The 57,671-nt window shown below is 45.7% G+C and carries 46 protein-coding genes, 2 tRNA genes and 3 pseudogenes (1 of these 51 running past the window's edge); 41 read left to right on the top strand and 10 right to left on the bottom strand.

What is annotated here, in order from left to right; all coding sequences use genetic code 11:
- From AC6RGY_RS14160 to AC6RGY_RS14135, 6 genes are all read left to right on the top strand, one after another.
- Positions 1-209: the 3' portion of an EthD family reductase gene (locus tag AC6RGY_RS14160; RefSeq protein ID WP_499864002.1), read on the top strand. 112 nt of this gene lie to the left of the window's left edge; only the last 209 of its 321 coding nucleotides appear in the window; its start codon lies off the left edge, out of view; the stop codon is at positions 207-209.
- Complete coding sequence (locus AC6RGY_RS14155; RefSeq protein WP_499864001.1) at positions 206-1,063, top strand: 3-hydroxyacyl-CoA dehydrogenase family protein; 858 nt, start codon at positions 206-208, stop codon at positions 1,061-1,063. The genes AC6RGY_RS14160 and AC6RGY_RS14155 overlap by 4 nt, the downstream gene beginning before the upstream one ends.
- On the top strand, positions 1,053-1,799 hold the full coding sequence (locus AC6RGY_RS14150) for a 3-hydroxyacyl-CoA dehydrogenase family protein (RefSeq protein ID WP_499864000.1): 747 nt from the start codon (positions 1,053-1,055) through the stop codon (positions 1,797-1,799). Before AC6RGY_RS14155 ends, AC6RGY_RS14150 begins: the two co-directional genes overlap by 11 nt.
- Positions 1,792-2,997 (top strand): thiolase family protein, encoded by a 1,206-nt coding sequence (locus tag AC6RGY_RS14145; protein WP_499863998.1) that lies wholly within the window; start codon positions 1,792-1,794, stop codon positions 2,995-2,997. Before AC6RGY_RS14150 ends, AC6RGY_RS14145 begins: the two co-directional genes overlap by 8 nt.
- Positions 2,998-3,067: 70 nt before the next feature.
- A complete protein-coding gene (locus AC6RGY_RS14140; protein WP_499863996.1) occupies positions 3,068-4,561 on the top strand; it encodes an aldehyde dehydrogenase family protein in 1,494 nt (497 codons plus the stop codon).
- 52 nt (positions 4,562-4,613) lie between these two features.
- A complete protein-coding gene (locus AC6RGY_RS14135; protein WP_499863994.1) occupies positions 4,614-5,009 on the top strand; it encodes a thioesterase family protein in 396 nt (131 codons plus the stop codon).
- A gap of 116 nt (positions 5,010-5,125) precedes the next feature.
- On the opposite strand, the gene AC6RGY_RS14130 is transcribed toward AC6RGY_RS14135, so the two are convergent.
- Positions 5,126-5,458 carry a hypothetical protein gene (locus AC6RGY_RS14130; RefSeq protein WP_499863992.1) on the bottom strand — a complete coding sequence of 111 codons (333 nt, stop codon included), beginning with the start codon at positions 5,456-5,458 and terminating at the stop codon, positions 5,126-5,128.
- Between the two features lie 285 nt (positions 5,459-5,743).
- Here AC6RGY_RS14130 and AC6RGY_RS14125 point away from each other — a divergent pair, with 285 nt between their 5' ends.
- Entirely contained in the window at positions 5,744-6,724 is a 981-nt protein-coding gene (locus AC6RGY_RS14125) for a LacI family DNA-binding transcriptional regulator (RefSeq protein WP_499863990.1), read from the top strand.
- A gap of 312 nt (positions 6,725-7,036) precedes the next feature.
- Positions 7,037-7,121: transfer RNA gene (locus AC6RGY_RS14120), tRNA-Leu, on the top strand.
- 197 nt (positions 7,122-7,318) lie between these two features.
- Here the strand turns inward: AC6RGY_RS14120 and AC6RGY_RS14115 are convergent.
- Positions 7,319-7,639, bottom strand: coding sequence for a hypothetical protein (locus tag AC6RGY_RS14115; RefSeq protein WP_499863988.1), 321 nt, complete (start codon positions 7,637-7,639; stop codon positions 7,319-7,321).
- Positions 7,640-7,802: 163 nt separating this feature from the next.
- Positions 7,803-8,177 (bottom strand): DUF3888 domain-containing protein, encoded by a 375-nt coding sequence (locus AC6RGY_RS14110; protein WP_499863986.1) that lies wholly within the window; start codon positions 8,175-8,177, stop codon positions 7,803-7,805.
- Positions 8,178-8,614: 437 nt separating this feature from the next.
- Here AC6RGY_RS14110 and AC6RGY_RS14105 point away from each other — a divergent pair.
- From AC6RGY_RS14105 to AC6RGY_RS14095, 3 genes are all read left to right on the top strand, one after another.
- Positions 8,615-8,691 (top strand) — tRNA-Pro (locus AC6RGY_RS14105).
- 301 nt (positions 8,692-8,992) lie between these two features.
- Complete coding sequence (locus AC6RGY_RS14100; protein WP_499863983.1) at positions 8,993-11,047, top strand: SBBP repeat-containing protein; 2,055 nt, start codon at positions 8,993-8,995, stop codon at positions 11,045-11,047.
- A gap of 315 nt (positions 11,048-11,362) precedes the next feature.
- Positions 11,363-13,450 carry an SBBP repeat-containing protein gene (locus tag AC6RGY_RS14095; RefSeq protein WP_499863980.1) on the top strand — a complete coding sequence of 696 codons (2,088 nt, stop codon included), beginning with the start codon at positions 11,363-11,365 and terminating at the stop codon, positions 13,448-13,450.
- 53 nt (positions 13,451-13,503) lie between these two features.
- Here AC6RGY_RS14095 and AC6RGY_RS14090 read toward each other — a convergent pair whose 3' ends face one another.
- On the bottom strand, positions 13,504-14,340 hold the full coding sequence (locus tag AC6RGY_RS14090; protein ID WP_499863978.1) for a Cof-type HAD-IIB family hydrolase: 837 nt from the start codon (positions 14,338-14,340) through the stop codon (positions 13,504-13,506).
- A 170-nt stretch (positions 14,341-14,510) separates the two neighbouring features.
- Between AC6RGY_RS14090 and AC6RGY_RS14085 the strand changes: the two genes are divergently transcribed.
- A complete protein-coding gene (locus AC6RGY_RS14085) occupies positions 14,511-15,089 on the top strand; it encodes a uracil-DNA glycosylase (RefSeq protein WP_499863976.1) in 579 nt (192 codons plus the stop codon).
- Between the two features lie 82 nt (positions 15,090-15,171).
- Here the strand turns inward: AC6RGY_RS14085 and AC6RGY_RS14080 are convergent, their stop codons facing one another.
- A complete protein-coding gene (locus tag AC6RGY_RS14080) occupies positions 15,172-15,837 on the bottom strand; it encodes a B3/B4 domain-containing protein (RefSeq protein ID WP_499863974.1) in 666 nt (221 codons plus the stop codon).
- A gap of 120 nt (positions 15,838-15,957) precedes the next feature.
- On the opposite strand from AC6RGY_RS14080, the gene AC6RGY_RS14075 reads away from it, so the two are divergent.
- From AC6RGY_RS14075 to AC6RGY_RS13985, 19 genes are all read left to right on the top strand, one after another.
- Positions 15,958-17,655 carry an ABC-ATPase domain-containing protein gene (locus AC6RGY_RS14075; RefSeq protein WP_499863973.1) on the top strand — a complete coding sequence of 566 codons (1,698 nt, stop codon included), beginning with the start codon at positions 15,958-15,960 and terminating at the stop codon, positions 17,653-17,655.
- Positions 17,656-17,674: 19 nt separating this feature from the next.
- Positions 17,675-18,109 (top strand): ribonuclease HI, encoded by a 435-nt coding sequence (gene rnhA / locus AC6RGY_RS14070; protein ID WP_499863971.1) that lies wholly within the window; start codon positions 17,675-17,677, stop codon positions 18,107-18,109.
- 169 nt (positions 18,110-18,278) lie between these two features.
- The gene (gene queG / locus AC6RGY_RS14065) at positions 18,279-19,445 is read left to right on the top strand and encodes a tRNA epoxyqueuosine(34) reductase QueG (protein WP_499863969.1); all 1,167 of its coding nucleotides are present in this window, start codon (positions 18,279-18,281) and stop codon (positions 19,443-19,445) included.
- 187 nt (positions 19,446-19,632) lie between these two features.
- Positions 19,633-20,178, top strand: a complete 546-nt coding sequence (locus AC6RGY_RS14060) for a methylated-DNA--[protein]-cysteine S-methyltransferase (protein ID WP_499863968.1) — start codon at positions 19,633-19,635, stop codon at positions 20,176-20,178.
- Positions 20,179-20,332: 154 nt separating this feature from the next.
- Entirely contained in the window at positions 20,333-20,851 is a 519-nt protein-coding gene (locus tag AC6RGY_RS14055) for an amidase domain-containing protein (RefSeq protein WP_499863966.1), read from the top strand.
- Positions 20,852-20,924: 73 nt separating this feature from the next.
- Positions 20,925-21,389, top strand: coding sequence for a tRNA (cytidine(34)-2'-O)-methyltransferase (locus tag AC6RGY_RS14050; protein ID WP_499863964.1), 465 nt, complete (start codon positions 20,925-20,927; stop codon positions 21,387-21,389).
- Between the two features lie 28 nt (positions 21,390-21,417).
- Positions 21,418-22,140, top strand: coding sequence for an HAD family hydrolase (locus tag AC6RGY_RS14045; protein ID WP_499863962.1), 723 nt, complete (start codon positions 21,418-21,420; stop codon positions 22,138-22,140).
- Positions 22,141-22,288: 148 nt separating this feature from the next.
- A complete protein-coding gene (locus AC6RGY_RS14040) occupies positions 22,289-24,355 on the top strand; it encodes an SBBP repeat-containing protein (protein ID WP_499863961.1) in 2,067 nt (688 codons plus the stop codon).
- A gap of 413 nt (positions 24,356-24,768) precedes the next feature.
- Positions 24,769-26,865 carry an SBBP repeat-containing protein gene (locus AC6RGY_RS14035; RefSeq protein WP_499863959.1) on the top strand — a complete coding sequence of 699 codons (2,097 nt, stop codon included), beginning with the start codon at positions 24,769-24,771 and terminating at the stop codon, positions 26,863-26,865.
- A 575-nt stretch (positions 26,866-27,440) separates the two neighbouring features.
- Entirely contained in the window at positions 27,441-27,821 is a 381-nt protein-coding gene (locus AC6RGY_RS14030) for a hypothetical protein (protein ID WP_499863957.1), read from the top strand.
- A gap of 854 nt (positions 27,822-28,675) precedes the next feature.
- Entirely contained in the window at positions 28,676-28,900 is a 225-nt protein-coding gene (locus tag AC6RGY_RS14025) for a hypothetical protein (protein WP_499863955.1), read from the top strand.
- Between the two features lie 465 nt (positions 28,901-29,365).
- The gene (locus AC6RGY_RS14020) at positions 29,366-31,447 is read left to right on the top strand and encodes an SBBP repeat-containing protein (RefSeq protein ID WP_499863953.1); all 2,082 of its coding nucleotides are present in this window, start codon (positions 29,366-29,368) and stop codon (positions 31,445-31,447) included.
- Positions 31,448-32,125: 678 nt separating this feature from the next.
- On the top strand, positions 32,126-34,201 hold the full coding sequence (locus AC6RGY_RS14015; protein WP_499863951.1) for an SBBP repeat-containing protein: 2,076 nt from the start codon (positions 32,126-32,128) through the stop codon (positions 34,199-34,201).
- Between the two features lie 402 nt (positions 34,202-34,603).
- A complete protein-coding gene (locus AC6RGY_RS14010; protein ID WP_499863949.1) occupies positions 34,604-36,673 on the top strand; it encodes an SBBP repeat-containing protein in 2,070 nt (689 codons plus the stop codon).
- A 99-nt stretch (positions 36,674-36,772) separates the two neighbouring features.
- Positions 36,773-38,800 (top strand): SBBP repeat-containing protein, encoded by a 2,028-nt coding sequence (locus tag AC6RGY_RS14005; RefSeq protein WP_499863948.1) that lies wholly within the window; start codon positions 36,773-36,775, stop codon positions 38,798-38,800.
- Positions 38,801-38,925: 125 nt separating this feature from the next.
- On the top strand, positions 38,926-39,054 hold the full coding sequence (locus AC6RGY_RS14000) for a hypothetical protein (protein WP_499863946.1): 129 nt from the start codon (positions 38,926-38,928) through the stop codon (positions 39,052-39,054).
- Positions 39,055-39,106: 52 nt separating this feature from the next.
- Positions 39,107-41,176: an SBBP repeat-containing protein gene (locus tag AC6RGY_RS13995; protein WP_499863944.1), complete on the top strand. Its 2,070-nt coding sequence runs from the start codon at positions 39,107-39,109 to the stop codon at positions 41,174-41,176.
- Between the two features lie 522 nt (positions 41,177-41,698).
- Positions 41,699-43,594 carry an SBBP repeat-containing protein gene (locus AC6RGY_RS13990; RefSeq protein ID WP_499863943.1) on the top strand — a complete coding sequence of 632 codons (1,896 nt, stop codon included), beginning with the start codon at positions 41,699-41,701 and terminating at the stop codon, positions 43,592-43,594.
- A 421-nt stretch (positions 43,595-44,015) separates the two neighbouring features.
- Complete coding sequence (locus AC6RGY_RS13985; protein WP_499863941.1) at positions 44,016-46,082, top strand: SBBP repeat-containing protein; 2,067 nt, start codon at positions 44,016-44,018, stop codon at positions 46,080-46,082.
- 259 nt (positions 46,083-46,341) lie between these two features.
- On the opposite strand, the gene AC6RGY_RS13980 is transcribed toward AC6RGY_RS13985, so the two are convergent.
- Positions 46,342-46,482 carry an LPXTG cell wall anchor domain-containing protein gene (locus tag AC6RGY_RS13980; protein ID WP_499864313.1) on the bottom strand — a complete coding sequence of 47 codons (141 nt, stop codon included), beginning with the start codon at positions 46,480-46,482 and terminating at the stop codon, positions 46,342-46,344.
- Positions 46,483-46,491: 9 nt separating this feature from the next.
- Positions 46,492-47,388, bottom strand: coding sequence for a thermonuclease family protein (locus AC6RGY_RS13975; protein WP_499863940.1), 897 nt, complete (start codon positions 47,386-47,388; stop codon positions 46,492-46,494).
- A 454-nt stretch (positions 47,389-47,842) separates the two neighbouring features.
- Here AC6RGY_RS13975 and AC6RGY_RS13970 point away from each other — a divergent pair.
- From AC6RGY_RS13970 to AC6RGY_RS13960, 3 genes and pseudogenes are all read left to right on the top strand, one after another.
- Positions 47,843-48,261 (top strand): annotated as a pseudogene (locus AC6RGY_RS13970) (DUF7948 domain-containing protein); the annotation flags it as partial.
- A 9-nt stretch (positions 48,262-48,270) separates the two neighbouring features.
- On the top strand, positions 48,271-48,837 hold the full coding sequence (locus tag AC6RGY_RS13965; RefSeq protein ID WP_499864311.1) for an SBBP repeat-containing protein: 567 nt from the start codon (positions 48,271-48,273) through the stop codon (positions 48,835-48,837).
- Between the two features lie 41 nt (positions 48,838-48,878).
- Positions 48,879-49,319: a phBC6A51 family helix-turn-helix protein gene (locus AC6RGY_RS13960; RefSeq protein ID WP_499863938.1), complete on the top strand. Its 441-nt coding sequence runs from the start codon at positions 48,879-48,881 to the stop codon at positions 49,317-49,319.
- Positions 49,320-49,801: 482 nt separating this feature from the next.
- Here AC6RGY_RS13960 and AC6RGY_RS13955 read toward each other — a convergent pair whose 3' ends face one another.
- Positions 49,802-49,930, bottom strand: coding sequence for a hypothetical protein (locus AC6RGY_RS13955; RefSeq protein WP_499863936.1), 129 nt, complete (start codon positions 49,928-49,930; stop codon positions 49,802-49,804).
- Between the two features lie 677 nt (positions 49,931-50,607).
- Here AC6RGY_RS13955 and AC6RGY_RS13950 point away from each other — a divergent pair.
- Positions 50,608-52,683, top strand: coding sequence for an SBBP repeat-containing protein (locus AC6RGY_RS13950; protein ID WP_499863934.1), 2,076 nt, complete (start codon positions 50,608-50,610; stop codon positions 52,681-52,683).
- Between the two features lie 250 nt (positions 52,684-52,933).
- Here AC6RGY_RS13950 and AC6RGY_RS13945 read toward each other — a convergent pair.
- Positions 52,934-53,443, bottom strand: a pseudogene (locus AC6RGY_RS13945) (DUF444 family protein); the annotation flags it as partial.
- A 164-nt stretch (positions 53,444-53,607) separates the two neighbouring features.
- Here AC6RGY_RS13945 and AC6RGY_RS13940 point away from each other — a divergent pair.
- On the top strand, positions 53,608-53,832 hold the full coding sequence (locus AC6RGY_RS13940; RefSeq protein WP_499863932.1) for a hypothetical protein: 225 nt from the start codon (positions 53,608-53,610) through the stop codon (positions 53,830-53,832).
- On the opposite strand, the gene AC6RGY_RS13935 is transcribed toward AC6RGY_RS13940, so the two are convergent.
- A complete protein-coding gene (locus AC6RGY_RS13935; RefSeq protein ID WP_499863930.1) occupies positions 53,812-55,158 on the bottom strand; it encodes a hypothetical protein in 1,347 nt (448 codons plus the stop codon). The genes AC6RGY_RS13940 and AC6RGY_RS13935 overlap by 21 nt on opposite strands.
- Before the next feature lie 117 nt (positions 55,159-55,275).
- Between AC6RGY_RS13935 and AC6RGY_RS13930 the strand changes: the two genes are divergently transcribed.
- From AC6RGY_RS13930 to AC6RGY_RS13910, 5 genes and pseudogenes are all read left to right on the top strand, one after another.
- Complete coding sequence (locus AC6RGY_RS13930; RefSeq protein WP_499863929.1) at positions 55,276-55,401, top strand: hypothetical protein; 126 nt, start codon at positions 55,276-55,278, stop codon at positions 55,399-55,401.
- A gap of 347 nt (positions 55,402-55,748) precedes the next feature.
- Positions 55,749-56,012: pseudogene (locus AC6RGY_RS13925) on the top strand (CPCC family cysteine-rich protein); the annotation flags it as partial.
- Positions 56,013-56,575: 563 nt separating this feature from the next.
- A complete protein-coding gene (locus AC6RGY_RS13920; RefSeq protein ID WP_499863927.1) occupies positions 56,576-56,869 on the top strand; it encodes a hypothetical protein in 294 nt (97 codons plus the stop codon).
- Positions 56,866-57,099 (top strand): hypothetical protein, encoded by a 234-nt coding sequence (locus tag AC6RGY_RS13915; RefSeq protein WP_499863925.1) that lies wholly within the window; start codon positions 56,866-56,868, stop codon positions 57,097-57,099. Before AC6RGY_RS13920 ends, AC6RGY_RS13915 begins: the two co-directional genes overlap by 4 nt.
- Positions 57,086-57,415, top strand: a complete 330-nt coding sequence (locus tag AC6RGY_RS13910; RefSeq protein WP_499863923.1) for a hypothetical protein — start codon at positions 57,086-57,088, stop codon at positions 57,413-57,415. The genes AC6RGY_RS13915 and AC6RGY_RS13910 overlap by 14 nt, the downstream gene beginning before the upstream one ends.
- Positions 57,416-57,671 lie beyond the last annotated feature (256 nt).

Below are 57,671 nucleotides of genomic sequence, written 5' to 3'. Positions count from 1 at the left end.
TTGAAGTAACACGCTTTACGGGTACCCCGATGGGAGAGGAAGCACCGTACTATTTACAAGCGGATATGTACTTTTCCGATCAAGGGAGCTTACAAGAGGCAATGAAGTCAGAGCAAGGGCGAGCAGCAGCCAAAGATGTGATGGGATTTGCCGGTCGATTGGTCACGATGATGGTAGGTGAAGTGGTGACGGATGAGGGTTCGGCGTGACGGGACCAGCCCAAATAGCAGTGATTGGGGCGGGAACGATGGGAAGCGGGATTGCGGAATGTTTTGCCCGTGCCGGTTGTTTCGTCCAACTTTATGATGTAAGCGAGGAGCAGAGACAGCAAGCACTCGCACGATTGGCAGATCGCCTGGAGAAAAGGGTGGAAAAAGGGCGGATCACTTCAGCTCAGAAAGAAGAATGGCTGGGCCGTATTCATCCTCTAGCAGCATTATCGCAACTGGGTCAAGTAGAGCTGGTCGTTGAAGCGGTTGTGGAGGACATCAAGGTCAAACAGCAGGTTTTTACACAGCTAGATGATATCGTGCCGGTAGAGGCCATTTTGGCGACCAATACGTCCTCCTTTTCTGTGACTGTGATTGCGGAGGGGACTCGTTTCCCCGAGAGAGTACTCGGTCTTCATTTCTTTAATCCGGCCCCTGTGATGCCCCTGGTGGAAGTGGTAAAAGGGATGAAGACAGGAGAAGCATCAGTAGAGCAAGCCATTCAATGGATGCGAGAGATAGGGAAAGAACCGGTCGAAGTGGATGATTCACCCGGTTTTCTGGTCAATCGGTTAGCCCGGTCCTTTCATACTGAAGCGTACCGCTTGGTAGGGGATTCGGTAGCAAGCAAGGAGCAGGTGGATGAACTGCTTCAAGCAGGGGGCTTTCCCATGGGGCCTTTTGTTTTACAAGACTTGATTGGTATCGATACCAATTATGCAGCATCACTCTCCATATTTGAACAGTTTTACTTTGATGCGCGTTACCGTCCCCATCCTTTACAACGCCTCCTAGTGGAAAGTGGACAACTGGGAAGGAAGAGCAAAAGGGGGCATTATCAGTATGAAAGATAGAGTGTGGCTGGTTGGTCAGGGTCCCCTCACAGAAGAACTGTATTCCTTTCTAAGGAGGCATGAATACCAGTTCGTGACGGAGGAGATAGGGAAAATACAAGATATTCAAGTTGCCGCGGTGATTGATGTGCGCAGCGGTACGGTGGAAGAGAAGAAAGCGGTACTGGCACAGATCGAACATTCTGTCTCTCCATCGGTGCCCATTTTCTCATCGGTCTTACATGTTTCTGCTACGCGGATCGCTTCTTGGATGAAGTATCCCGAACGGGTATATGGTTTTTCTCCTTTTTTGTTAAACGAGAAGCAGATGATGGAGGTTAGCCAACCGATGCAGGCAGGGGGTCAATGGGAGGAGGGTCTTTCTTTTTGGAAGGATCTTGGGATGGAAGTGGAGATTGTTGGCGATGAACCCGGATTGGTCTTTCCGCGTACCTTGGCGATGCTAGTTAATGAAGCAGCGATTGTTCTAAATGAAGGAATCTCAACCAGAGAAGATATCGATCGTGCGATGCGTCTGGGAATGAATTTGCCTTATGGTCCATTGGCATGGGCGGATCGGATCGGAGTGGATCAGGTGGTCTGGGTACTAACAGGGCTGATGGAAGAGTTGGGTGATGATCGCTACCGCCCATGCTCCTTACTAAAAAGAATGGTGTATGCGGGTCGAACGGGAGTAGAGGCTGGCCGAGGGTTTTATCCTTATAAAGATAAAAAAGAGGGGGAGCAACATGCGTGAAGCGGTGATTGTGGATGCTGTACGTACCCCCATTGGTCGGTATCGGGGCAACTTACGTTTGACTCGTTCCGATGATTTGGCCGCGCATGTCCTGCATGCCTTGATCAAGCGGAATCCTTCTCTTCCTCTTCATCAAGTGGAGGATGTGATTCTAGGATGTACCAACCAGGCAGGAGAAGACAATCGCAATGTGGCACGCATGGCGGCCCTGTTGGCTGGGTTTCCGAAGGAAGTGGCGGGGGTAACGGTCAATCGCTTGTGTGGCTCAGGATTGGAAGCGGTTCATCATGCCATGTCTTCTCTGGCGATGGGCTGTGGAGATATCTTTATCGCCGGTGGAACGGAGAGCATGACGCGTGCCCCGTGGGTCATGTTAAAACCAGAAGTGGCCCATCCCCGTGGAGAGCAGACCATGGTGGACACCACCTTGGGTTGGCGTTTTGTCAATCGAAAACTGGCGGCGATGTATCCCCCCTATTCGATGGGAGAGACTGCGGAGAAGGTAGCAGAAGCGTACGGAATCACTCGCTCGGATCAGGATGCTTTTGCACTACAAAGTCAGAAGCGAGCTGCGCGGGCATGGGAAGAGGGTCGATTTCAAGAAGAAGTCGTCCCATTGACTGTGCCCCAAGCGAAGAAGGAATGGATCGATTTTACGCAAGATGAACATATCCGCCCCTCCACTACGATAGAAGCCCTGGCGAAGCTAAAGCCTGCTTTCCGCGAAGGGGGAACAGTAACCGCTGGTAACTCTTCGGGTCTGAATGATGGGGCATCTGCTCTCCTTATCATGGATCGAACGGTGGCAGAAACACTTGGGTTCAAACCCATGGCACGTCTTGTGTCCTATGCGGTGGCAGGTACCGATCCAAGTTTGATGGGGACAGGACCCATCCATGCTACGCGTAAGCTAATGGAACGCACGGGCATAAAAAGTTCAGACCTCGATGTAATCGAATGCAACGAAGCTTTTGCAGCACAGACGTTGGCGGTGATGCGGGAGTTGGATTGGGATGAGGAGAAAGTAAATGTGAATGGGGGCGCCATTGCGCTCGGGCATCCGCTTGGTGCAAGTGGCGCGCGTATTTTAACCACGCTGGTGCATGAACTGAAGCGGAGGCAAGGACGTTTTGGCCTAGCGACAATGTGTATTGGTGTCGGACAAGGAATTGCGACATTAATTGAAAGAGTAGATTGAGATGAGGGATTTATGAGGCGATTCCTCGATAATCGAGCTATTCGATGATCTTGAAAAAGGAGAGATTGAAATGTTAAAAAGTTCCGTAGTGAAAGAAAAGTATGCGCTGTTTATTAATGGAGAGCAAGTGGAAGGTTCAACTGGAGAAACGTTCCTTACTTATAACCCGGCCACAGGAAAACCCCTTGCGGAGGTGGCGAAAGCCACACGAGAAGATGTGGATCAAGCGGTAAAATCGGCACGTGGTGCACTAGAGGCAGGAAAATGGGCGAAATGGCCTGCTTCGCGGCGTGGACAAATTCTTCATCGGATTGCAGCCATTATGCAGGAGCGGTTTTCAGAGTTATGTGAGTTGGAAGTGCTTAATAGCGGGAAGGCATTATCAGCGGCTCAAGGGCAAGTGAAGCAAGCCATTGATGACTTTGAGTTGTATGCAGGTGCCGTTCATACCATATCTGGTCAAACGAAGCCCGTTCCCAATGGATTTTTCCATTACTCGAAGAAAGAGCCTGTCGGTGTGTGCGCACAGATAATCCCTTGGAACTACCCTCTCATGATGGCAGCGTGGAAGGTGGCACCGGCGTTAGCGGCAGGCTGTACGATTGTGTTAAAGCCGGCCAGTCTGACCCCGCTTACGGCCTATATGTTAGCTGATATCTGTAAGGAAGCGGGTGTTCCCGATGGTGTTGTGAACGTTATAACCGGTAGTGGAGCGGATATAGGGGCCTACTTAACGGAGCATCCAGGGGTAGATAAAGTAGCGTTCACCGGCGAAACCAATACAGGAAAAAATATTATGAAAAATGCATCTGAATCGTTAAAGCGTGTCACACTGGAGCTGGGTGGGAAATCTCCCAATCTTGTATTTGCTGATGCGGACTTGGAAGCAGCTGTCGATGGTGCGCTCTTTGGTATTTTTTATAATACAGGTCAGTCGTGTGAAGCGCGCTCTCGTTTGTTTATACATGAGTCGATTTATGAGTCCTTTGTCGAGCGGTTTGTAGAGAAGACGAAGAAGCTTACCCTGGGCGATCCACTGGAAAAGACGACTCATGTAGGCGCGATTATCTCCGCTGCACAGTGCGATACGATCGATTCGTATGTTCAGTCAGCCAAAGAAGAGGGAGCGCGCATTTTGTGTGGGGGGAAACGACCGGAAGGAGAGGCCTTTGCAGAAGGGCATTGGTATGAGCCCACGGTGATCGTCGATGGACATAACCAGATGAAAGCGGCACAAGAAGAGATTTTCGGTCCTGTGGTGATGATCATGAAGTTTCGTGATGAGCAGGAAGCGATCCAATTGGCGAACGAAACAAAGTATGGCTTGGCAGCGGCTGTATGGACGCAAGATTTTGCCCGTGCTCATCGGGTCACTGAGCAATTAAAAGCGGGTGTTATCATGGTTAACACACCTTTCTCCGCGATGCCAGGATTGCCTTTTGGTGGCTACAAGCAATCCGGCTTTGGACGAGAATTGGCGATTGAGTCGCTGGACTTGTATAGTGAAACGAAGAGCGTTCTCTCCTATGTGGGACCCAAGCCAATCAACCCATTTGGAGTGTAAGTCAAGTTGTATCGCTATGACTTCTAGGACCATGAGCGAGGAGGAAGTCCGATTGAAACCAGGATTGGAACCAGGGATACGAAAACAAATGAGCATAATCGTAACAGAGGATATGGTGGCTTCCTTCGGTGGAAAGCAGGTTCATCCGGCCCTATCTACTGTTACCATGGTGTATTACATGGAGTGGGTGGGGCGCGAAGTGATTCTTCCTTATCTTGAAGATCATGAAGAAGGAATAGGTGCCAAGATTGATGTCGTGCATCATGCACCCGCTCCGGTGGGAAAGCGAGTCACTTTTGTAGCGGAAGCCATCGAGGTATCGCCTCGTCGTGTGGTATGTACGGTAGAGGCAAAGCACGATCGTGCATTGGTCGGGACTGCTCGTTTTACTCAGGGGATCTTACCTAAAACGGAGATCGAGGCAAAAATGAAAGAAATGGAGTCCTAAGCCATCAGTTTATTAATAAATAACCACCGAGGTGGATACATGGCATTGTCCTTACGCCATTATTCGCTTCGGTGGCTTTTTCGCTTGTTCGAAAACGACAGTGGATAAGAAATGCTTTATTGCTTGGGAAGTCTTATCTCATTCAGTTTTTCCTTTGTCGTAGGGGTTCCTAGCTCATATATTCTTTGATATAGCCCCTGTAATGCATAGTCGTAGTCCTCATCTTCTTTTGACGAGGGACCAGGGATGAGATAAGGAGCGTGGGATTTAATAAAGCCATCAAAATCTTCTTTGGCCGTTCGTTCAAATAAGGATTCCAAATCATTTAATTCATCCTGAGTGGCTTCGATTTCAAAATCATAAAATGCATCGTTGTTGTCTGGGTTCTCCCGAATCTCTACCGGAGCTTCCCCTGAATGAAAAGAGACATAATAGGTTTTTTTATCCATTATTTCATCTTCCACCTTTTATCTTCTTATTTGATCAATCTTTCTGCCCTTATTTACTCATGAAGATATCCCTTATTTCCTTCTAAAGGTAGTATCTAGAATCCTATAGAGAAGGATGCAATCCCCCGTTTAGCTTAGCCTAAACCGTTTTTTCCATACATTATGATCTTGACATCAACGCCTACGGGTAATAGGGTGGAGATAGCAAAAGAGGAGAGGGTAAGCGCGTTTTGTAAGTACTCTTCTCCGAAAATTAGCAAAGACTAATGGAAGAAGGGAAAAGACTTGACAGCGACCTTGTATGATGTCGCTGTGCGTGCCGGTGTTTCTGTCTCCATTGTTGCAAGGGTGATCTATCAGAGCAAAAACGTGGAATCAGACATTCAGCATCGAGTACAGCAAGCGATGGAAGAGTTGAAATTTAAGCCCGAGTTGTTTTATCAACGTAGACATAATCAGCAAGCTGTAACCTTAGCGCTTATTATCCCTGACCTTGAGAATCCTTTTTTTTCAAAATTAGCACGAGTGGTGGAAGAGGCAGCTCGCCAACGAGGATATACGGTTTTCATCTGCGTCTCCGATGACCGTGCTGATCGGGAAAAAATCTATATTGATACGTTGCAGAAAAATGTGATCGATGGAATCATTTTAGCTTCGAATACGTTGGGACCGGAAGATTTGTATGAGATGAAGTTGAATGATATTCCGCTGGTTATTCTGGATCGGAAGGATCACATTCGAGATCATGATATCTGCACGGTCCTATCCAATAATCGCAAGGGAGCAAAGAAGGCAGTCCAACACCTATTGGATATTGGAAGTCAAGCGATCGGTCATATAGCAGGACCCGAGACGATTCTCCCTGCAAAAGAGAGGCAACAGGCTTATTGTGAGATGATTTCTGATCACCGCATTGTAACGGGAGATCTCACACTAGCTGGAGGAATGAGAGCCGTACATACGATGTTAGAGAAATACCCTATGATTGATGGCTTGTTTGTCGCAAACGATTGGATGGCGATCGGTGTGCTGAAGATGTTGAAGAAGTTAGGAAAGCGAGTACCGGAAGATATAGCGGTTTGCGGGTTTGATGGAATAGACTTGGGGATTATGGTGGAACCTTCTCTAACAACCGTAGCACAACCTATTGAAGAAATGGGGCAAGTGGCGGTTACGATTTTGATCCAAAAGATTGAGGGGAGAGACTTTGCTTCCTCTTATACCTACGAATTGGAAGGGAACTTGGTTGTGCGCGAATCGACCTGATGTGGAAAGGATGGAGTAGAATCAGCAGCTTAAAATCCTACTAGGAAGTTTCATATGGGTATTGGGACTTCGGAGTGGCAGCGAAGGCAAGTGGGGTAGAGAGGATTCTACAAGTGGTTTATTCTCGTTCGATCTGGACTTGAGCCAGCTCGAACGTTTCAATTTGTAAAGATAAATTATTTCGTCTTTTATATTTAGCTTGACGAGAAGAGAGAGATCGTAGTATATTAGTAATTGTCAGCGCGAGAACAACACCATGCGCAGGTAGCACCGAGCTTAGGTTATAAGCTATCGACAAGCTGAATATAGCAAGCCGAAGTGGCGGAATTGGCAGACGCGCACGACTCAAAATCGTGTTCCCTCGGGAGTGTGGGTTCGAGTCCCACCTTCGGTACCATAGGATAAAGAGAGTGGAGTTCACATAGGTGAGCTTTGCTCTCTTTTTTTACTGTGGAATATGAATGTATAGAAAAACCGCACGGTTTGTGCCACACGCCCCCGGAAGTAAGCAGACCGCGTGGGAGTATAAAAAAAGAACCGAGACTCTCTATGAAAGTCTCGGTTCTTTCGTGAAAGGAATTTAGGGATAGATGTCTACCATAAAAAGAATAGAGGTGTGAGGGCGAGGATGGTGAAGAAAGGAACGAAGAATGCGGCGGCGAGCCACCAAACTTGTTGCGTTTGTGGTTGTTCTAAATCCGTGCTTGTACCGAGAGCGGTTTTCGCCTCTGTTTTGTAACTGGAGCGACTGGATGCCCATCCAGGACAGCCACATTGCACAGGGGTTACATGAATGCCACATTCGGTGACCTGATCAATGACTCCGTATACTTCCCGACCATCATTTAATTGTAAGCATACGGGCTTTCCAACGTACTGATTGCACATCCCGACAATTCCAGGCGAACAACTCATATGCTTTAAACCTCCCATAGTTGGAGATAACGATTGACTCTGTCTATCTTATGGATTTGGTGTATAGTTTGTTAGGGATAACCGTGTAAGGGTATGAAAATTCAACAATGGCGGAGGAAGGAGAGGATGAAAAGTGACTTGTCGAAGATGCAAATATCTATGATTAAAGCTTTGACTCCTCTTCGTGAGTGAAATGATCAACGGTGATGCCAGGGAATTTTACACGAAGGGTGACTGTTTCTTTGCCATAAGGGGGATTGTGTGGACCCATAAAAGTCGTTACTTGTACCTTTACAATATACACATTCTCAAACGTTTCATCGGATGCAATACTTACTACTTTTTCTGAATCAAATAGTCTTGATTCACCGTAATACCCAGCTATCGCATTATAGATAGCAGGACTTAAAGCTTCGATCAAAGCCCTTTCTTGTAAATCCTGTTGATATGTACGCGAATCGTGACTAGATTCAGCGAATCCAGAGGAAGGGGTTATCAACCAGAAAATTAGACTGAGCAATAGTACCGTTTTTTTCATAAAACCAGCCCTTTCTATAATTGGCTTCACTTCCATAATTTTTTACATATAAGCGGATGACCATTCTCAGATAGCATGTACCTTCAGAAAGCAAAATGGAGACGAAGAAAGTTGCCTCTCTTCGTCTGACTAAGCCCTGCCCTTGCTATTGTATATGCGGTTGGTGGTGAAGAGGATTGTACGAATGTCACGTAGGTGAAATGCCCGTGTCGGTTCGTGTAAGATGCAAGGTAGATGTGAAAGAGTGAATACGTCACTCCTAGCAATGAATCCAGTCGAAAGAATCTGCCTTGGGAAAGGCAACGAGCAAGTGGTAGAAAACTTTTTTCGTATAAAATAAAAAAAACCGTTGACTTTGTATAGCAGTCTGTCATATAATAAATCTTGTCGGCGAGAGAGACAAACACGAAACACCGACAGACACAAGCTTTTCATAACGGGACGTGGCTCAGCTTGGTAGAGCACCTGGTTTGGGACCAGGGGGTCGCAGGTTCGAATCCTGTCGTCCCGACCACACAGGACAAGCCTTTGAGGGCTTGTTTTTTTATTTTCCGTCAAAATTACAAACGAATTGCAAACATAAATGTATGGAGATGCTCTCACCTATCAATAAAAATGCAAAAAATCAGTTTTTATCTCTTTTACTTGGGGATTACAGAGACAAGTCTGCTAGTGTCATACGGATAGCAAGGTGACCTACCCTTCGTGAATCAGTCGGTAGCGAATGAAGAAATTTTGTAATTCTGCTTGCACTCCGGTTGGATGTTGCATCATAGGATACTACATCATCGTTCAATCCAATGGAGGGATATGGGATGAGGAGTGTACGGAAGGCGGGGTTGCAGTTCGAGGTGTGTGAAGGGTATGGAAGGGCAAGCGATGCTTTTGTTGCAGAAGGCCAAGGGATAGAGTATACGTTTCTGCCAGAGGGAGTACGGCTTACACTGAATGGATGGGATGAGTTGATCTTGCGCTTTGTGGATGCGTGTGAAGGATGTGTTCCTAAGGGGTTAGAACAAAACGGTCAAGGATATAAACGTGTCATCTACGAAGGTGTATGGCAGGGAATTGATGTGGTGTTTTTTGGCGAAGAAGAGCAATTGAAGTATGATGTGATGATTCAGCCTGGTGCGATGAACGAACGGATCAAACTCCATTATGAAGGAGCCAAGCACATTCGAATTGATGGGGGAGGAGATCTGCTCATCCAAACAGGGAAAGGGGTCTTGCGTGAGAAAAAACCGGTTAGCTATCAAGTGATTGATACAGAGGAAAAAACCATTCCGACCTCCTTTTACCTGTACCCAAATAAAAACATTGGCTTTCAATTAGAGGAAGAAGTAGATCCTACACTTCCTTTGCGAATTGATCCCGTGGTCTTTTATTCGACCTACCTAGGCGGCTCCGACTCAGATGAAGGAAGTTCCATTGCTGTGGATGTGAAGGGGAACGCATACGTTACAGGTATAGCGTTTTCAACGAACTTTCCAACAACCTCAGGCGCCTTTCAAACGACCTTTAGGAGCCTGGAGGAGGATGCATTTGTTACGAAGATCAATGATGATGGCAGCGCCTTGATCTATTCTTCCTATCTTGGAGGATTTGGGGATGATGAGGGGGAAGGAATTGCCGTAGACTCCATTGGTCATGCTTACGTCACTGGAGATACGGACTCTACTAACTTCCCGATAACATCAGGTGCTTTTCAAACGATCCAACGGGGTTCAAACAGTATTTTTGTGACGAAGTTTAGTCAGAATGGGAGCTCGCTCGTGTACTCGACTTATGTTGGCGGAAGTAGGATTCATACTGCTGGTGGGATTGCCTTAGATTTAGTTAATCATGCTTACATTACTGGGAGGACGACATCGACAAACTTTCCAGTAACTTCAGATGCCTTTCAGACAATGTCTGCAAGCATTAGCAATGGATTTGTAACAAAATTGAACGTATTGGGAACCGGGTTAGTATATTCTACCTTTTTAGGTGGGAGTGGCTCAGTAAATTCTGCTGTGGGTATTACTGTTGATAAACAAGGAAATGCGTATGTAACCGGAACTACAAATTCTACGGATTTCCCTGTTACTTCAGGTGCTTTCCAAACGACCTCAGCTGGCAATTCCAAGGGATTTTTGACGAAGTTTAATGCGTTCGGATCATCTCTTCTTTTTTCGAGCTATTTTGGAGGTGCTGTTGGGACAGCTGGGATTGATATTGCTATTGATGGTAAAAATCATGCCTACGTCACGGGGGTCACCTCTTCGACAAACTTTCCAGTAACCAATAATGCTTTTCAAACGGTTAACCCCGGAGGATCGAGTAGTGCATTTGTCACCAAGTTCAACAAGGGGGGGAATAAGTTAATCTATTCAACCTATCTTGGTGGAAGTAGGACAGACTTAGGGATAGGAATTGCCGTTGATGCGTTTGGCTTGGCTTGGGTGGCAGGGCTGACCAGTTCCAACGATTTTCCTGTTACTTCCGATGCGTTTCAAGATAGTGGTGCTGGTGCCTTTGTCGCACAGGTGAGTTTTTCCGGACAAGGGTTGCCCTTCTCTTCTTATTTGGGTGGAAGAACTTCCGAGAGTGTAGGTACGGTAGTAGTTGATGCTCTAGGAAGGGCTTATATTACAGGGGGCACTACCTCTACGGATTTTCCGACCACCTTTGCAGCATTTCAGTCACAAGGCGGAGGAGGTACGGATGCCTTTATCACGAAGGTAGGGCAACTATCCTCTGTTGGGGCAACGGGTCCGGCGGGCGCTACGGGTCCGGCTGGTGTCACAGGGCCTAGAGGCCCGAGAGGACGGCGTGGGCCTAGAGGACCGAGAGGATTGAGAGGAGCGAGTGGAGGCGAGTTTGGCGGGTAGAGCATGCATAGGAGGGAGAGAGGTGAGAAGCAGTTGAACCTTGAAGATACCAAGCGAATCCATATAGCGGGTTCTTGCATCTAAGGAAACAGGAGACACTCTCGAGTCGAGGGTGTTTTGTTTATGCATGGGGAGGAGGGAGATCTTATAGTCCCATTTGAAAAGAGGAGAAGTAGCAGGAGAGCAAGGCATATCAGCGAGGTGTTTCGATCGGTGGCAAGCAAGAAAGTGGTGTGAACCAGCTAGAGCCCATAACCAAGATAGACAGTAAGTCATAGGATAGAGCATCTGAGTCATCTTATGGAGGGATATGGAGTGAAGAAAGTGAAGGAAGTGAAAGAAGCTGGATCACATAGGTTAAGGTTTCGATTAAGGGAAGCTGGTGGAACGGAGAAGAAGGCTTGCGTCACAGAAGGTGAGGGAATCCAGTATACATTTTTGCCTAAGGGGATCCAGTTTACGCTCGATGGATCGACAGAGTTGTTCTTGCGGTTTGTCGATGCGTATGAGGGAGTATTACCTCAGAGAGTCGATTCGGAGAAAGACGGTGAACAGATTATCTACGCGGCAGTCTGGCAAGGAATCGATGTGCTCTTCTACGGACAGGGAAAACAGTTGAAATACGATGTCGTGGTTCATCCGGGGGCGAAGGTTGAGGATATCCGTTTGCGGTATGAAGGGGGAAGGGGTCTTTCAATTAATGAACGAGGCGACTTGTTTGTCTATACGACGTCAGGCGTTCTCTGCGAAAAAAAGCCTGTTAGCTATCAATGGACAAAGAAAGGGAAGAGAGTGGTTCCGACTCATTTTAAGAGAAACGAAGATGGCTCCATTGGGTTTACCATCGAGAATGAAAAGTACGATTCCTCTCACCCAGTAGTTATTGATCCGGTTGTACTCTATTCTACCTACCTCGGAGGGTCTCAACAAGAACAGGGGCGAGGCATTGCTGTTGATTCTGAGAGGAATGCCTATGTAACGGGACGGACGGGTTCGACTGATTTTCCCGTGACAACAGGAGCCTTCCAATCGGTGTTCACAGGTGCGAGTGATGTGTTTGTATCGAAGCTGAACGAAACCGGTCGATCGTTACTTTACTCTACCTTCATCGGAGGGGATGCTATTGATCAAGGAAACTCCATTGCTGTAGATGCTATAGGAAACGCTTATGTGACAGGTCAGACATTTTCTACGAATTATCCCACAACAGCAGGGTCTTTCCAACCCAGTTTGGGAGGAGGATCAGATGCATTCGTGACGAAGTTGGATACGACGGGTGGCTTGCTTTTGTATTCGACTTACTTGGGTGGGAATGCAACTGATGCTGGGAACAGTATCATGCTGGATGGAACGAACAATGCGTATGTGACAGGGAGGACACTTTCTACTAACTTTCCAACCACTCCAGGTGCCTTTCAGACGACATTGAGCGGGATAGTTAGTGCTTTTATAACAAAGGTGAATCCAGCAGGATTCTCCTTGGTTTACTCCACCTATTTAGGAGGGAGTAGTGCAGATGTAGGAAATGGAATTGTACTCAATGCAAGTAATCAAGCATTTGTGGTTGGTACTACCAGCTCAACCGATTTTCCTACGACGTCAAGTGCTTTCCAGACCCTTAATGAAGGAATTCAAGATGCATTCATCACAAGGCTGAATGCTGTAGGGTCCTCCCTAATCTACTCGACTTACTTGGGTGGAAATGATTCAGAATTTGGTAATTCCATTGATATAGATGGTGACAATTACGCCTATGTAACAGGAGCTACCTCTTCGACGAACTTCCCTATTACCAATAATGCCTTTCAAACCTTCTTAAATGTAGGCCAAGATGGATTTGTTACCAAGTTTAATCCGATGGGTAGCAATCTGGTGTACTCGACGTATTTGGGAGGAAGTTCTACTGAAGAAGCGAATGGAATTGCGGTTACTTCTTTCGGAGAGGCATGGGTAACGGGACTAACAACCTCTACTAACTTCCCTGTTACATCGGATGCGTTCCAAGACAGTTTTGCGGGTGTAAGAGATGTCTTTGTAACGCAGATAAGTTTTTCGGGTCAAGGAATCTCTTTTTCCTCCTATTTAGGAGGAACTCTTGCCGATACTGGATTGGGTACTGCGGTTGATAATCGAGGAAATGCCTACTTCATAGGGGCAACAGGATCGACGGATTTCCCTTTGACGTCTGGAGCCTTCCAAAGTCAATATGGTGGTGGAAATCTGGACGCTTTTGTGACAAAGATAGGAGAGCAGGTAGGTGTGACCGGCCCGACGGGTCCCACAGGGGCGACTGGTTCGGTCGGGGCTACAGGGTCACAAGGTTTACGAGGCCCAAGAGGACGGCGTGGGCCCAGAGGCCCGAGAGGTCCTCGAGGAACAAGTGGAGGCGAGTTTGGCGGGTAGAGCATGCATAGGAGGGAGAGAGGTGAGAGGCTGAAGGAGTGACCATGTCCAATTTATTTGGATAGGAGGTCGCTCTTTCTCATTTCTGTTGTTTGCAAAAGGTGCTCGCGTATAAACGTAGCGACTCCGTGATTGTCGTTGCTACAGACGATATGATCGGCGGATTGCTGTACCTCGGGGTGAGCGTTAGCGACCGCTGCGGATTTTCCGGCTTGCTCGATCATGGGTAGATCATTAAAGTGATCGCCGATGACCGCCGTCTGTTCTTGCTTGAGATGTAGTTGTTTTGCAATTATTTTAAGCCCTTCTCCTTTGGAGACACCAAGGGGGAGAATCTCAAAATAATGAGTAGACGACTGCACAAATTGTACAGGAAGCGATAGGGACAAAGACCAACGGTGAAGAAGTTGCATCTGTGTGGTATCCGCAATCACCACAATTTTAACCCAAGACAATTGGGGTAAGTGATCGAAAGAAGGGAGCATTTCCAAGAGGTAATCTTCTTTCTCCATTATCTTTTGCGTCAAGGTGCCAATGCGGGTCGCGTAAGCGGTATCGGTGGTGTAGACAAGGCAATCAATATCTGTAATTTGCTCCAATTCCTTCAGAGCCGATGTTACCGTCATATGAGAAAGGGTAGCGAGTGGCTCTAATTTTTGTGTAATGGGATCGTAGATGACGGCACCGTTACATAAGATAGATGGCAGATTTAAGGAAAGTTCTTCAATATAGCGCTTGGCTTCTGGAAAACTGCGTCCTGTAGCCAACGTGAAGTGGCCATTTGCTTGACGATAACGTTGAATTTCTTTTCTATTTTCAGCGGACACGTGCTTCTGACTGGAGAGTAACGTGCCATCGATATCGGAGATAAACAAGGAGTATGGTAACATAAGGGTTCATCCTTTCAGGTGGGTATCGATCCTTTCTAACGAAGAGAAGATAGGGAAGTTAAATGTTAACTAGAAATAATATCATAGTGTTAAGAAAGAGACAAAAGAAAGATATGGAGATAAGCACGCGAGTTTTGCTTAGAGGTAGAGAAAAATAGAGGTGAGAACGCATGGATTTGTCAGCGATAGAAGAGGCTTATCAGGGATGCAGGCGGTGTGGGCTTCATGAACAGCGGACCCAGATGGTGTGGGGTGAGGGGAACCCCCATTCACCGCTCCTATTTGTTGGAGAAGGGCCAGGTGAGAGGGAGGATCAATCGGGTCGCCCCTTTGTGGGACGGGCGGGACAGCTATTGGATAAAATGCTGCTAGCGGCCTCCATTCACCGCTCCGATATTTACATCACCAATATCGTGAAGTGCCGTCCTCCACAGAATCGAACACCAGAAACGACAGAGGTGGAGGCTTGTCTTCCCATCTTGCGGGCCCAATTTGTGGCTCTTCGCCCACGGATTATCGTCACATTAGGGTCGACGCCAACGCGTGCTTTAATCGACCCCAGTGCGCGCATCACACGTTTGCGCGGTCACTGGATCGAGCGGAAAGGAGTATGGTTTTTGCCAACCTACCATCCAGCTTACTTATTACGTAATCCGGAGCGAAAGCGAGATGCGTGGGAAGATCTACAAAAAATCCGTGATGCGTATCAGTCGTTGGTAGCGGGCTTGTCAAATCAGGAAGAAAGTTGATGCTACCTGATTCTCTAAATGAGCCGAGCATGGGTTTGAACGAGGTTGATTTTGGAAAGGTTGAATGGCTAGCTGCATATCGTCATGTAATCTGTTTCGTGGATACGACTTCCCCGCCATTTACTTGTATGAACAGAGAGGCTATTTCTTCTAAGGTCGTTGCAAGAGGGATAGAGGTACTTCCGTCACAATGAAAAAGGACCTGGAGGCAAGAGGTGGTCTCCTTGGTAACCTGACTTCCTTTGCCGTCGACATAAGGACTGCCAAATGGTTTTTGAGCATCCTTGAGGATGATCTTATCTTTAAGAGAAATCTCTCGACCGTTTAATCCTAGATAATGATCTTCTTCCGAGCCGATGGTGCAGGTGATGGGAGCTGTGAGGTGAGATAGATCGTAAATCCCAGAGGGCAACAGATAGCGAAGCGAGAAAAAATTATTGGCATCGACCGCGCTATTAATAAAAGAAAGAGAATCTCCTTTTAAAACCCGTCGCAATAATGCTTCTGCAGACGGTCGATAGCGAGAAGGTGAACTGCCTGCCTGTTTGAACGCGGAACGCATCTGTTGGATGGGAGGAACCTCCCCAAGGGTGCTTGTATCGTATTCCAAGCGCAGATGTTCCTCAAACAGATGCATGCGGTCCTGAAACATGTGGGAAGAGTCCGCTATCTTGCATCCTTGATAATGAATGAACCCCAGTTGGAAACGGGGTATTTGCTCTTTCAGTTTTGGATCAAGGGTGATCAATTTGCGACACACCTTTCATTCGAGCTAACATAAGAGAAGAATGAATGGTTTCTCTTTTACCGAAACCTTCCTTTAGTATAGCATGCTAAACCTTGGAATACATAGGAGGAGAAAAATCAGATGTTGGAACAAACCCTTATGCGCATTGATGGGAAAGGATACAAAGCTTATAAGGACATTCAAGGGAAATACTCTTTTCCATCCTATACGCTGTTTATTGATTATGTACAAGGTGATCCTTTCGCTGCTCCTTCCCGGATTCGGGTGCGTATGGCACAAGAGAAGGCGCAGTATGAACAGGATACCTTTTCTTCACCACACCGCCGTGTGGCTTTAGAGGATTTGATTTTGCGTCACTGTAGCAAGGTTGTTAAAAAATATGCCTTTCGTGCCCATGGAACGGGGAAAAGTGGCATGATTTCTGTGGATACTCCCGGTCAGGAAATGTTGCCACGTACTGCCGTCGTGGTAACGGATTCGTATGTGGAGCTAAGAATGACCATCGGTTTGCCGGCGCAAGGGCGGAAAGTGCTAGGGAAGAAAGCGCGACAGATGTTGTGTGAAGATCTGCCGCGCTTGGTAGAAGAGGCTCTGCCTGCGGCGCGTATCGGTGAGCGTGCACTGAAGGAGCGCATGCAGTTAGTGGATAACCAAGTGGCTGTACGCCGCTATGTAGCGGAACAGAATGGAGTGGCCTTCATTCAAGATGGCGCCATTCTACCACGGGCAAGCGGGATTAGCGATCGTCCACTAACCAACGGCGAAGTGATTCCCTTTGTCTCCCCTACTTCGATGCGGGTAAGTGTGGATGTGCCCCACGGCGCTCCTCTAACCGGAATGTTGATCCAGCGTGGAATTACCCTGATTGTAGGTGGAGGATACCATGGGAAGAGTACACTCTTACAAGCGTTAGAGAGGGGAGTGTATAATCATATTGAAGGCGATGGTCGCCAATATGTCATCACCGATGAACAGGCGCTCAAAGTACGAGCAGAAGACGGACGGCAAGTAGAAAAAGTGAACATCTCTCCGTTCATTAATAACCTTCCTCTCGGAAGAGAGACGAAGCGCTTTTCCTCAGAAGATGCGAGCGGTAGTACCTCGCAGGCAACCAATATAATAGAAGGGTTGGAAGTGGGAGCGACCACACTTTTAATCGATGAAGATACAAGTGCTACCAACTTTATGATTCGTGACGGGCGCATGCAGGAGCTGGTTGCGAAAGGGAAAGAGCCGATCACTCCCTTTATCGATAAGGTGCGTCAACTGTTTGATGAAAAAGGAGTTTCCAGCTTGTTGGTTCTGGGAGGTTCAGGGGACTACTTCGAAGTGGCAGATCGTATTATAATGATGGATGAATACCGTCCTCATGATGTGACGGAAAAAGCCAAAGCGATTGCCCAAACACACACCCATGACCGCAAGCGGGAAGGAGGAGACACTTTTGGTGAAGTGAGCGCGCGAGCAGCCTTACCGCAAAGCTTTGATGCGCAGCGAGGCAAGAAGGAAAAGGTGGATGCCAAAGGGGTTCACCACATCCTTTATGGAAGCTCCGACCTTGATTTATCTGCATTGGAGCAACTTGTAGATAGCAGTCAGACACGAGCGATCGCCGATGGCCTGCGATTAATCAAAAAATATGCAGATGGAAAGGCAACCCTAAACGACTTACTGGATCGGTTGTATCATGTGATTGAGGAACAGGGTTTGGATGCGATTTCGCCGTATAATGGCAAACACCCAGGAGATCTTGCGCTTCCACGCAAGCTAGAACTGGCGGGAGCAATTAATCGCTTGCGTTCGTTACAGGTACGTTAAAAGGAGGCGGCAGACCAACGTGAAAGAAGTTATTGTTTACACAGATGGAGCATGCTCAGGGAACCCCGGACCGGGAGGTTGGGCAGCTGTAATGCTCTATGAGGAGATGCGAAAAGAGATCTCAGGTGGAGAATATGAAACGACCAATAATCGGATGGAGCTGATGGCGGCGATTGAGGCACTTGCTTGTCTCAAGGTCCCTTGTAGTGTGCAGTTACATACCGATAGTGCTTATTTGGTGAATGCTTTTCAACAAAAATGGATTGAGAATTGGCAACGTAACGGTTGGGTGACGAAAGGGAAGAAAAAGCCAGTAGAGAATAAAGACTTATGGCAACACTTGCTTTCCTTGATGGAGACGCACCAGGTTGAATTTATTAAGGTGAAAGGGCATAGTGATAATGAATTAAACAACCGTTGTGATGAGTTGGCGCGGGCAGCGGTTCCTCGATAAGCAAAAAAAGATCGAGGAATATAAAGTGGAAAGAACTTTTTATTGGAAATGGAGAAGAAAAGGTTTACTCCAAGGAAAGCCATGTTATAATCAGAAGTTACAAGAAAGCATTTTGGTCACTTAGAAGAGTCGTTTAAGAAGAAATAGGAAAAAGAGAGGAGGGATAGACATGGATGCTTTCGCCCTAAAAACAGCCTTGCAAACCTACGCGAAAGAGATTGGAATCGACCAAATTGGGTTTGCTGCAGCCGATCCATTCGTTGAGTTAAGAGAACGCTTGGAACAGCATCGGGAACTTGGGTATGAGTCTGGTTTTGAAGAGCCGGACCTAGAGAAACGGACGGATCCGAGCAAAATTGTACCGGAAGCAAAGTCGATTGTGGCGATTGCTTTGGCCTATCCCTCCAAAATCCCCCATCCGCCTAAGTCGACACCAGAGTATTATCGCGGAATGTTTGCGCGGGCTTCCTGGGGAGTCGATTATCACCATGTCTTGCGCGACAAATTAGAAAGGCTGAAGAGCAAATTGCTGGAGTGGGTACCGACGGCGACAGTAGAAGTGATGGTGGATACGGGAGCGCTCTCCGATCGCGCTGTGGCAGAGCGAGCGGGTATCGGTTGGAGTGGAAAGAACACCTCTATTCTCTCTCCGGAATTGGGTTCATGGATCTATCTCGGCGAGATGGTGACCGATGTTTACGTGCCACCCGATCAACCGATCACGGAAAGCTGTGGCGATTGTACGGCTTGTATGGATGCTTGTCCGACGGGAGCACTGGTTCAGCCAGGGCAACTGAATGCACAAACCTGTATTGCCTTTTTGACGCAGACGAAAGGCTTTTTAGCAGAGGAATATCGAGACAAACTAGGCAACCGCTTGTATGGTTGTGATACCTGTCAGGTAGTTTGTCCCGTCAATCGAAAAGTGAATTTCACCCATCAAACAGACTTTAGACCGGAGCCTGAAGAGGTCAAACCTTTATTAAAGGGATTATTGAAAATGAGCAATCGGGAGTTTCGCGAACGCTTTGGTCCGATGGCGGGTTCCTGGCGTGGCAAAAAGCCGATTCAACGAAATGCGATTATTGCTTTGGCTCATTTTCGTGATGATTCTGCTGTGCCCTTGTTAGCGCAACTTTTACAAGAAGATCCTCGTCCAGTAATCCGGGGAACGAGTGCATGGGCTTTGGGTAAAATCGGGGGAGAAGAGGCGCGGCAAGCATTGCTTCAAGGAAAAGATGAGGAAACAGATGAAGAAGTACGTCGAGAGCTGGAGCAAGCGATTAACCGTTTGGCAGAAGGAGCGACAGGGAAGCGATCGCGAACCCTTTGCTGACGCCGGTTACTGTTTATTTATAAATGAATCTAAGCCCCACTACGATAAGTGGGCTTTGCCAATCAGGTGAGTGAAATCTCCATCGGATATCCCGAGGTTTCAGCATGAACGGAAGCGAGTTTCCTTTAGAGAATAGGAATTGGAATTTCTGTGTATCGAACGCTTTAGAAGAGTGAGGAGGGAGCGGATGAATCCGCAAGCACATATCTGGGTGTGGGAGCAGATAGAAAGCCCAGTCGGGGCTCTAACCATAGCACGAACCACACAGGGGATTTGTCGGATCGTGTTCGGTCGTGGTGAGCACGTCCGGTCAGGAATAGAAGTGTGGGCCAAACGTTGGTTTCGTAGCGTGACGATGGAGGAGAACGAACAGGAAATGAAGTTTATTACCGACCAATTGCATGAATATTTCGCTTGTTCAAGGCGAGAATTTGACTTGCCTCTCGATTTGTATGGCACGCCTTTTCAACAACGGGTGTGGAATGCTTTATCTCACATTCCTTATGGGGAGTTGCGATCGTATAAAGATGTTGCGCAAGCGATTGGTGCACCTAAGGCGGTGCGCGCAATTGGGAATGCCAACAATAAGAACCCTGTTCCGATTGTCATCCCGTGCCATCGTGTGATTGGTAGTAGTGGCTCTTTAGTCGGCTATGGTGGTGGGCTTGATAAGAAGAAGTTGTTATTGGAAATGGAAGGTTCTCTTCCTCTTGAATCCGTCTCTTCTTCGTGAGAAAGATAACTACGACAAACCAGAGAAGAGAGCAAGTGAAGCGGCGTTTATACGCCGTTTTTTGTTTTGTTCGCTTATCGTCGCACATCCTTTTTACTGGCTCATACGATAATGAAGAAATCCTAGAAACCAGAGTGTGGAGGAGGAAAAAGGTGTGCAAGGATGGACGAGTGCACGTTATAATCGTCAGGCAGCGGTTCAGTATGCAGAAACATGGTGGAATCAATATAACCCGCGCTTTCAGAAATTTGAGGTGGATTGTACCAACTATGTCTCGCAGTGTCTCTTTGCAGGGGGGATTCCTATGGCGGGATCTGCCAGTCGCAGTCGGGGATGGTGGTACCGTGGATCAGGGGCTCCTTCCGATAACTGGAGTTTTAGTTGGTCTGTGGCACATAGCCTACGGCTATATTTAAAAAGTGGAGGGATCATGAAAGCGGTTCAGGTGGAAGCACCGACGCAATTGCAACTGGGAGATGTGATCTGCTATGATTGGGACGGCGACGGAACGTGGAATCACAATACGATTGTGACAGCTTACGACAGACGAGGAATGCCTTTGGTTAATGCACATACGCTTAATAGCCAGCATCGCTACTGGGCCTACCGCGATTCTCATGCGTGGACACCCTCTACGAAGATTGAGTTTTTTCATATTGCAGGTCCTACTTAAGACCGAATCGGTCTGAATAAGAAGGCATTCCCATGGTATAATGAAGGGGATAAGAAGAGGGAGGAGAGGCAAGATGTCATTTCATATTGTACTGGTCGAACCAGAAATCCCACAAAATACGGGCAGTATTGCTCGTACCTGTGTCGTGACAGGAACCGTTCTTCACCTTGTCCATCCTCTGGGCTTTACGATTGAAGACAAGTATATTAAGCGAGCGGGGATGGATTATTGGCCCCAAGTGGATATTCGTCACTATGACTCTTTTAAGGAGCTAGAAGAGACGTATCCGGATGCGCGCTTCTTCTGTGCGACGACGAAAGCGGACAAGCCGTACACGTCTTTTTCCTACCAGGAAGGGGATTTTTTTGTATTCGGGAAGGAGTCTGCCGGATTGTCGCGTGAGATTTTGGATACACACCGGGAGCGACTGATTCGTGTCCCCATGAATCCAGATTTTCGTTCACTCAATTTGGCGACTTCGACGGGAATTGTTATCTATGAAGCGTTGCGCCAAGTTGATTTCCCTCATTTAACCTAGGTTTTTATAGAAGAAAGGAGCGAGTAAGATGGGGCGTGTCGTTTGTTTTGATCTTGATGGAACATTGTTACCGATGGATACCCATACGTTTGTGCAGGCTTATCTGAATTCCATTACTCCTCACCTCACCGAGATTGCGCTACCAGAGCAGTTGCAACGAAGCTTGATGGAAGCACTAATAAATATGGTGCGGAGTACAGATCCCACGCAGACCAATGAGGACGTATTTTGGGAACACTTTTTAGCCGGAATAGGAAAAGAGAGAGAGGAAATTGTGCCGATCTTCGTGGACTACTATGAAGAGCATTTTCCAAAGTTGATTGGTGATGTGAATCCATCGCCACTGTCTCGTGCCATCGTGGAAAAGGTGTTGGAGCACGGATACGAGGTCGTCGTGGCGACCAATCCAGTCTTTCCACGGCCCGCTATTGAGGAGAGGCTGCGCTGGGCAGGAGTGCATGACCTTCCGTTTAAGATGGTCACGTACAGTGAAGAGACCCATTTCTGCAAGCCGAATCCTCGTTACTATCAGGAAATTACTGAACGGATCGGAGTGGATCCGCAAGAGTGCATCATGATCGGGAACGATGTACAAGAAGACCTAGTGGCTAAAACCCTGGGAATGAAGACTTACCTGGTGACAGATCATCTCATTGATCGTGGATCTCCACAGTTCCAACCCGATCGTCAGGGAAGTCTGGAAGACTTGTGGCAAATGGTGCAGGCAGATAAAAATTGGTTTGCAGAATAAGTAGACTGACCAGTCGGGTCAAGTGAAAGGGAAGCACATGGGATATATTTCGATGTGCTTCTCTTTTTTTTGCCCACACCTCTATTTGGATGATGGAATATGGTGATCAGGTCCAATATCCATCGGAAATTTAAGGAGGAAGTGTGCAGTGAACAAAAATGTTTCCAGATCACTTGTGTTTGTATCCAGAGATGAATGGGACGGAGAATGTTGCTACTGTGCAGATGGAGAGAGATGTCGATTTTACTTTTTTCATGATCGCGTGAGTTTCCGATTTACAACGGGAGCAGGGGATGAGCATCTTGTTCTACGGTTTGTTGACGCTAATCCGGACGTGGATATTCGGTTGGAAGAAGGGAACCAGGTTACTTATAAAGGGATTTGGAATGGGGTTGACCTCATTTTCTCAGGGAATGAGGAGCACTTAAAGTATGATGCCATTGTCTATCCGGGAGCTTGCATCGAAGATATTCGCTTGTGCTATGAAGGTGGAGATTCGGTAAGACTTGATGCAGGTGGCGACTTATTCGTCTATACGGACCGAGGCATTCTCCGTGAAGGAAAACCGGTAAGTTTTCAATGGACAGCGCAGGGGAGAAAAGAGATACCGACGAAGTTTCAACAGTTTTCAGATGAATCCATCGGATTTGTTGTCGCGGAAGAAGCTTATGATCCATCCACTGTGATGGTGATTGATCCGATTGTTTTCTATTCTACCTTTCTAGGTGGAAGTAGCGTCGATATTGGAAGGAATGTTGCCATAGACACCGACCAAAATGCTTACGTTGTAGGTGCTACCCTCTCTATGGACTTTCCTGTTACGTCGGGTGCATTCCAGACAATCAATGCGGGATCATCCGATGCCTTTGTTTCAAAAATCAATGCGGCAGGCAGCACCCTTCTCTATTCAACCCTCCTAGGTGGGAGTGGCGCAGACGATGGGGCTGGAATTGCATTAGATTCTTTTAACAATGCGTATGTGATTGGAGCAGCAGCATCAGCCGATTTCCCCATTACATCGAACGCATTTCAAACGAGTCTCGCAGGTGCTTCCGATGTGTTTGCTACCAAGTTAAACGCTACAGCAACATCCCTTGTCTATTCCACGTTTCTTGGTGGAAATAGTGTAGATAGCGGTAATGCCATTGCTGTTGACGGAAATCAACTGGCATATTGTGTAGGGACTACGAGGTCCACTAATTTTCCGATCACAACAGGTGTTTTTCAGACAACCCTCAGAGGGTCCAGCGATTTTTTTATAACCAAGTTGAATGTTATGGGAAGTGCACTCGTGTACTCCACGTACTTAGGGGGAGATGGGCTAGAGCTTAATCTAGATATTGCGCTCGATCCCGAAAATCAGGTTTATATCACGGGTAGAACACAATCAACCAACTTTCCAGTCACCTCAGGAGCGTTTCAAACGATTGCGGGTGGCGGAATAAATGATGCCATTGTCACCAAATTGAACGCAGATGGCTCCTATTTGATGTATTCCACCTATTTAGGTGGAAGGGGTAGTGATGGTGGCAATGCTATTGACCTTGATGAAGCGAATAATGCCTATGTGACAGGTTCTACAAATTCTACCGACTTCCCCACAACAGCGAATGCTTTTCAAACGACGCTGTTGGTTACGGATGCATTTGTCACCAAGTTGAATGCTACGGGAAGTGCGCTGGTGTATTCAACTTATTTAGGAGGTAGTGGGGTTGAACAGGGTCAAGGCATTGCTGTAACTTCCTTTGGTTCGGCTTGGATAACCGGTGGCACAAGCTCTGATGACTTCCCAGTTACATCAGATGCTTTTCAAGATAGTCGTGCAAGTTCAGGATCAATTTTTGATGCATTTGTAACAGAAATGAGCTTTTCCGGTCAGGGACTCTCGTTTTCTTCTTATCTCGGTGGCATCGGATTTGATAACGGTTTTGGTGCAGCGCTGGATACTGTTGACAATGCTTACTTCGTAGGGCAAACTTTTTCAGCAGATTTTCCAGTTACTTTTCAAGCGCTTCAATCTCAATACGCAGGGAATGGTGATGCTTTCATCACAAAAGTAGGAAATCTGACGTCGGTTGGTGCCACGGGTCCAACCGGAGCGACGGGTCCCATCGGGGCCACCGGTGCACAAGGTCCAAGGGGACCGAGAGGAAGGCGCGGACCAAGAGGTCCGAGAGGGCCACGTGGTGCAGGTGGAGGAGAGTTTGGAGGTTAGCGCATTTCTTACTCATTTACTCAGTGAGATAGAAATGAAATCATTTCTGTAATCTACTCGTATTCGACTCCTTCAGACGGTTGTCCGTTATAGAAGGAGTTTTTCTATTTTCTTTGGTGGACTTTGTAATCAACGTAGTAAGATTCACAAGCGTATCGTTTGGTTTTCGCTATGTATCCGAGATGAATTTGCTTCTTTCCGAAAGGGGAATGACAAAGTAGATTCGTGAAGATCAAGGTGAGTGATACTTATGATTCAAGTTGAACAACATCAAAAGCAGAGGAAGAAGGAGCAGGGATGAAAATTGACGAGGATGATTCAGTGATAGGCGAAAGAAGAATGGGTAGTACACTCAATATGAGTGTTCATCATAAGATAATGCATCTCAGTGACATTCATTGGAGGGTTATGAAATGAAAAGAGTAAGGGAAGATGGATTGCATACGTTAAGGCTTTCCCCATTTGAAGCAAGCGGGGATTTGACACGTTCCTATATCGGACAGGGGCAGGAAATCCGGTACACATTTCTGTCAGAGGGAGTTCAGTTTGAATTAGGTGGATCGATGGAGGTGAGTTTGAAGTTTGTTGGCGCTCGTGAGGGAGTTGTCCCTCAAGGAGTTACTCCGCAAGGACAGGGGTTTGAACAAGTTGTCTATGAGGATGTTTGGCAAGGGATTGATGTAATCTTCTATGGACAGGGAGAGCAGTTGAAATATGATGTGGTGGTTCATCCGGGTGCTCATATTGAAGCCATTCGATTGCAGTATGAGGGTGGAGGGGGTCCATCATTAAATGAGCAAGGTGACTTGTTTGTTCATACGAGCCAAGGCATACTTCGTGAAGAAAGACCGGTAAGTTTTCAATGGACAGAGCAAGGAGAGAAAGTGGTGCCGACCCATTTTCAGATACGTGTAGATGGGTCGATCGGATTTGCCGTCGAGCAAACAGAGTATGATCCAGCCAAAGTACTTACTATTGATCCCGTTGTTTTTTATTCTACCTATTTAGGGGGAAGAGGGGGTGACAGTGGGAATGCCATTGCGGTTGATTCTGCACGCAGTGCTTATGTAACTGGTCAGACAGATTCTACGAATTTCCCGATAACCTCTGGCGCCTTTCAGACGGTATTTGGAGGTGGTGGAGACGATGTATTTATTACGAAATTTAATGTAGCTGGTAGCTCTTTGATCTACTCTACCTTTATAGGGGGAAGTGTCACCGATGTAGGCCTAGGGATTGATGTGGATGCTTCAGGAAGCGCCTATGTTACAGGGCGAACCAATTCTACCAATTATCCAACGACTTCTGGAGCATTTCAAACGATATCTCCCGGTGCTTTTCTTACGAACAGTGTGTTTGTAACGAAAATCAATCCAACAGGGGATTCTCTTGCGTACTCGACATTCCTAGGAGGAAGTGGCAATGAGAGGGGGAATAGTATAGCGGTGGATGAAACAAACAATGCTTATGTAACGGGGGAAACGAGCTCCACTGATTTTCCAATAACCACGGGTGCTTTTCAGTCGGTGTATGGAGGTGGTGGAGAAGATGTGTTTGTAACGAAATTAAATACAGCGGGGACGGCATTAATATACTCCACGTACTTAGGTGGAAATGGTGGCGATACTGGACGTGGAATTGTTATCAATGGAAGTAGCCAGGCCTTCGTAACGGGCGATACAGATTCGATAGATTATCCAACAACACAGGGTGCTTTTCAGACGGTAGGAGGTGGAGGTTTTAATGATGCCTTTATCACTCGATTGAATGCTTTAGGTTCATCGTTGGTTTATTCCACTTATTTAGGCGGAAGGTTATCCGACACTGGACATTCTATTGATATTGATGGTGAAAATAATGCTTACGTGACAGGGGTAACACTCTCAACAAACTTTCCGACGACACCCAATGCTTTTCAGACAACCGTAGCCGGTTCAGACGCCTTTGTATCCAAGTTGAATCCCGCAGGGAGTAACCTGATTTACTCGACGTATCTGGGTGGGAATGATAGTGAAACAGGATTTGGAATTGCGGTAGACTCCTTTGGTGGCGCTTGGGTAACAGGACAAACCGGTTCAACCAATTTTCCCGTTACATCGGATGCGTTTCAGGACAGTAATGCATCGGCCCCGACATTTAGTGCCTTTGTGACTCAGATAAGCTATTCTGGTCAAGGGCTATCCTTCTCATCATTTTTAGGAGGAAGTACTTCAGATATTGGTATGGGTGTCGCGCTTGATAATCAAGAGAGTGCCTACTTTACTGGACCGACGTTATCCGTTAATTTCCCTGTTACTTTTGGTGCTTTTCAAAGTCAATCCGCAGGGAGCTTGGATGCCTTTGTTACGAAAGTAGGGGAGCTTACTTCAATAGGCGCAACAGGACCAACGGGTCCAACAGGAGCTATCGGAGTGACCGGTGCTCAAGGAGAACGTGGACTTCGAGGAAGGCGTGGACCAAGGGGGCCAAGAGGTCCGCGTGGTACGGGCGGAGGAGAGATTGGCGTCTAGATAAGATGGAAAATACTTTCTGAAAATCATTTGCTTTTGACTCACTCAGCAGGCCATTTGTATAATAGGAGATTTTCCGTGGTAGCCAATCGAGAAACTCGTCCGTTGCGACGGGTTTTTTGTATCCTTTTTAGGCGTAGAAACGAAAGAAGTAGCGAAAGAGGCAGAGGGTAGCGAAGATATTATCCTGATTTTTGGTATAAGAAAGTTAATCAGCACGAAGTGTTGGTTCGATAATGAAAAATCGCATATTTAAAGCATCCACTTCACCATCAACTGTGAGTCCAGCAGGTACCGCAATCTGGATTCCGGCTACAAATACTTGGGATGCATTATAATTAAAATCTACTCCGAACTGGAAACCCAGTTACGTAATTTGGGGCGAATAAAAAATTATCTTTTTCATTGACATATAACTGACACAATTGCATGATATAGTTACAATATGATGACAGATATTCAGTATTATTTCTAATTCGGAATAAACTCATGCTCAAGATACATATTTCCTTGTTGAATTAATTGCTGTCATCATTATTTTCTGTAATAAAAAAATATTTGAGGAGAGATGTAAAATGAAAAGAAAATCAATGGTTGCAAAGGTTCTATTGTCCATGCTGTCCATCCTTTTTGTGGCATCCATTCAATTGCCTAATGCGGAGGCTTTTTTCGACCCGAAGATCAGTTTCCAGTGTAACGAAGGGCGCTATTTAACGTGGAGTGACTTAAGTGGTTCTAGTTACGAGGGGATCAAATTAGATTTTAATCAAGATGCAGAAGATTTAGGTGGTACATCCATTTGTATCACAAATAGTGATGGCGAAAAATCCTGCATCACGATGGATGGTAGTGAGTCCATTGCCGAATTTGACTTTGAATCAGATCAAACGTATACACTTCGGATAGCTGATCACGATGTAAATATTAGTGGTATAGCTACATTATATCGTAGATAGTCATTATCCCAAGGTGACTATAGAGAATAGTCACCTTGGTTTTTCTACATCACTTGGAATAGTAAAGTCCAACTATGGTTGTGTATAAATTTATCCCTATGAGGGGGATATACCAGCAGGCGAGCACCTGTGCGGTGCTTTTTGTGGTGGTAATCATCTAATCGCTTGAAATGAAAGGGTCCTGGGAAGATTGTGGATTAATGGAATTTCCTTACGGATCATCAATATTGTAAACTCCCTAGATGGATAGGATTCGAAGCGTTATTTCCGTGATTGGATAGTAGAAATAACCGATGGATTTTGACCAATTTTGGTTCCTTCAAAGAAGCCAAATCCAGGAGTTTTGGGCAGTGTGATTGTTTCAATGACTCGAAATCCTGCACTTCTTGCGAATGCCTGTCTGGCAGCTACAGTAAATGAAACGTCCAAAGCATTAACAGGAATAAAAACCCTTCTTGTTTGATTAGGTGGAATCACGATGACAATGTTTATATCTTCATTGCTGAATGAAAAGTCGGTAACAAACCGAAAAGCTAGTGTTGATGTTCGATTTCTAAATATTGAACACTCGAAAATAAACACCTCCTTTCAAGATTTTTTAAGTAAGGATTAAAAGGAGATCCAAGAATCTATTAGTAAAATATGTTTACTACCTGCTATTTGACCATGCTATTATCACTTAGATGAGACCCATTTTGAGTAAAAAATTGAAGTATGGAGGGTTAACTGAAATGAAGAGGTGGAAGAGCGATTTCTATAGATCATCCATCGCATGCTAAGACTAGAAGACATGATGGTGAGGCGAATGATGTTATCTACGGTGAACACTCTTATGACGAGGGTGTTTTTTTGAGATGAAAAGGAGTCATCTGTCTGCTATGTGTAATAACAAGCTCCATCCGGATGCTTTTGTCACTAAAGTCGGAACCCTTACTACGTTAGGTGCGACAGGTCCAACAGGTGCAACTGGACCCGCAGGAGCTACAGGACCTCAAGGTCCAAGAGGACTGAGAGGACGACGCGGACCAAGGGGACCAAGAGGAGCACGTGGTGCAAGTGGGGGAGAGACGGGTTTATAGTTAGGATAAGTAGAAGGATCATTGCGTAATAGTTGGAAGATTAATTGGTGCACAAAAGAGTGAGTAACTATTGGATTTTCTATTAAATAGCTATAGTTTCTACAGAGAATAACAAGTTAGTAGATAAGGGAAGGGAAATCAATAAAGTTACCGCCTATCAGAGGAGGCGTTACTTTACTGGCAATCGAGATCGTTATTTTCAAGGGTGGAAGCTCTTCCTCTCTATGTGTGAAAGAGGGCGTAGGATGTCCTTCTGAGTGACTTTGCAACGTACTTATGCGCTCGCGAGAAGAAGGATTTCCTGGCTCTCCACTACACTGTGAGAAAACCGTCCCATGCAGTCAGCTTTTATCTCGGGGTGTGTGGAGATAAGCCATGGGGGTCTCTATCAGAAAATGTTGCACTTATAAAGGGGGATTACCATAGGATAAAGCACCATGTTAACATCCAATGGAGGGATATAGGGTGAAAAAAGTGCAACACGAAAGACAGATTCTTCAGTTTAAGCGGTTTAATGGGGATGAGAAGGATGATTATGTAGCGCAAGGAGAGGAAATCCAGTTTATATTTCGGTCAGAGGGAATCCAGTTATTAATGAATGATTCTTCTGAACTGATGTTACGTTTTGAGAATGGATCAGAAGATGTTATTCCCGAGGTAATAGAGAGGGATGGTCAGGGAATCGAACGTGTAGTTTACAAAAATGTTTGGCAGGGGATCGATGTGATCTTCTATGGACAGGGAGAGCAGTTGAAGTATGATGTGGTTGTTTATCCAGGAGCGCGTGTAGATGATGTTCGGCTGAAATATGAGGGTGGAAATGGAGTGACTCTTGGCGAGTACGGTGATTTATATATTTATACAAATGCAGGCGTTTACTGCGAAAAAAAACCAACTAGCTTTCAGTGGACAAAGCAGGGGAAAAAGCAAATTCGCACACAATTTGAGCTCAACAAAGATGGCTCTATTCAATTTGGAATAGATAGAGAGAAGTACGATCCTACTCAAATGATTGTCATTGATCCGGTTGTTTTCTATTCCACTTATCTTGGGGGTTCAGGAGTAGATACCGGGAATGACATTGCGGTGGATGAAGCACAAAGTGCATATGTAGTTGGACAGACGGCTTCCACAGATTTTCCTGTGACAACAGGGGCTTTTCAAACCATGTTTATGGATGTTGCTGATGTATTTGTTAGCAAATTTAATAAGGATGGTACTTCCCTTATTTACTCTACTTACATTGGAGGAAATCTTGATGATTTAGGAGTAAGTATCGCTGTGGACAGTGCTAATCGTGCTTATGTGACGGGAAGAACCGATTCGAGTAACTTTCCTGTAACTTCTGGAGCCTTTCAGACGATGCCAAGATCCATATTTGTAACGAAATTGAATGCCCCAGGTACTTCCCTTGTCTATTCTACTTATTTGGGAGGTACAAGTTTGCTAGATGCAAGTTATGCTATAGCAATTGATGGGGAGGGCAATGCTTATGTGACTGGAGAAGCACAATCCACTGACTTCCCAACGACAACAAATGCTTTTCAAACGATTTTAGGAGGGAGTTCAGATGCATTTGTAACTAAATTAAATACAACAGGAAGCAATCTAGTCTATTCTACATTTTTAGGAGGGAGTTCGATTGATAGTGGACGTAGTATCATTGTGGATGATAGCGATCAAGCTTATGTTACTGGTTCCACTCAGTCAACGGATTTCCCTATAACTACAGGTGCTTTTCAGGTTACGTTTGCAGGAGTATTTGATGCATTTATTACGAAGTTGAATGCTTCTGGATCATCGCTCATCTATTCCACTTTTCTAGGTGGTTCCAATCAAGATGGTGGCAGAGGCATTGACTTAGATGGAGCCAACCATGCGTATGTGACAGGATTTACGTTTTCTGTGGACTTTCCAACAACGAATAATGCGTTTCAAGTTACTCGACCTGGACCTGAATCTGCTTTTGTAACAAAGTTGAATCCAGGGGGGAGTGCGGTCGTCTATTCCACCTATTTAGGTGGAAGTCAGCGTGAAAATCCCTTGGGCAGAGGAGGTATTGCTGTAGATTCGTTTGGAGGGGCATGGGTAACAGGGAATACCAATTCAACTGATTTTCCGCTTACCTCGGATGCTTTTCAAGATAGCTTAGCGGGAAGTGATGACGCCTTTGTTACACAAATGAGTTACTCTGGACAGGGAATTTCTTTCTCTTCTTATCTTGGGGGTAGTCAGAATGAAAGTGGAAATGGTGTGGTGCTAGATTCAGCGGGATCTGCTTACTTCATTGGCTTTACAGCTTCAACGAATTTTCCAGTCACTTTTCAAGCGTTTCAGGAGACCAATTTCTCACCAGGGATTAACAGCGCTTTCGTCACGAAAGTAGGGTCGCTTACCTCCGTCGGTGCTACCGGTCCTACAGGAGCGACGGGTCCAGCAGGAATCACTGGAGCGCAAGGTCCAAGAGGGCCAAGAGGACGGCGAGGTCCGAGGGGAGCAAGGGGTGCTCGTGGTGCGGGTGGCGGGAGTGAAGAGTTTGGCGGATAATTCTCCAAGGAGTAAGCAACTGATAGCGTGTGTACCTATTCATGGCGAAAAGGAGTCTTTAACGGAGTATCGTAGCAGAACAGACAGAGTAACTCTCCGAAATTGAAACGGGTAGGAGGAGTTGTATTCAAGATCGGTAGAAATATATCGAGTTTGAAGAGTTCGTTATTTTCTAAAACAAATTTGGATGTCTCTAGAAATTACCTGTGTGCTGATTACCCTGAAAAATGACAAAATGCTTCGCATAGTGAACAGTACCATGAGGAAGATGAAATAACATGAGGCCCTTACTAAATTTTAAAGTAAGTTATAGTGACCGACCAATGCCCAGTGAAGGCTTCTTAACTGGGTTTTTTCTACGCAAAAGAAATACGCCGGCATAACTCTATTCTGGAGTAAATTTGTCCTTCATTTTGTTCAATGCCAATATATTGCATGGGTTAGCGCTGACTCGAAGGCGTCAGGTAGGAGTAGAATCCAGCGTAATAAAGAAGATGCTCATTGGAATGTGAAGAACGTGAATGGCGTAAGGGTGTTGGTGCCAAAAGGGTATTCGTTGACGGAGTACTTTTGTCTATAGAATTTATGGGCTTATAACGCCTACACCTCTTTTCGGATGACGACGTACATGTAGGATGAGGGATTATGTACGGAGTTTTCTGAAAGGGGACAGGCAAAGTGAGTCAAAAAGTGTCTAGATCACTTGTTTTTGAACAGAGTGAAGGGAAGGGAGTGGCGTATTGTTATCGAGCGGATGGAGTGGGATGCCGATTCTATTTTTATCGTGATCGCGTGGCATTAAATTTTCGTGGCGCTGAACAGGACTCTTCACTCGTTTTGCGATTTGTCCACGCGAATTCGGATGCGGAGATCGATTTAGATTCCAAAGCAAACCGAGTCATGTATAAGGAGGTATGGGAGGGAATCGATCTCGTTTTCTCCGGTAATGATGAACAGCTAAAATACGACATTATCGTCCATCCAGGAGCCCGTATCGAAGACATTCGTTTAAGATACGAAGGCGGGGAAGAAGTACGTGTAAATGAGTACGGAGACTTGTTTGTGTCTACATCACAAGGTATCCTCCGTGAAGGAAAGCCGATCAGCTTTCAATGGATACACGGAGAGAAGCGGTTGATTGCAACAGCGTTCCGCCTCTTTGATGATGCTTCTATTGGGTTTGATCTTGCCTCTTATGATGAGAAAAAGACACTTCTCATCGATCCGGTTGTTTTCTACTCAACCTTTCTAGGCGGGAGTACAAATGACATTGGAAGTGGCATTGCTGTTAATAGCAATGGGGAAGCGTATGTTACCGGACAAACTATATCTACTAATTTTCCCATCACATCGGGAGCTTTTCAAACGACTTTGGGCACCCAGAATGATGCCTTTGTGACTCGGTTCCATGCTGACGGAAGTTCCTTGATTTATTCCACCTATCTGGGTGGAAATGACGCAGACAATGGAAGCGGTATTGCGGTAGATGAATCGAACAATGCATACGTAACAGGATCAACTGCTTCAACGAACTTTCCAACAACGACAGGGGCTTTTCAGCCAATAACACCAAGTCCAGGGAACACCTCCGCTTTTGTAACGAAACTGAATGCGGCAGGAAGCACTTTGATCTACTCCACCTATCTGGGTGGAATGGCTGCGGATAATGGAAGTGGCATTGCGGTAGATGGAGCGAACAGTGCATACGTAACAGGAGCAACTTTTTCGACTAACTTCCCAACCACAACGAATGCTTTCCAGACGGTACTCGGAGGGGGGGCGGATGTCTTTGTTACCAAATTCAATGCAGCAGGAAGTTCTCTAATATATTCAACCTATATAGGAGGAAACGCAAATGATGCTGGAAATGGCATTGCGTTAGATGGGGCAAACAATGCTTATGTGGTAGGATCAACTCTATCTACTGACTTTCCAACAACGACGGGGGCTTTTCAAACCGTATTTGGGGGAGGGGTAGGGACGCTTGATGCTTTTGTGACCCAGCTTAATGGAACGGGAAGTTCATTAGTCTATTCTACGTTTCTGGGTGGAAGTGCTAGTGATCAAGGTTTGAGCATTGATGTAGATGGTGCGGGCAATGCTTACGTAACAGGCCTGACTCTCTCGGCCAATTTTCCAACGACACCCAATGCCTTTCAATCGGCATTTGGAGGAGGGGCCTTTGATGCTTTTGTGACCAAGTTTAACGCAGCAGGAAGTGCACTGGTGTACTCCACATTTTTAGGTGGAAATGGCAATGAGAGTGGAAACGGTATTGCCATTGATTCCTTTGGAGGGGCGTGGGTGGCAGGAGATACGACTTCGATGAATTTCCCTATTACTTCGGATGCTTTTCAAGATAGCTTGGCTGGCAGTCAAGATGCATTTGTCACGCAGATGAGCTTTTCGGGGCAAGGGATCTCTTTCTCATCGTATTTAGGAGGAGAAAGAGGCGATGCCGGAAATGCGGTTGCGGTCGATAGGCAGGAGAGCGCGTATTTTACAGGCAGGACCCAATCCACGGATTTCCCTGTTACCTTTGCTGCCTTCCAGAGTCAATTTGGAGGAGTTCAGGATGCCTTTGTCACCAAAGTCGGGCAACTTACTTCTGTTGGCGCCACAGGTCCAACGGGAGCAACAGGACCAGCTGGAGCCACCGGTGCCGAGGGTCCAAGAGGACCGAGAGGAAGGCGCGGACCGAGGGGGCCGAGAGGACCACGTGGTGCGGGTGGGGGCGGAGAAACGGGTTTTTAAAAGAGCAGTACGCGATCAGGCATCCGTTAGACGATTTTCTAGCGGATGCTTTTTCTCTTAATAAAATTGTCGTCGAATGTGGGGATTAGAAAGATGTAGCCTGGTGGCCGGCAATGTCCTTCTAATCCGATGAATTATCGCTCATCAATGTAATTGCTACGGCAAAATAGCAAGATCCGAAGCTTTTATCCGGAAGCATACGAAGCCGACCATAACTTCTCTGCTCCTTTCGGAGAACAACGTCTAGGTAACGTCTCTTACACACAAACAGGGAATCGGCATATCTTTAACCAAAGCGAACCCCAATAAAACAACAGTCGCCCACACCTCCTTTTGGAGGAAGGAATAGGGTGGCTATGTGGAAATCCATTATGGACCGGAAATCTAAAGGGGATGTGTGAAGTGAATAAACCTGTTTCCAGTTCGCTTATGTTTGTTTCCAGTGATGAATGTAACGAAAATTACACTTATCTGGCAGACGGAGAGGGTTGTCGATTTTATTTTTTCCGTGATCGCGTGGAGTTTCGGTTTACAGTGGAAGAAGGGAAGGCGAATCTCACTCTTCGGTTTATAGATGCTCATCCGAATGGAAACATCCAACTGGATGAAGACAACAAGGTTACTTATAAAGGGATTTGGGATGGCATTGACCTTATTTTCTCAGGAAACGAGGAACAATTAAAGTATGATGTTAGGGTCGGTCCTGGAGCGTGCATGGAGGATATTCGCTTGCGATACGAAGGTGGGGATACAGTAAGCATGAATGCAAACGGAGACTTGTTTGTTCACACGCATCAAGGCGTTCTCCGTGAAGGCAAGCCGGTTAGCTTTCAATGGACAGTGGAAGGAAGGAAAACCGTTCCGACACAATTCCATATCCAAGAGGACCAGTCCATCGGATTTGTAGTGGATAGGACCGTATATGATTCGGAAAAAGTGCTTGTTATTGATCCGGTTGTTTTCTACTCTACTTATTTGGGCGGTAACAGTGTGGACATCGGTCGCGGGACTGCAGTAGATTCTGTGCGGAATGCTTATATAACGGGACAAACCAATTCCGCTAATTTCCCCATTACATCGGGTTCGTTTCAGACAATGAATGCGGGAGGTACGGACGTATTTGTCAGTAAGTTGAATGAGTCGGGGAGATCCCTTGTCTATTCTACGTATATCGGTGGAAGCAATGACGATTTCGGAATTGGAATTGCTGTGGATTCCTCGAACAGTACCTATATAACGGGGTTGACGAGATCTACAAATTATCCTGTGACATCCGGAGTGTTTCAAACGACGTTGCTTTCGACAGCGGGGGCTGCATTTGTTACCAAACTAAATGCTACAGGGACCGCGCTGGTGTATTCGACTTACCTAGGGGCTACGGATGGAATCACCTTTGGGACTAGTATTGCATTAGATGAAAGTCTGAACGCGTATGTAACAGGAGGGACAAATGCAACGAACTTTCCAACAACCTCGGGTGTCTTTCAAACCGTATTTGGAGGAGGACCAAGTGATGCCTTTGTGACAAAGTTCAATTCGCTAGGAACGTCGTTGATGTATTCGACCTACTTAGGCGGGGTTGATGGTGATACAGGAAGTGGTATTGTAGTGGATGACTCAGGGAGTGCTTATGTGACAGGGTCAACCCTCTCCTCTGATTTCCCCATTACTTCAGATGCCTTTCAAACTATATTTGCAGGCGCTTGCGATGCGTTTGTTACGAAATTGAATGTCTCTGGTTCAACACTGGAGTATTCGACCTTCCTGGGTGGGAGGAGTTTTGATTCGGGACGTGGGATTGCTCTCGATGGAGCGAATCATGCTTATGTTGTAGGAGGAACTCTTTCTACTGATTTCCCAGTAACCAATAATGCCTTTCAGACGGTGTTTCAAGGAGGATCTCTGGATGTCTTCGTTACCAAACTAAATGCGGGGGGAAGCGCTCTGATTTACTCCACCTTTCTGGGTGGAAGTGGTCGAGATACGGGGGGCGGTATTGCAGTGGATGCGTTCGGAGCGACTTGGGTGACGGGGGGAACAGCTTCAACGAACTTTCCCGTTACCTCGGATGCTTTCCAGGATCGTCTAGCGGACGCCTTTGATGCCTTCGTCACACAGGTGAGCTTTTCTGGTCAGGGGCTGTTGTTTTCTTCGTATCTGGGAGGAAGGGGGTTCGATTTTGGAAGGGATGTCGCTGTTGACTCCTCAGGGTCGGCACATTTTACAGGCTCTACTACATCCACCGACTTTCCTGTTACTTTCAATGCTTTCCAATCGATATTCGGCGGAAACACTGATGCCTTCGTCGCCAAAGTCGGAACCCTCGCTGCATTAGGCGCAACAGGTCCGATGGGCGCAACAGGTCCGGCTGGAGCCACCGGTGCGCAGGGTCCAAGAGGACCGAGAGGAAGGCGTGGACCGAGAGGAACAAGAGGTCCGCGTGGTACAGGCGGAGGAGAGTTTAGCGGTTAGCATCATGGAGGACTCATGAGAACTCCCACACCTCCTATCAGATAGCAACATACAGTGGCTATAAGGGAGAACGACAACAAATTGATAGGAGGAGTGCGAGTGAAGAAGGAAATATTGCGTTCACTTGTGTTTGTAGCGGATGGAGAAGTCGAAGGGAAGAGGGAGTACCCATATTATGCAGAAGGACTGGGATGCCGTTTTACCTTTTATCGAGATTGCGTGTTGTTTTGGTTTGCCGGTACCGACGAGAAAGTCCCTCTTGCCTTAAGGTTTGTAGGTGCTCATTCGAATACAGCTATGGAGTTAGAACGGAGTAAAGGTAAGTTAATTTACAAAGGGGTATGGAAGGGAATCGATCTCGTTTTCACCGGTAATGTGGAGCAGTTGAAGTACGATATCATTGTTCATCCAGGGGCATGTATCGAGGATATTCGCTTGCGGTATGAAGGTGGGGATGAAGTAAGCTTGAGTGAACAGGGTGACTTGTTCGTTTCTACACAACAGGGTGTCCTCCGCGAAGGAAAGCCGATTAGCTTCCAATGGAATCAAGGCGAGAAACAGGCAATTTCTACGGCATTCCTCCTCTTCGACGATACTTCTATCGGGTTTGACCTCACTTCCTATGATAAAACCAAACTTCTCCTCATCGATCCGGTGGTCTTTTACTCTACCTATCTTGGTGGGAGTGCGATTGACGAAGGGCAAGGGATTGCGGTCGACGAGGGCGGAGAAGCGTATGTTGCAGGAAAAACGCTCTCCCCTGATTTTCCGACGACATCGGGGGCATTTCAAACGATGGTAAAAGGGGTGGATGCCTTTGTAACCCGGTTTAATGCGACAGGAACATCTTTGATCTACTCTACCTACTTGGGAGGGTCAGGGAATGTATCTAGTTTCAACTTCCCTGTGTCTCGTATTACAGTAGATGCAAATAGAAATGCTTTTATTACGAGTTCCACGACATCGACCAACTTTCCGATTACACCCGGAGCGTTTCAAACCACCCTAAAAGGTGACTTCGATGTGATCGTAACCCGGCTCAACTCAACGGGTACTTCCCTTCTTTATTCCACTTACCTCGGAGGATTTGGTTTGGACGCGGGCTCTGATATTGCGATCGATGAAGCGGGGAATGCTTATATTTCAGGGGGAACGAGTTCGACAGATTTTCCGACGACGCCTGGAGCATTTCAAACGATATTGACGGGTGCATCTGATGCGTTTGTTACTAAGCTCAATGCGACAGGAAGCGCCTTGGTTTATTCCACTTATTTAGGCGGAAGTGGTTTCGACGCAGCTTTTGGCATTGCATTAGATGAGGACACCGATGCTTACGTAGTAGGAACAACAGGATCGACAGATTTTCCGACGACGGCAGGGGCTTTCCAAACGATATTGGCGGGTGCATCGGATGTTTTTGTTACCAAGCTCAATGCGTCAGGAAGTGCCTTGGTCTATTCCACCTATTTCGGTGGGAATAGCACAGATCAAGGCTTCGGTATTGTACTAGATGGCGCTAAGAATGCTTATATAACGGGGCAAGCAAGTTCGACAAACTTTCCCGTCACACTTAATGCGTTTCAAACCATATTGTCAGGAGCTAGTGATGCCTTTGTCACCAAGCTCAACATGTTAGGAAGTGCCCCAGAGTATTCCACTTACTTGGGGGGCAATGGAACTGAGACTGGCAGTTCGATCGCAGTTGATAATTTTGGAGATGTTTGGATAGTCGGGCTGACTATTTCAACAAATTTCCCATTAACATCCGATGCTTTCCAAGATAGTCTGAATGGCTTCTTAGATGCTTTTGTGACAAAAATGAGCTTTTCAGGTCAAGGAATTTCTTTCTCCTCTTATCTAGGTGGAAGTGGTATTGATGTAGGATTTAGTGTGGCTCTTGACACATCAGGTAGCGCTTACCTTACAGGATTTACGGGTTCTACTGATTTCCCTGTTACCTATAATGCTTTTCAGGCCCTTTCCGGCGGGGGGACTGATGCCTTTGTTGCCAAAATTGGATCACTTACTTCAGTAGGCGTACCGGGACCAACGGGAGCCGTCGGAGCGCGAGGTCCAAGAGGTCCAAGAGGACCGCGAGGCGCAAGTGGTGGGGAATTTGGCGGTTAGCATCTCACTCATCTTCGTAAAAAATAGTTTCCGTTAACCACTTGTATTTTACTCCTTCAGACGGCTATATGTTGTTGAAGGAGTTTTTCTATGTTCGCAACAGATTAGAAAGGAGGAGGAATGCAATGGATCCGTATCATCGAAGCGTCCGGGTAACATCTCATACGAACAGTGAAGGAAAGATCGATTTAACCAAAGCGAACTCCTATAATAAAGCAACATTTGCCCACACCTCCTTTTGGGTAATGGAATAGAGTGGTTACCAGCAAATCTGATATGGGCCGGAATCGAAGGAGGGAGTGCGAAGTGGATAAATACGTTCCCAGTTCGCTTGTGTTTGTGTCTAGAGAAGAGAAGAACAAGGAGTGTTATCGCGCAGATGGAGAGGGATGTCAGTTTTACTTTTATCGTGATCGAGTAGAGTTTCGGTTTATAGGGGTTGAAGAGGACACGAAGCTTGCTCTCCAGTTTATAGATGCTGATCCGAATGTAGACATGCAGTTGGATGAAGATAACCAGATTACTTATAAAGGGGTCTGGAAGGGGATTGATCTTATTTTCTCAGGGACTGATGAACATTTAAAATATGATGCCATTGTTTATCCGGGAGCTTTTATCGAAGATATTCGTTTGTGCTATCAGGGTGGGCGTGGGGTGACATTAACCGAAAAAGGCGATTTGTTCGTTCACACGCATCAAGGCGCACTCCGTGAAGGTAACCCCGTTAGCTTTCAATGGACAGCGGAAGGAAAGGAAACTGTCGAGACGCAGTTCCACCTGTACCCTGATGAGTCGATCGGATTTGTAGTGGAAAAAGAAGTGTATGATCCAGCGAAGGTACTCATCATTGATCCCATTGTCTTTTATTCCACCTACTTAGGGGGATCGTTTATAGATGAAGGAATAGGGATTGCGGTGGATTCTGCGCGTAATACGTATATATCCGGTTTCACAGTATCTTCCGATTTCCCGATTACTACAGGAGCCTTCCAGACTATCTTGTTAGGAGATGCTGATGTGTTTGTGAGTAAGTTGAATCAGACGGGGGGTTCCCTCCTTTACTCTACTTTTATAGGTGGAAGGGGGGCTGATACTGGGCAACGGATTGCGGTCGATACTGTGAATCAGGCTTATGTCACGGGATTTACTTCCTCCGCGAATTATCCTGTGACATCGGGAGCCTTTCAAACGATTCGTGCGGGGGCAACAGATGCCTTTGTAACAAAGCTAAATGCTATGGGAAGCTCGCTTGTTTATTCCACCTACTTGGGTGGTACGGGTAATGGTACTTTAGGGGTTGGAATAGCAGTAGATGGTAGTTTCAATGCGTATGTAACAGGAGTGACAGACGCAACCAACTTCCCGACAACAGCGGGAGCCTTTCAAACCATATTTAATGGAGGATCCGCTGACGCCTTTGTAACCAAGTTCAATGTGCTAGGGACGGCACTGGTGTATTCCACATTTTTAGGTGGAAGTAGGTTTGATGAGGGATTTGACATTGTGGTGGATGGTCTGGGGAGTGCGTATGTAACAGGATGTACAATATCTACTGATTTCCCCGTTACCTCGGATACCTTTCAAACCCTATTTACTAGTGGATCAGATGCCTTTATTACGAAGCTAAATGCTTCAGGGTCTTCCCTGATCTACTCCACCTATTTGGGAGGGAGCGGTGGAGACCGGGGTTTTGCCATTGACTTAGATGGGGCGAATAATGCCTATGTCGTAGGGCAAACGAGTTCTACTGATTTTCCCACAACGAATAATACTTTTCAAACCCTCCTCGCGGGGAGCTCAGATGCCTTTGTAACCAAACTTAATGCAGAGGGAAGTGCACTGATTTATTCCACCTATTTAGGTGGGAGGGGTTTTGATAGAGGAATTGGTATTGGCGTTGATGCCTTCGGAATGGCATGGGTGACGGGATTGACTTTATCCACGAATTTTCCCGTTACCTCGGACGCTTTTCAGGACAGTCTGGCTTCTACCGACGGGGATGCCTTCGTTACGCAGGTGAGTTTTTCCGGTCAAGGGCTGTCTTTCTCCTCCTATTTGGGTGGTGACAGTTTCGATGCGGGAGCTACTGTTGCAGTTGATGCTTTAGGAGGGGCTTATCTTACAGGTGCCACCGGATCTAGTGATTTTCCCGTCACCTTTGCAGCGTTCCAGTCCCAATATGGCGGAGGAAGCAATGATGCTTTTGTTACGAAAGTAGGGCAACTCACTTCTGTTGGAGCAACGGGATCAACGGGCGCGACCGGACCAGCCGGAGCGACCGGGCCACAGGGTTCAAAAGGACCGAGAGGACGGCGTGGTCCGAGGGGATCAAGAGGTTCGCGTGGTAAAGGTGGAGGAGGAGAAACGGGTTTTTAAAAGAGCTTTTGTACGCGATCAGGCATCCGTTAGACGATTCTCTAGCGGATGCTTTTTATACTGTCAAAATCGTCGTCGGAGGTGTGGATTAGACAACTCGTTGGTACAGACGGGACAGTAGTCAAATCTAGTCTAGTAGGAATTCATATACTGGTGCATCAAGAAATCTAGTAATCTTAGTGATTGACTTATAGATAGATCAGATGAAATCACAAGTCATGGTGCTAAACATCCATTATATCTATTTTGATTAGAATATGGTGATATGTGTGACAAGATAATACTTGAGGTTGTTTAGCGTGGAAAGTCTTCTATAAAACAACGTTCGTCCACACCTTCTTTTGAGTAACGGAATAGGGTGTTTACAAGGAAATCTAATAGGGACTGAAGGAGGATGTGCGAAGTGAATAGTCATGTTTCCAGCTCCCTTGCAGTAAAGAAGGGAGCAAGGAGTGTTATCGCGTAGACGGAGAGGATTGTGGATTTACCTTTCTCCCTAATCGCGTCGAGCTTCCATTTGCAGTGGGTAAAGAGGACGCGAAACTTGCTCTCCGGTTTATCGATGCTCATCTGAATGTAGACATGCAGTTGGACGAAGAGAACCAGGTTACTTATAAAGGGGTCTGGGAGGGAATTGACCTTATTTTCTCAGTAAACGAGGAACAATTAAAGTATGACGTCATTGTTTATCCTGGAGCGTGTATGGAGGATATCCGTTTGTGCTATGAAGGTGGAGACTCCATTCATGTTGATGCAAAAGGAGATTTGTTCGTTCACACGCATCAAGGAGTACTTCGTGAAGGCAAGCCGTTTAGCTTCCAATGGACAGCGGAAGGAAAGCAAACCGTTCCGACGCAGTTCCTTGTACACCCGGATGAATCCATCGGATTTATGGTGGAAAAAGGGGCATACGATTCGACAAAAGTGCTCGTTATCGATCCCATCGTCTTCTACTCTACCTACTTAGGGGGAAGTGATGACGATGAAGGAATTGGGATTACGGTGGATTCTACAAGGAATGCCTATGTAACGGGGCAGACGTTGTCCAATAATTTTCCTGTCACATCGGGAGCGTTTCAAACGATGAATACTGGAATTGCTGATGTATTTGTCAGTAAGTTCAATAAGGCGGGGAGCTCCCTTGTTTATTCAACGTATATTGGTGGGAGTGGAGTAGAATTCGGATTGGGAGTTGCTGTGGATTCCTCGAGCAGTGCCTATGTAACGGGGCAGACACTATCTACCAATTATCCCGTGACAAGCGGAGCGTTTCAAACAATGCTTGTGGGAACAGCAGATGTTTTCGTTACCAAATTGAATCCCGCTGGTTCCGCACTGGTGTATTCGACTTACCTAGGTGGATCTACTGGAGTTTCTCAGGCAAATAGTATTGCACTAGACGGAAGTCTGAATGCGTATGTAACTGGACAAACAACTGCAATTAACTTTCCGACAACCTCTGGTGTATTCCAAACCTTATTTGGAGGAGGTTCTGATGCCTTTGTAACAAAGTTCAATGCCTTAGGTACCTCGCTAGTATATTCGACATTCTTGGGCGGGACTGCGAGTGATACAGGAAACTCCATCGTGGTGGATGGCTCAGGAAATGCCTATGTGGCTGGGGCAACCGGTTCCACTGATTTCCCGGTTACTTCGGGCGCCTTTCAAACCTTGTTTGCCGGCGTTGGTGATGCTATTATTACGAAATTAAATGTCTCCGGATCATCGCTGGTGTATTCGACCTTCTTGGGTGGGAGCAGTGGAGACTTCGGTACTGGCATTGATCTCGATGGAGCGGCTAACGCCTATGTCACAGGTTTCACAAACTCTATTGATTTCCCGATAACCGATAATGCGTTTCAGACGGTGTTTCAAGGAGGAGTTTTTGATGCTTTCGTTACCCAGTTAGATGAAGTAGGAAGCGCTCTGGTCTATTCGACTTATTTGGGTGGAAGTGGTCCAGATGAGGGGAATAGTATCGCAGTGGATGCCTTCGGAGCGGCTTGGGTGACGGGGGGGACAGTATCAGTGAATTTCCCGATTACTTCGGATGCATTTCAAGATAGACGATCGGGTCTTGTCGATGCCTTTGTCACGCAGATAAGCTTTTCCGGTCAAGGATTAAACTTTTCTTCTTATCTTGGAGGGAGGGATATCGACGTTGGAGCAGATGTGGTTGTTGACTCTGTCGGATCGGCCTATTTTACGGGCTCTACTTCATCTACCAACTTCCCTGTTACGTTTAATGCCTTCCAGAATAAAATTGCCGGCGGGGCTGATGCCTTTGTTACCAAAGTCAATGCACGCGCTTCATTAGGCGCGACAGGACCAACCGGACCAGCTGGACCCACGGGACCGAGAGGACCAAGAGGACCAAGAGGTCCGCGTGGTGCAGGTGGAGGAGAGTTTGGCTCTTAAAGGAACTTTCGTACGTGATCAGGCATTCGTTATTCTATTTTCTAACGGATGCCTTTTTCTCGTGGCGTTGAAATAACGATGGGCGTTACGCTTTTCTTTTCGGGGGTGATAGATAAAAAAGGGATACGGTTGATTACGTGGGGTATCACGGTGCGTGAAGTAACTGAAGTTAATACACCCACTGTACGCCGTTCATGGAGGCCACCCTCGAAATTTTTCGCCTCCTACCGTAGATTGCGTATGGATAGGGTTAGGATTTCGGTACAAGAAGGCTTGACCAGGTCAGCTATTCGTTGGCTCGGTGCCTGTGTCATAAGAGAAGATAATAGGCTTGCAATTCCCACACCTCCTTTTAGATGATGGAATAGGGTGGCTATGAGGTAATCCAGTATGGACGGGAAATCCAAGGAGGGTGTGTGAAGTGAATAACAACGTTTCCAGTTCGCTTGTGTTTGTGTCCAGGGAGGGGTGTAACGAAAAGTATACTTATCGTACAGACGGAGAGGATTGTCGATTTACCTTTCTCCATGATCGCGTAGAGTTTCACTTTACAAAGGGTGAAGGGAAGGCGAATCTTACTCTACGGTTTATAGATACCAATCCGGATGTAGACATGCAGTTAGGCGAAAATAACCAGGTTACTTATAAAGGGGTCTGGGAGGGAATTGACCTTATTTTCTCAGGAAACGGTGAACAATTAAAGTATGATGTTATTGTTTATCCTGGGGCTTGTATTGAGGATATCCATTTGTGCTATGAAGGTGGAGACTCCATTCATGTTGATGCAAAAGGAGATTTGTTCGTTCACACGCATCAAGGCGTACTCCGTGAAGGCAAGCCGTTTAGCTTCCAATGGACAACGGAAGGAAAGCAAACCGTTCCGACGCAGTTCCACATCCAAGAGGATCAATCTATCGGGTTTGCAGCGGATAGGGAAACCTATGATCCGACAAAAGTGCTGGTCATTGATCCCATCGTCTTCTATTCCACCTACTTAGGGGGATCGGCTAATGATTTTGGAAACGGAATAGCGGTGGATTCTGCGCGGAATGCCTATGTAACGGGGCAGGCGCAATCTACTAACTTCCCTGTCACATCGGGAGCGTTTCAGACGATGAATAGAGTGTCGGGTCAAGATATATTTGTCAGTAAGTTCGATGAGTCGGGGAGCTCCCTTGTCTATTCGACGTATATTGGTGGGGATAGCATTGATCAAGGATTCGGTATTGCTGTGGACCCCTCGAACAGTGCCTACGTAACAGGATTTACTAATTCTACAAATTATCCTGTGACATCGGGAGCGTTTCAAACGATGCTACTTGGAACATTAGATGCTTTCGTTACCAAATTGAATCCCGAAGGGTCCGCACTGGTGTATTCGACTTACCTAGGTGGTTCGGCTGGAAATACTAGTGGGGGAAGTATTGCACTAGACGGAAGTCTGAACGCGTATGTATCGGGACAGACAAATGCAACGAACTTTCCTACAACACTGGGTGCCTTCCAAACCGTATTTGGAGGAGGAGCATTTGATGCCTATGTAACAAAGTTCAATACCCTAGGCACCTCGCTGGTGTATTCAACTTTTCTAGGTGGGAACGCTCAAGATAGGGGATCTGATATCGTGCTGGATAGCTCAGGGAATGCTTTTGTGGCAGGGGATACCGAATCCGCTGATTTCCCTGTTACTTCGGGCGCCTTTCAAACAGTGTTTGCTGGTGGCACAGATGCTTTTATTACAAAATTGAATGTCTCCGGTTCATCACTGGTCTATTCGACCTTTTTAGGTGGGAGTACGAATGATAGGGGGGTGGGCATTGATCTCGATGGGGCAAATAATGCCTATGTCACAGGTGCTACAAACTCTATTGATTTTCCCGTAACCAATAATGCGTTCCAGGCGGTGTTTCAAGGATTATTTGATGCTTTCATTACCAAACTTAATGCGTCGGGAAGCGCTCTGATTTACTCCACTTATTTAGGTGGGAGCAACGGAGATTTTGGATCAGGTATTGCAGTTGATGCGTTCGGAGCGACTTGGGTGACGGGGCAAACGGCATCAACGAATTTTCCCGTAACCTCGGATGCATTTCAAGATCGCCTATCAGGTCCAGCTGATGCCTATGTCACGCAGGTGAGCTTCTCCGGTCAGGGAGTATCTTTCTCTTCTTATCTCGGAGGAAGGGATAACGATCTTGGAAGTGGTGTCTCTGTTGACTCTACTGGGTCTGCCTATTTTACGGGCTCTACCTTATCCACCGACTTCCCTGTTACCTTGGCAGCTTTTCAGAGTCAATTCGGCGGGGCTTTTGATGCCTTCGTTACTAAAGTAGGGCAACTAACGTCCATTGGCGCCACAGGACCAACGGGTGCAACAGGTCCGGCGGGAGACACTGGACCGCAAGGTCCAAGGGGACCGAGAGGAAGACGCGGGCCGAGGGGGCCAAGAGGTCCACGTGGTGCAGGTGGCGGAGGATTTGGCGGTTAACTTTTATTCATTCCTCGTGAGAAAAAATAATTCCCGTAAACCAATTGTATTTTGCTCCCACAGAAGGCTATACGTTATAGAGAGAGTTTTTCTCCTGCTCCGACTCCTAAGCGAAGAAAACAATAGCTCAAAATCCGTCCATTGTGGCGGTTTTTTTTATGTCTTCATTACGATACGAAATCAACACGAAAAAGAGACGGGTGAATTCCGTCTCTTTTTCGTGTTCATATCGCCAATCAATCACTACCCTAATGTCTCTCTAAGAAGCCTTACGTTTGCGCCAGATGAAGGCGACTCCGATGATTACTAACCCGATAACAACCGCAATCGCACCGTAAAGCATTATCATCGGTTCTTCAGAAGCGGTTTTCGGTAGATTGTTGCCTTTGTTATTTTCGATGGTATCCGTCTATTCTTTAGTTTGCTTATCGTCATTGTTTGTGTGGTCAGGGGTATCGTTGTTATCGTCTTTTGGCTCTTCTTTGGTTTCTTCATTTGGATCTTTATTTTCGTCTTCGGGCTTCTCTTTCTTTGGATTTTCTATTTCACAAGGCTTATCCGACCACAAACCGATCTTAGATTCCTTGGCGATTTCTTCGATTCCGCGGAATTCGTTTTCATACTTGACATTGGGAGGGAACGCGGATACTTCGGCAAGCCCAAATGCCAACAATAATTCTTGAATCGTTGTATCATCGTCGAGTCCAAACGCCCAAAACGCTTCTTGAATACCTTTATCTATCTCAACGATATAGACGTAGGCGAGAAGACGATTATATTTGTCACGATGATCTTGATCTAATTCGAGTTCAACTTTCTCACCTTCAAGGATTGTCTTTGTTAAGTCAGACGCGTCCGGTCCACATGCTTCAACTGGCTTATTCGGATGGACGGTTTCCGGAGTATCAATGAGAAGGAATCGTACTGTGTCTTCCGTTCCATCTTCGAACTTCACTTTCACTGTGTCGCTGTCAATGACTTTGGTCACAGTCGCTTTGATACGCTCTCCGGAAGGTAACTCAGTTTGCGGATCTGGCTTCGGTTCTGGCTTGGGTTCGGGTTGATTACCGTTAAACGATCCTGGTACATGCGAATCATCGAATCCAGGAAGGGACTCACATGCTAGCCCATCGTTATCTTGATCCAGTCCATGCGGATCAGCTTCTGGACCACCATTTTCTTCATAGAACCGTTGAGCATCTTCCCAAGTTATAAAATCGGGGCAATCACGCGTTGCATAGGCTGTTGGAGTTAGTGATGTAAAGACAAGTGCAAGTGCAAATAACAGAGGCAGATATTTTCGCATTTAAACATCTCCTTACTAAGATTTCTCTCACACCCTATTATTCGTAATAGGTTCAAATTTTGTGTCTATTTATTGCGGAATAATATAAAAAGTGGAACTACAAACCTGATATTTACGTCGTAATTCATATTTATGGTAGTCTTTATCCGGAAGTGTACGAAGCCGATCATAACTTTTCAGTTCCTTTTGGAGAACAACGTCTAGGTAACGTCTCATACGCGCAGTCGGGGAATCGGCATACCTCAACTTCTAGGTATTATTGTGCAGGTTGTACTAAAGGGAGAACGAACGGGTATTGAAGTCAAGGCAGAGGCGGTGAATACTCGGACAGAGTATAACAATGGAAATTTGAACTACACGAACATTACTTATCGATGACAGAATAGCTGTTATTAGGGATGCATTTCATACGAAATCATTCGAAAGGAGAAAAGTAAAGTGAATAGAGAAACAAATGAAAAATTTCTTGTTCCGTTTGTTTTTGTATCGCGTAGAGTTTCAGTTTGACGGTGCGGAAGAGGATGAGAATCTTACCTTGCGTCTGATAAACACTCATCCACAGACGGAGATGGCGTTAGATCAGACGGTTAACAAAGTAGTTTACCGAAACGTATGGGAAGGGATCGATCTCGTTTTTTCTGGAGATGAGAAGCAGTTAAAGTACGACGTCATGGTCCAACCGGAAGCCAGTATTGAGGATATTCGTTTGCGCTATGAAGGTGGGGGTACGGTAAATATCGATGAAAGGGCGACTTATTTGTCCATACGTCACAAGGAATTCTCCGTGAAGGAAAGCCGGTAAGCTTCGAATGGATGGATAAGGGGAAGAGAGAGGTAGGGTCGCATTTTCAGCGAAACACAGATGGTTCTATCGGATTTGCCGTGGAGGAAGCGGAGTATGATCCCTCCAATGTCCTCATCATTGATCCCGTGGTTTTTTATTCGACGTATCTGGGAGGGTCAGGTTCAGATATTGGTTTTGGTATTGCTGTCGACTCATTTGGAATGGCATGGGTGACTGGTCGGACAACATCAACTGATTTCCCTGTAACCTCGGACGCTTTCCAAGATAGTCTAGCAGGAGAGCAGGATGCGTTTATAACAGTGCTTAGCTATTCTGATCAAGGGCTATCTTTTTCTTCTTACCTGGGGGGGAATGATGATGATGATATGGGAAATGGTGTAGCAGTAGATGAAGATGGGAATGCATACTTTGTGGGTACGACGAATTCGAATGATTTTCCCGTCACGGATGGAGCTTTTCAGACTGAATCTGGTGGAGGACAGGATGCTTTTGTTATAAGAGTAGGAGAGCAGGTAGGCGCAACCGGTCCGATCGGAGCCACAGGAGCTACCGGGGATACCGGAGCGCAAGGGGCAAGAGGACCGAGAGGGCCTCGTGGTGCAGGTGAAGGAGAGTTTGGCGGTTCGCATATCTGGAGGATTTGACGCTTTCGTGACAAAGTTCAATGTCCTAGGAACCGGGCGGTTTGTCTCTCGAAGAAATAGCGAAAGAATGCGGAGTAACGAGAAAGACGTTATGGGAATGGCGGAATGACGATACGTTTGATCGTGAATTTAAGAAACAGATGCGAAGGTTAGTCCGAGATCGGGCGCCTGAATTACTGGAAGCCGGTATATTGCAAGCATTATCGGGTAGCGGAAAGCATCTCGAATTAATGCTGAAATCGATAGGCGGTATCCTTACGGATGAAGTCGAAGTAAACCAAAACGTGAATAGCTACGTATCTCATAACGTAGATGACATTAAAGCGAGATTGGAACGGTATAAGAAGAGGAAGGAAGACGGAGAAGAGAATCAAGTAGAAACGGAAGTAGTCGAGGAGAAGGCGGAAGATAGCGAAGAAGATAGATATATTCAGGATAAAGAAATTGATATCGATGATTTCGAGGACGAGGAATGGGCGTAATGAAAGAGGTATACATATAATTCCTTCTGTTGATAAAATTAATATGCATGTATTCTCAAGGCGGATTTAAAGCAAACAAAATGAGGAGGATGTCTTTAATGTTAAAATACCTTTCTGAGCGGATGCCTAGGCGAGCTAAGTGGTGGAAGATGGCTTATGGTACTGGTGTATTCATCATTTTCAGTACTGTAACTATAATCGGATTTCCGATAGCTGTTATATTACTCCCATTTTGCATTTTCGCCATTATAAAACAGATCAGTTATCCGGTCACAAAAGTAACTTGTCCATTTTGTAACGCCAGATTAAATGTAGAGGTTGATGTAGAAAGGTACCATTGCAATTGTCATTCTCTCCTTGAGAAACAAGACGGTATATGGGTAAGGGTGTATTCATAGAGTCATTGAGAATTTCGGATAACTCGAAGATAAACAGTGGATAGTGTTTAATAACGGGGGAGGGCGTTGAGATTACGATAGGCGTTACGCTTTTCCTTTCGGGGGTGATAGATATATTAAGTAGGGATACGGTTGATTGCGTAGGGTATCACGGTACGTGAAGGTAACGCGTGTTACGTTGGATTGTTGATACACCCGCTGCACTCCTTTCATGGAAGCCACCTTCGAAACTTTCCGTATCCTTACATACTCATACCATATGTTTACATTTAATATATGCCATTTCATTCATTATGGAGGCGCTATATAGGATCGGGACGGTATATTGCGTAGGACATACGGTATAAGGATAAGGCATAGTGCCATACGCACCAACGGTTAGAAACGCTATACATTACGTATATATACGCATGGCTACGAAGTGCATACTGATGATGACGTCAATATACTTCTTATCGGTATACACGAGTGTAGTCGTAGCAAGCAATTTACGGTTTTGTTCAATGTAACAAAACTCTTTTCTGTTACATTCGATATGAGTCGTTATGAATAACGATACGTTGATGCAGAGACAAAAGGGTGACATTTCACATACGCTATGAACCCCCCAGGCGGGGGTAGCGAAGGGGTGGCGTCTGGCGTAAGTAGAATCCGCGTAATAAAAATAATGTCCGGAGGGAATCGTTGGTATCCGCTAGGGAGACGGATAGATTGCGTTTGGATTGGATTTGGGTTTCGGTACTAGAAGGCTATTCGTTGGTGCAGTGTCTATGTCATAAGAAAAGATAATGGGCTTGTAACGCTTACACCTTCTTTCGGATGAGGGCGTTTACCTAGGATAAGGAATCACGTACGGAGTTCATTCAACCATCCGAAAGGAGAAAAGCGAAATGAAGAAGGAAGCACTGCGTTCATTTGTGTTTGTACCTCGCAAAAGGAAGGATACGGAATATCATTACCGAGCAGATGGAGTAGGATGCCGGTTTACCTTTTATCGTGACCGCGTGGAATTCCGGTTCGACTCTGCTGAGGAGGATGTGAATCTTACCTTGAAGATGGTAAACACTCATCCACAGACGGAGATGGAGATAGACCAAACGGCAAACAAAGTGATTTACCGAAAAGTGTGGGAAGGGATAGACCTCATGTTTTCCGGAGATGAGGAGCAGTTAAAGTACGACGTCATTGTCCAACCGAATGCCTGTATCGAGGATATCCGGTTGCGGTATGAAGGTGGGCGTGAGGTGACATTAACGGAAGAAGGTGACTTGATTGTTCACACGCATCAAGGTGTACTCCGAGAAGGCAAACCGATTAGCTTTCAATGGACAGTGGAAGGAAAACAAACAGTTCCAACGCAGTTCCACATCCAAAAGGATCAATCTATCGGGTTTGCAGTGGATAGGGAAACCTATGATCCGACAAAAGTGCTGGTCATTGATCCCATCGTCTTCTATTCCACCTACTTAGGGGGATCTGCTAATGATTTTGGAAACGGAATAGCGGTGGATTCTGCGCGGAATGCCTATGTAACGGGGCAGACGATTTCCACTAACTTCCCCATTACAACGGGTGCGTTCCAGACAATGAATGCTGGGAATTTCGATGTATTTGTCAGCAAGTTGAATGAGGCGGGGAACTCTCTTGTTTATTCGACTTATATCGGTGGGAATGAATCCGATGGCGGATTGGGAATTGCTGTGGATTCCTCGAACAGTGCCTACGTAACGGGACAGACGCAATCTACAAATTATCCGGTGACATCTGGAGCGTTTCAAACGATGTTACTCGGAACACCAGATGCTTTCGTTACCAAGTTGAATCCCGCAGGGTCTATCCTGATGTATTCGACTTACCTAGGGGGATCGGCTGGATTGGCGATGGGAACTAGTATTGTACTAGACGGAAGTCTGAACGCGTATGTAACAGGAGGCACAACTACAAGTAACTTTCCGACAACATCGGGTGCCTTTCAAACCATCCTATCTGGAGGATTTGACGCTTTTGTGACAAAGTTCAATGTCCTAGGAACCTCACTGGTGTATTCGACCTTCTTAGGAGGGAGCAATTTTGATCAGGGGAACGGCATTGTGGTAGATAGTCTAGGGAGTGCTTATGTGACAGGGACCACCGGCTCCTTAGATTTCCCCGTTACTTCTAGAGCCTTTCAAACCATATTTGCTGGTGGCACAGATGCTTTTATTGCAAAGTTGGATGTATCTGGGTCATCGCTGGTGTATTCGACCTTCTTGGGTGGGGGCGATGAAGACCAGGGAAATGCGATTGACTTGGATGGAGCGACTAACGCTTATGTCACAGGCTTCACATTATCTACGGATTTCCCCGTAACCAATAATGCCTTTCAGACAGTGTCTCAAGGATCTTTGGGTGCTTTCGTTACCAAACTAAATGCAGGAGGAAGCGCTCTGATTTACTCCACGTATTTAGGTGGGAGGAGCTCAGACTTTGGATTGGGCATTGCAGTCGATGCCTTCGGAGCGGCTTGGGTAACGGGCCGAACGGATTCAACGAACTTTCCTATTACTTCGGATTCTTTTCAAGATAGTTTGGCTGGTGGAATTGATGCCTTTGTCACACAGATGAGCTTTTCCGGTCAGGGATTGTCCTTTTCTTCGTATCTTGGAGGTAGGAGTGGTGATATTGGGAACGGTGTCGCTGTTGACTCCGCTGGCTCGGCTTATTTTACGGGTCAAACCGGATCCACTGATTTCCCCGTCACCTTCGCTGCCTTCCAGAGCCAATTAAGAGGGCAATCCGATACCTTCGTCACGAAAGTAGGGCAGCTAACCTCTGTTGGTCCAACGGGTCCAACGGGTCCAACGGGACCGGCAGGTCCTGCTGGAGCCACCGGAGCGGAAGGTCCAAGAGGACCGATAGGACGGCGTGGTCCGAGGGGACTGAGAGGTCCACGTGGTGCAGGTGGTGGTGGAGAAACGGGCTTTTAAAGAAGTTTTATTCTCTATTAGGCATTCGTTAGCCTCTTCTCTAACGGATGCCTCTTCTCTTGTCATATTCAATGTCGAAAGGAGGCGTCAAATGAATAACGCGATATTAATTTTGGAACGACAGGGAAACAATTGCTTTAATTCGAAAAGGGGGTCGATACGAATGCTAATGTTATCAGAAACAGCCAGCCACCGGTGTTCGAGCGGTGACTGGCTGTTTTCTTAACGGAGTGATTCAATCTCTTTGCTCCTATATGGCCTTTTCTTCTTCTTGCTCTGAGAAAAAATGACGCAAAGCGTTATATACTTGCCCTTTTTCACGAATAACATAGTGCAGGAATTTTGGGTTTTCCATGTGTTTATATGCATTCATTAGAGTGGAATGCCGGTTATACTGATTTACTTCTCCATAACCAAAAATATTGGACACTTTCATTATTTTTTCTACTAACTCCACGCATTTTTCATTATCTGAGGTAAGATTGTCTCCGTCCGAGAAATGAACAGGGTACAAGTTATAACGCGAGGGTGAATACCGTTGTTGAATTAAATCCCAAGCGAGGCGGTAAGCCGAAGAGCAAATCGTTCCTCCGCTTTCTCCCTTTGTGAAGAAATCATCCTCACTCACTTCTTTTGCTTCTGTATGATGGGCGATGAAGGCAATTTCTACCTTCTCATATTTGGTTCGCAAAAAGCGTGTCATCCAGAAGAAGAAGCTACGCGCGATATACTTTTCATAAACCCCCATTGATCTATGGGTTCCATAACTAACTATAGAACTTATAAGGGTTTTGCGATCTAATAAAAAGCCTCAGAAAATAAAAAATAATTTCCGTAAACCACTTGTATTTCACTCCTTCAGACGGCTATACGTTATAGAAGGAGTTTTTTCTGTTCGCAAAAACATTCGAAGGAGGAACGCCAATGATCGACATCGTCGAAGGTGACTTACTTCAACCCGATTGCCCGATTATCGCTCACCAATATAATTGCTACGGAAAAATGGGCGCAGGCATTGCAAAGCATATTCGTACTCTTTATCCGGAAGCATACGAAGCCGACCGTAAATTTTCGGTTCCTTTCAATGAAAAAAACATACACAATGAAAAACCCGCAATTATTAGCGGGCTATGTACCATCAGAGGGTGATTGTCTACTTATTTTTATTTGTCTGTATTCAGCGTATACCGTCCCAATCAACAGACTGAACAACAACGGGAAAAAATTATAAATTTCTTTCTGAACTTCGTAGCTCAACATATCTGTTTGATCACTTATTTCATCTTTTATTGCTTGACTATCGCTATCAGTACCGTGTTTATCCACTAATTCATCGATTTCTTTTTCACTCGCTATAGGAGAAACGTTTTTTAGATAATACTCGTAGGCTGGTGGCATAAATGGAAGCAAGATTAAAAGTAATTGTACGCCAGTAAATAGGATAGCAAGTACTACTTTTAATCGGGGTAGCGCAACTCGATGTACATTTCTAACCAATAATAAGATGAAAAATAGTGATAGTAAACTTGTGCATAGTATAGGAATGGGTTTTGTAAATACCTCCGTTAGTATATCTTGATTGATATCTTCCCTGTACCTACTAGAAAGAATTTCAGTGAAAATGTATGCTATTGTAAAACTAAATGAATAAATAGCTGTATAAGTCGATTTATATAACAGCACTAGATAAAGGAGGTACACTATAACTGGATAATTCTTGTATTTCAGATATTTAGTAAATTGGTGTATTGATACTAATAACAGTAAATATCCTAAACTAGAAATATGAGGAGATGATTTGGTAAGGTAAACAGTACTATTAACGAAGGAGAAGCAAAGAAATAATACTAAACTAGATGATTTGTATAATTGTGCATTACTAATCCTAAGTTGCTTGTAATTCTCAAAGAAAGAGCATAAAAGAAAGAAGGCCAACAAAGCTGACGCTACAAGTAATGCAATAGTGAAATTCCTTGGTTGGTTCAAACCATAAAATATTAAAATAAAGAAGAGTATTAGAGCGAAAAGAGATCGAATAACCCAATTAGACTGGAGTACGATTACGGAAACATCTTCTACTTTTAAAGAAACTGTTGAAATGAAGCGATTGATTCGGTTTTTTTGAAAAACTATTCCCAATATGATTACTGAAGCGACAATTGTGAAGATAGAGATTATAGTAGTGAAAACAAATGCACCTGTGAAGAAAAGCTCCCAGACTATTGATGATGCAGTCTTTACTTGCTGATAGCTTAAGCAGGAGAATAATATGCTTAGTGCAATAACTAGTGTCCCAGCAAGAGCCGGTCTGTTTTTTAAGCCAAGTATAATTAGGTGTAACACCTTAAATAATATTAGTATTATTTGTGAAAATTTTCTTAATAAGTTGAATGCCCATCCCTCTAGAATGCCTATGTATATTAATAATGTTGCTATGAATAGCGCTCCCATGAAAAAAACATTAAATGCCGGCACTTATATTCCTCCTTTAATGGATTCATTATAAGATAAGTCAATTCTTCATACAAGGATAGAACCGGTTACAGTAGACTATTTGGACAAAAATGTTATTACAAACAAGGAGGAACGCCGATGGACATTCGTAAACGAGGCGACGAGACAGCCGTCACCTTAACGCAGACAAAGGCGAAATCACTTTCGCAAACAACCCGTATTCCCCGATTAACCTACTGTCGATTAACGTATCGGCCAAAATGAAACTGTCCATACCGCTCAAGCGTCATATCCGAACACTAGTCGAAATCTTTGGCTATGAGGCGGTATCCGATGCAATCAATCATTATCCCGAATCACTACGCAAATAAAAGGAGGCTACGCTGTGGCGTATCAAGGCTATACCGATGAACATAAGTATTTAGTGACGTCTACTCGTATGTAGATGAAAACGGAGAACGTCGCATCTCAGCACCAGCACATTCGCATAAAGTTGTAAGTATCCGTCAATCCGAAGCCTATCGCGAGAAAGCGGAAATGGAAGAACGCAGAGAAGGAGATAGAGTTAGAGGGATACGATGCATTTGTTATAATGGGCTAAAACGAATTGGATGTGTGAATTAGCGGTGAAAAAAAGTAGTACTTACCCTTGCCCTTGTTGTGACTTTCTAACCTTGTCAGCAAAGCCGCCTGGAACATTTGAAATTTGTCCTGTTTGCTATTGGGAAGATGACACGACTCAATATCATGATATGACATATGCTGGTGGAGCTAATAAAGTAAGTTTAATTCAAGGATATAAAAACTATATGGAGTTTAAAGCTATTGAAGAGAGATTTGTTCGAAAAGTACGGAGACCGAACGATGACGAAATTCCTCTTCCGGAATATGCTAACAGAATCATTGTATTAGTTAAATACAAGGGAGATTGGAATTGGTATGTCTCTCTGAAGGAAATGTGGTTTCTCGACTATACAGTCTTTCCTGGAGAGAACACTGGTTACTCTCAGAGGTTTCATATAGCAGTCGTGAATGATAAAACTTTGGGAGATTTCTTGGATAGAATGTCTGATTATAAGGCTAGTACAAATCGATTGAGAGAGTTTATAAGCCTTTCAGAGACTAATACCGATAGGTTGGAATTATTCGACTTGTTCCCGTCGTTATTTGTTGATTTCGACAACAAGCATTTATATTCATGGTATCCTGAGCCAGCTTCTTTTGAGCATTATGTCCCGAAAGGTTGGAAAGGAGACTACGTAAATTTCTACGATCAAGTCCCAGAGGATGAACGTTATTGGATAATCGATAGCAAGGACTTTTTAAAGGTATAAAAGTGATTGGTTTAGCAGGGCGCCGCCACAGGCGCTTTTTTTATGCCCAAATTTCCACAAACAAAACAAGGAGGCGATGACTAATCGAAGAGCTACGAGAGCGGATGCGTCGTATTCGTTTGGATAAACCTGATGGACCGTTATACCCGATAGGGGGCAAAAACTTTGCTGACCAATCTGGCCGTCCATTCCAAGCCAAATCACATCAGCAAATCGAAGCCGCAAAGAAGTTCTTTAACATCGGCAAGGACCGTCGTCATTTTTCGTTTACTGACATGGAGAATATACGCGAAGTGATTGCTACGTTATCCACGGCTCATTGTGGTCACTTATTACACTTACAATGCTACATGGAGCTGTATAGGGATTTCTCATCCGTGAAGACAAGGAGTACATGACGTGGGACTACGCAAGTAAGGTACTCGACATCAGCAAGCGCTCCATGACGGATTTCAAGAAGGCGATGCTAGATAACGATATCATTGAAAGAACCGCGAATGAAGACGGAGAAGTCGTGTTGAAAGTCTTCACGATATCATTTCCGCAACGAATTACCGGAGAACAAACGTGTCATCAAGACGTTTACGAATCGACTCAAGGAGATGGCCGAAGAGTTGAAACCGCATGAAGTCGGCATGGTCTATAAACTACTGCCGTATATCCATCAGAATACGAATACGATCTGCGCTAATCCGTTTGAACGTGATCCTGCGAAGATTGAGCAGCTAACGGGAGAGCAAATCGCGGAGCTATGTGACCTCTCTAACGCAAAGATGTCGCGGTATCTTCGTCTGACTGTCGGAGGACAATACGTCTTCGCGAAAGTAAGCGTAGGGCGTAAGCGCTATTACAAGTTGAACCCGTGGATCTTCTATCGCAAAAACGGTAAGCCTGACGATACGTTGACGGAGATGTTCGCGATTAAGAAGAAGAGCAAGCGATAAATTTAAGTAGATGAATGGGCATGTTCTTGACAGAGAAGTGCAGGTGAGGTTGATGCCGAGTGAGAGTTTAAGGTTATTTAAGAAAGAGGTGACGATGTTTAGTGTGGTAAAATTGTTACAAGGTGAAAGGAGCACGAAGTAATGGAAATATTTAAAGGTAGGGTGGTTTGCCCTCTATGTTTTGGAAATGGGCTAGTAGATGAAGTGCGAATAGTCAAGCTCCATAAAATCCTCTATATCTGCGATGAATGCGAAG

This window comes from Mechercharimyces mesophilus (genome assembly GCF_059818345.1).
This window is presented reverse-complemented; position numbering and strand designations above follow the sequence as displayed.

What these genes read in the sequence shown, in the direction of transcription:
- AC6RGY_RS14050 (WP_499863964.1), top strand. Translation starts at nt 20,925, where the DNA reads ATGTCATTTCATATTGTACTGGTCGAACCAGAAATCCCACAAAATACG.
- AC6RGY_RS13915 (WP_499863925.1), top strand. Translation starts at nt 56,866, where the DNA reads ATGACGTGGGACTACGCAAGTAAGGTACTCGACATCAGCAAGCGCTCC.
- AC6RGY_RS14025 (WP_499863955.1), top strand. Translation starts at nt 28,676, where the DNA reads ATGAAAAGGAGTCATCTGTCTGCTATGTGTAATAACAAGCTCCATCCG.
- AC6RGY_RS14100 (WP_499863983.1), top strand. Translation starts at nt 8,993, where the DNA reads ATGAGGAGTGTACGGAAGGCGGGGTTGCAGTTCGAGGTGTGTGAAGGG.
- AC6RGY_RS14045 (WP_499863962.1), top strand. Translation starts at nt 21,418, where the DNA reads ATGGGGCGTGTCGTTTGTTTTGATCTTGATGGAACATTGTTACCGATG.
- AC6RGY_RS14060 (WP_499863968.1), top strand. Translation starts at nt 19,633, where the DNA reads ATGAATCCGCAAGCACATATCTGGGTGTGGGAGCAGATAGAAAGCCCA.
- AC6RGY_RS14035 (WP_499863959.1), top strand. Translation starts at nt 24,769, where the DNA reads ATGAAAAGAGTAAGGGAAGATGGATTGCATACGTTAAGGCTTTCCCCA.
- AC6RGY_RS13975 (WP_499863940.1), bottom strand. Translation starts at nt 47,388, where the DNA reads ATGCGAAAATATCTGCCTCTGTTATTTGCACTTGCACTTGTCTTTACA.
- AC6RGY_RS14090 (WP_499863978.1), bottom strand. Translation starts at nt 14,340, where the DNA reads ATGTTACCATACTCCTTGTTTATCTCCGATATCGATGGCACGTTACTC.
- AC6RGY_RS13920 (WP_499863927.1), top strand. Translation starts at nt 56,576, where the DNA reads ATGCGTCGTATTCGTTTGGATAAACCTGATGGACCGTTATACCCGATA.
- AC6RGY_RS14085 (WP_499863976.1), top strand. Translation starts at nt 14,511, where the DNA reads ATGGATTTGTCAGCGATAGAAGAGGCTTATCAGGGATGCAGGCGGTGT.
- AC6RGY_RS13950 (WP_499863934.1), top strand. Translation starts at nt 50,608, where the DNA reads ATGAAGAAGGAAGCACTGCGTTCATTTGTGTTTGTACCTCGCAAAAGG.
- AC6RGY_RS14115 (WP_499863988.1), bottom strand. Translation starts at nt 7,639, where the DNA reads ATGAGTTGTTCGCCTGGAATTGTCGGGATGTGCAATCAGTACGTTGGA.
- AC6RGY_RS14150 (WP_499864000.1), top strand. Translation starts at nt 1,053, where the DNA reads ATGAAAGATAGAGTGTGGCTGGTTGGTCAGGGTCCCCTCACAGAAGAA.
- AC6RGY_RS13955 (WP_499863936.1), bottom strand. Translation starts at nt 49,930, where the DNA reads ATGAAAGGAGTGCAGCGGGTGTATCAACAATCCAACGTAACACGCGTT.
- AC6RGY_RS13930 (WP_499863929.1), top strand. Translation starts at nt 55,276, where the DNA reads ATGGACATTCGTAAACGAGGCGACGAGACAGCCGTCACCTTAACGCAG.
- AC6RGY_RS13940 (WP_499863932.1), top strand. Translation starts at nt 53,608, where the DNA reads ATGATCGACATCGTCGAAGGTGACTTACTTCAACCCGATTGCCCGATT.
- AC6RGY_RS14145 (WP_499863998.1), top strand. Translation starts at nt 1,792, where the DNA reads ATGCGTGAAGCGGTGATTGTGGATGCTGTACGTACCCCCATTGGTCGG.
- AC6RGY_RS14130 (WP_499863992.1), bottom strand. Translation starts at nt 5,458, where the DNA reads ATGGATAAAAAAACCTATTATGTCTCTTTTCATTCAGGGGAAGCTCCG.
- queG (WP_499863969.1), top strand. Translation starts at nt 18,279, where the DNA reads ATGGATGCTTTCGCCCTAAAAACAGCCTTGCAAACCTACGCGAAAGAG.
- AC6RGY_RS14140 (WP_499863996.1), top strand. Translation starts at nt 3,068, where the DNA reads ATGTTAAAAAGTTCCGTAGTGAAAGAAAAGTATGCGCTGTTTATTAAT.
- AC6RGY_RS14030 (WP_499863957.1), top strand. Translation starts at nt 27,441, where the DNA reads ATGAAAAGAAAATCAATGGTTGCAAAGGTTCTATTGTCCATGCTGTCC.
- AC6RGY_RS14110 (WP_499863986.1), bottom strand. Translation starts at nt 8,177, where the DNA reads ATGAAAAAAACGGTACTATTGCTCAGTCTAATTTTCTGGTTGATAACC.
- AC6RGY_RS14075 (WP_499863973.1), top strand. Translation starts at nt 15,958, where the DNA reads ATGTTGGAACAAACCCTTATGCGCATTGATGGGAAAGGATACAAAGCT.
- AC6RGY_RS14000 (WP_499863946.1), top strand. Translation starts at nt 38,926, where the DNA reads ATGGATCCGTATCATCGAAGCGTCCGGGTAACATCTCATACGAACAGT.